This window comes from Paenibacillus sp. FSL W8-0919, assembly GCF_038003785.1.
GTDB lineage: Bacteria > Bacillota > Bacilli > Paenibacillales > Paenibacillaceae > Paenibacillus_AQ > Paenibacillus_AQ lactis.
The window spans coordinates 1-57,671 of sequence record NZ_JBBOPV010000001.1 but is presented as its reverse complement, the minus strand read 5'-3'; the positions used below and the strand labels follow the sequence as shown (position 1 = coordinate 57,671).

Sequence of the window (57,671 nt, the reverse complement as noted above, 5' to 3'; positions counted from 1 at the left end):
ATATATTATTTATAAAAATGATTCATTCCAATACTAAGGAGGAAGCAATGATAAAATTCAATATTTTTTACATATTTATGTTAATTACATGCATGACAATGTTATTCACTATGGATTTATCGACTTTATCTCTGATATTTGTCTTTTTAACTATTGCGATATGTGTATTAAGCATCATTCTTAATATTAAAAGACGAAGGTAGAAGGAAAATTAAGTAGGATGCTATTCACGTAATCTTGTTTTCTGCAGCTCAAATCAGAAAATCTGTCTTAAGGGGGATTCGCTTGAAATATGAACAAGAAGGTTCATTTCGTTTTAGTGCTGCAGTTATCATGTTTGCTATAGCTGTATTTATAGAGAATATATGGGCTGATCACTTATTCTGATAGTTGGTGGATATGCATTGATTTCTGGAATTGTGAGAGTGAAGAGATCGAGAAAGTAATTTATAGGAACCTATATTCGATGACAATATACTGGCTACGGATTAAGCTATAATATACTAGGAAATAAATACCACCCCCGATCTGGGTGGAACCCCTTAGTTTTATAAAAAAATTCAAGGAGCGAACGACAACGTGACAAAATTGTATTTTGGAAAGTTTGGCGTAGATAAACCTGAACAAATTACTGAGAAATTTTATGCGGCCGGCCCCAAAGGTGATACTTGGTATGGGGGGATTGAATCGGGAGATCTTGTTTACCCGATCTTTGAGGGGAAGGTGATTGGTCTCTGGAAAGTAAAGGGGTATACCAATAAGCCCAATCGTATTAATAAAAACGACCCAGGAGTTGTCGAATTTGACGAAGTTACTCCCTTCAGTACCCCAGTCCCTGTAGCTCAATTTATACGCAACCCAGCATTTTCGTTGGATATTAATCTACTTAACAAAGTAGTGAAGTCAACAAAAGGCTGCGGGTTCTTTGAAATTACGCTTGAAGGAAATCAATCCATAGAATCTATAAATGTGGACTTTAGTCAAAAACAAAACTTTTACATAGCTTTACAAGATCAACCTCTTCCTAATGATGATCAGCAAATTATTGTTGTGATCGATAACCTTCAAAATACCCGAATATTAAGTATCGTTAAACGAAATGCGCTAGGTACTGCAATGTTGTATGAGCCCTTAATGAAATTATATGAGAGCAGAAACAAGGAAGACGAACGTTATACCCTGAAAGAACTGCTGCAATACGCCAATAATGAAGCACCTAATAAAGCACCTAATAAAGCAAAATACATTTCGACTGTTCTTCATGAATTGAACAAGCAGGGTTGGTATGCTGTGTCTAATCCTGTCCAGCTGTACGATAATATTCTAGTCGGTCGCAGAAGGACACCGAGAAGCAAAGATAACAACAGCTCCATCAATCAGCATTCAGATTCATACATTCAAGATATGGATGAAGATGTAGTCGAAATACAAGAGAGTTATAAAAGATATGCAGAACTACTGGAATTTAATCCAAACTTGGTTTTATACGGACCTCCAGGCACCGGTAAAACCTATGCCACGAAGAAGATTATCGAGGCGTTCGAGAATAGGAACAGCAATCAGATGGTTCCATTTGAACAGGTGGAGAGGGAAGGACGAGTTAAGTTTGTTACGTTCCACCAATCCTACTCCTACGAAGAATTTATTGAAGGGATTCGTCCAAGATTCAATACAGATGAAGCCTCTGAGAGCGGCGGATCGCTGCAATATGGCATTGAAAATGGAATTTTAAAGGGCATGGCAACGGCAGCATTTACACAAACCTTAAAATCTGAACTGAAATCGGATCTTCTGTCTAACACCAAGGAAAGCTCTCGAATTTGGAAAGTATCCCTTGGAAAACGAAGCGATGATCAAACTTATGAGCGGTGTAAGCAGAACAATTGGATAGCTGTAGGTTGGTTAAGTAACCATAACTTGACGGGGAAAAATTATGAGGACATTTACAACATCCTTAAGAGCGAGAGGGGACCTGGTGCTCAAGAGCCCGGAAATGATGCAAGTACCTTAGATAGTATAGTGAATGAGATGAATGAAGGCGATATTGTTCTCATATACGACAGTCCAACTACAATCAGAGATGTCGGTGTAATTCGCAGTGGATATAAGTATCTCAGTAATGAATCTTTTCCACATATCCGCGAGGTAGCGTGGCTTAAAGAGTTTGAGCAGCCGTATGATATCTATGACGCTAATGGGCGAACACGTCTGACATTAAAGACGATTTATGAACTAACGCGGCTCAATATGAGTGATATTCAACAGATGATCCAGGCGGAGCATGCAACTGATGCTGCTGCAGCTGTTCAGCAAGCGGATGATCCCAAACCTTACTATCTAATTATCGATGAAATTAACCGTGGCAATATCTCTAAAATATTCGGAGAGCTCATTACGCTAATTGAGAAAGATAAGAGGCAGACGCTAAGCGTGACCCTCCCATATTCGCAGAAACCTTTTACATTGCCGAGGAATCTCTATTTGATCGGAACCATGAATACGGCGGATCGCTCTATAACTGCGTTGGATACAGCACTTAGAAGACGCTTTGCATTTGTTGAAATCGAACCCGATTATAGCGTCTTTACGGATCCGAATCTTAACCTGTCTGCAATGGTTAATGATGTGGTCGATTTAGAGAAACTATTAAGAACTTTAAATGAACGAATTCTGAATCATCTAGACCGTGACCATCGGATTGGCCAGGCTTATTTTATGGATGTTCTATCCATCAGCGATTTGTACCATACTTGGTATTACAAGGTGCTTCCGTTGATAAGCGAATACTTTTACAATGATGCGGCAGCTGTTAAGAAAATTGTCGGGTCCCAATTCTACGATCAATACGGCAGCATGATCTTTCTGAACCCAAATAGAGAGGGGCAGGGAATTTCTGAGTTTGAGCGTGCGTTGATGGACATCTATAAAGGGAAGGCAAATGATGAGTAAAGGTATGATCACCCTATATGAAGATCGAACCCAGCAATGCGCTTTTACATCTGAAGAGCGCAAGGATCTGATGTCACTCGAGAGCATATGGGGAAAGCAGAATTTTACGCTGCATGCGGATGATCGGCTGTTGCTCAAGCATTATGTAGGATTTATATCCACTCCCAAGCTTCAGCTTCAGGTACTGCCTAAAATATTTCATGATTCATCGGCGCACGGTACTCCCGACCAAGAAGTTGAGTTTTCAGCTCAACTGCTGATGCGACTACTTCATTATACCGGTTTTCTATCCGTCCGTGAGCTCCCAAGCCCACAACTCATGCAGCGTTTGGACTACGATATATTGGAATTGTTTATTCATTTATTCCTGGAACAGTTTCTTAAATTATATGAAAGACACGTTCATCGCTCATATGAGGACAAAGAGGAAAATTTGCAATTTATTAAGGGGAAAGTATTGTTTCAACCATCTCTACGGCAAAATTATGGCTTGCGGCATGCCCATATAGTTGCATATCAAGAGTTTACAGAGGACACCTTACTCAACCAAATTTTCAAATCTGTAATGCTAATCATCGGACAAAAGACAAAAAGTGCCGACAATAAAAAGAAGCTGGCGCGAGCTCTTATCTACCTGGAAGATGTCAGTCGAATTAAACTTACTTCCGAGGTGTTTAATCGTGTAAAGTTTAATCGAATGAACGAAGGATATCGGCCGGCATTTAATTTAGCAAAATTGTTTTATTCCAATGCTCTGCCAGGGTTATATGGAGGAGACGATCAGGTATTTACATTCTTATTGCCCCTAAACAGATTGTTCGAAACCTTCGTGTATCGACTATTGGATAACGGAATATCGAAGCATCTCATCGATATTCAGTACCAGAAGCAGGCATACTTGGATCAAGAGCATAAACAGTTTCTTGTTAAGCCGGATTATTTGTTAAGCTCCGCTGCTAACCGTAATGACATACTTCTGGTCGGAGATGCGAAATATAAAAATCCTATATATAACAATCAAGTCAAACCGGCGGAAGCAGATTTATACCAGATGTTGGTGTACTCGATGAAGTTCAATTCTAACGAATTGGTTTTGTTTTACCCGAAATTTATTCGTAATGAATCGGCTGCAGAATACTTAAATCAGTTCAAAATTTATGCCGGAGAGCGGCTTGTTAATTTATATATGGTGGAGATTGATTTGTTAGAAACAGACTTAATTAAGCTTGAGCAGAAGGTAGGTAAGTTGGTGAAGGGAATTATAAATAGTTAACGGAGATCGTATAAACTATCTTTTAATATTATAACTCAGCAGTGTTAGTAGTAGTCTAATATTACTACTTATATACTGCTGAGTTTTGTATACATAGAAAATAATAGTCTTTAAATCTTGGAATCAAATGAAAATGGTTACTTTGGACTAGTCTTCTGGTATTATCAAAATAGTGAATTGTTAAAACTTACCTTGTACATAGGAGGACTTGTAAGTGGGAGTTTTCAAGAACATAGTTACTTTTGGGGCTGCCGGGCGGATAGAGAGGAAGATGGATGATTTTGAGGACCTTAAAGCCCGATACGAGAACATCTACCAGGAGATGGAAACTAAACGTGGGGAAGTAAATAAAGTTCTTGAAGATGTTATTGAAACGAAAGTATCTGCTTTAAAAAGCCTACAAAAAATAAACACCATCTCGAAAAATTTAAAAAGCAAAGATCGAGATATTATTTATCGTAAAGTAGGAAACAATTTCGAAACCGTAGACTTCGCTCGTGTTGATCAAACAATTAGCGCTGGTCAGGTAGCGCTATCAGCTACAAAGAGTATATCAGCTGGTGTAGGCACCGCGTTAGGGGCTTGGGCATTAGTGTCGACTGTTGGAACTGCTTCAACAGGTGCAGCAATCGCTGGTTTATCCGGCGTAGCAGCTACAAATGCTACGTTGGCATGGTTTGGCGGTGGAGCAATCGCAGCAGGCGGTGGTGGGATAGCAGCTGGTACAGCGGTTTTAGGAGGAATTGTTGCTGTACCGGCACTTGCATTATTAGGTGTATTCAGCCATATTCAGGCTGGCAAAAAAATAGCCGCAATTGAACAAGAAATGAAGAAAGTTCTGAATTATATTGATCAGATCGAAGCTAATCTCCTAAAGCTGAAAGTTTTGGAAGAAAGATCACATGAACTAATCGTCTCTATCGATAAAGCCCGCGACGTATTCGAACAGGAATTGCTCCGTACCCATAAGGAACTAAACAAATATGGAAAATGGTCAGAGCTAATCAGATGGGTAAGAAACAAACTATTTCGTCAAGATTACTACTCAGAATCTGACCTGAAATTAATAGCCTATATTGGTGGTCTTGCAACAGACTTTTCCGTGTTAATAGATACACCAGTGATCGATGAATAAATTAATCGATGAATAAATTGGGGGATAGAGATGTTAAAAAAAATATTCCAAAAAAAGGATCCGAATTATCAACTCATCGAAAAGATTAATCAAGTCACAGACATTATACCAGCTCCAGATATTTTCTCTTTCTTTAATCAATTAACGGATGCCTTTAACCAATCCCAATCTACTAAGGTGGAACTTGCTAGAATAGAAGCTATGAAAGAATCTGTTCTGCTAGAGATTCAAAACAAGTATGATTTGTATCATAAAGTTTTCGACCAAATCTTTGATGAGCGAAGAACCGCCATAAATAAATCGTTTGATCTAATCGATAAAGGGCTTGATTCCGGAGATAAGGAACTCATTTCTATAGGAATGCAGGGCTTGAGCAAAATTGTCAGTAGCAGCCCATTTGCAAATATGGAGCAGCTGTCCAACATGCTCAATGGTAACAAAATCATAGAGATTTAAGAATCGAAATGAAATAACATCTAACTCTAATTGATATTAATAAATCTACAATCCTCCAAGATGATTCGTCTTTTACGAATCATCTTTTATTTTCTCGTATTTTCATGTCGAATAAAGCAGATACACCCATTATTTAGTGTTATTATAGAACTAATTGGCAATCGATGTAGGTCTACAGGACTGAGAAACAAGAATTATAGGAGGATATGGAAGTGGAGAGCAGAATATCATGCGAATGGTTGTATAGCGAAACCGTGAACTACGCTATGCAGCAGAACCATGTTCCTGTTATGAAGAGCATCATCTTAACGAATACAACGGGTGAAGATATCAAAGGAATCACGGTGAAGCTAGAATCTGAGCCGCAATTTGCATATGAATGGAAGAAGGATTTGGACATGCTTCCAGCAGGGCAATCCTTGGACTTGGGTACGATTGATTTACTTATGTCGACCTCATTTTTGGGGGATTTATCGGAACGCATATCAGGTACATTGACATTGACGGTATGGCAGAATGACACCGAATTGTTCAAGCAACGCGGCTCGATTTCCGTCCTTGCCTTTGATGAATGGAGTGGGCTTGCCGTATTGCCTGAGATGACCGCTGCTTTTGTTACGCCGAATCATCATCAAGTGGCCGAGATCGTACGTGAGGCGGGCACCATTCTGGAGCAGTGGTCGGGAAGCCCTTCGTTTACAGCTTATCAGAGTAAGGATCCCAACCGGGTACGTATGCAGGCCGCTGCAATCTACTCGGCTTTGCAGAATCGCGGGATTTCCTACTGTGTAGCTCCTCCTAGTTTTGAGTTGATCGGTCAGCGTATTCGTCTTCCTGAGACCATCTTCACGCATGGCCTGGGAAATTGTCTGGATCTTTCCCTGCTCTATGCTGCTTGTATGGAGGCGGTGGGTCTACATCCCCTGATCATTTTCACGAAAGGGCATGCGTTTGCCGGAGTCTGGCTTGTAGAGGAGACGTTCTCGGAGACGGTTCAAGATGATATATCGTTATTAACGAAAAGGCTTGCAGCGGGAATAAATGAAATCTGCGTGGTGGAGTCTACGGCTATGGTGAAAGGGGATCATATTCCATTTGATCAAGCGGCTATGCTAGCCGAGGAGCATCTGAGAGATCCCGATTCATTCGATGGCTTGGTCGATATTCGAAGAGCGCGCGCAGCAGCCATAAGACCGTTACCACTGCGTACGAAGGCGACAAATGGATGGGTCATTGAGGAGACTCGTGAGACGAAGATCCATGAAAGTGCTGCTCCGGAACTTCTGGAAGTGCTGGAAAAACCAATGGAAGTTGATTCGTTGCAGCCTACTACAAGGCAAAAGCAATGGGAGCGTAAGCTGCTAGATTTGACGCTTCGTAATTCACTGCTCAATTTTCGCTTAACCAAATCGAGCATTCCGGTCATTTCTGCCCAGTTGGGAGATTTAGAAGATGCGCTGGCTGACGGCGATGAATTTCAACTGTTGGCTAGGCCCAGTGACTGGGAGGGAGGATAACGGGCGAAACGCCAGCTTGTATCAAAGTGTGAATGCCAGTCACCCACTCGTTAAATTGTTGCAGGAAGAATTCGTCCGGAGACGACTGAGAGCTGATTTGAATACTCAAGACCTAGAGAAAAGAATTGTACATATTTATCGGTCTGCCCGAACTTCATTGGAGGAGAATGGGGCTAACACGCTTTTTCTTGCGTTGGGTCTCTTGAAATGGTATGAATCACCGGTTAGCGAACTTCCTCGATATGCGCCGATTGTGCTGATTCCTGTAGATATTTTGCGAAAATCTTCACGACAAGGCTATGTCATTCGGGCGAGGGATGAAGAACCGCAAATTAATATTACACTGCTGGAGATGCTCAGGCAGGATTTCGGTATCGGCATCGATGGCCTGGATCCGCTTCCGAGGGATGAGAAAGGCATTGCCTTGAAACAGATCTTTAACGTTATTCGACATGCATTAATTCAAGTATCCCGCTTTGACATCGAGGAAACGGCTAATCTCGGATTGTTTTCTTTCGGGCAATTTGTAATGTGGAATGACATTCGCACGAGAGCTGATCAATTGGCGGAGAATCAAGTGGTGGCAAGCCTTATTCAGGGGCAATTACAGCTACAGGAATCTGTGGAAATCAAGCCCGAGCCGCTCGATGAAGAGCATCCGGCTCATTCGTTGATTCCGGTTAGTGCGGATTCTTCACAATTGTCGGCCATTCGCGCGGCGCTTAAGGGGCAAAGCTTTGTGCTGCACGGCCCTCCAGGAACCGGGAAGTCCCAGACCATTACGAATATGATTGCTAGTGCTCTGGCCAATGGGAAGAAAGTGCTGTTCGTAGCGGAGAAGATGGCTGCACTGTCCGTTGTTCAGCGAAGATTAGAACAGATCGGTTTGGGCCCTTTTTGCCTGGAACTTCACTCCAACAAAAGCACAAAGCGAGCAGTCCTTGACCAATTAAGCAATGCGATTGATGTGCAGCGGATACAGTCTGGCGAGTCGTGGAAAAGACAAGCAGATCGCTTGTTCCAGTTGAGAGAGACGTTAAACGGTTATGTAAAAGCCCTTCATCGAAAACATGCTTTTGGCTTATCTTTATTTGAAGCGATATCGGAGTATGAGAGAGCGGGTGAAGCACCGGATGTCGTTACGTTCAATGACGCAGCGATTGAAGGACTGAACCCGGATACCTTGGTTGCATGGAATGACACGGTTGCTCAATTAATCGCAGCCGGGGCTGCCCTTGGCAATCCGGGCACGCACCCTTGGGCGGACTCTAAGGTTACATCCTATACACAGGAGCTGAAGGCAAACGCAGAAGTATTAATAAAGAGCTACATTGTAGAGCTTGAGGGACGTCAGAAAGCGATGAATGAAGCGCTGAAGCATTTCAAGCTTGGAGCTCTTCCGATGACTCAAGACAAAATCTCCATACTTGCACAGTTGTGTGAGCTGGCTAGCCGTGTACCGGATATTAAACCTGCCCTCATGCAAGAGATCAATCTCGAAGAATCGGTTGAAAGGCTAAAGGCTGCAGCACTTCAGGGCAAACGCCGAGACCAGATTAGAGATCGGGTTGCCAAACTATTCACTTCAGAGACTCAGCGTCTAGATGCCCAAATGATGTTATCTACTTGGGATAGCTTGGAGCTAAAATGGTTCCTTCCGAAATGGGCCGGGCAGAATCGCATTTTAAATATGCTGAAGAAAATGACGGTTTCCGGTCAAGGGATAGCCAAGCAGGATGTCAGATCTCACTTGATCGATATCATTTCCCTGCAGGAAGAGGAACAGAAGTTAAGTCGAGCAAGGGACGAATCCGCTCCATTCCTTGGTTCCTCGCTGATCTGGGATGACGAAGGCAAGTGGGACGACATCATGGAGACTTGCGAGTGGCTGAATCGATTGCATGCAGCGTTAACGGCTTGGTATGAAAATACTACCGATGCCCATCAGGCAAGAACACAGATTGCAGAATTTATGGTTGAACTTCGTGGGAATGCTGCGCTGAATCAATCGATACAGTCTGTGCTTCGTAGTCATGAACAAGTGAAGCATCAGGAAAAGGAGCTCCGCGATCTATTGCAGATTGACTTTGAGCTCATGGCACATCAGTCTCAGGATTTGGACTGGCACGATGATCTCCTGGAAAAAGCAAATGGATGGATATCTCATCTAGATGTATTGAGAGATTGGTGTACGTGGCGAAGGGTGCGATCGCAGGCGGAGGAGCAAGGACTTCTCCCTCTTGTCATTCCATACGAAGAAGGGCGTCTATCTAATGACCAGTTGAAGGACGCTTTTGAACGTGGACTCTATAAAAAAATAGCGAATTACATCATTGCGCGTGATGAGCAATTCGTGTCATTCTCCGGCAATGTATTTGAGGAGACCCTACTTCGCTTCAAAGAAGCCGACGAGGAATATACGAGACTAACCCAACAAGAAATTGTGGCGAGGCTTTCTTCGAGAGTGCCTCAAATTACGCAGGAAGCATCGCAAAGCTCGGAAGCCGGTATTCTTCAGCGGGCGATTCGCAGCGGCGGGAGAAATATGTCGATTCGTAAGCTGTTTGAACAGATTCCGAATTTGCTGCCGCGATTAGTGCCCTGCATGTTGATGAGTCCGATTTCTGTAGCACAGTACCTCGATCCTGAACGGTCCCCATTCGATATGGTGATATTTGACGAAGCCTCTCAGGTGCCTACGGCACAAGCGGTTGGGGCACTGGCAAGGGGACAACAGTCTGTCATCGTAGGTGATCCGAAACAGCTGCCACCAACGAGCTTCTTTTCGAAGAGCCGTCAGGAAACGGAGGAAGAGGAACCGGCGCTGCAAGACATGGAGAGCATATTGGATGATTGTTTGGCGCTTGGAATGCCGGAGCGACATCTGACCTGGCATTATCGTAGTCGGCATGAAAGCCTGATCGCTTTCAGTAACGCTCATTACTACGAAAATAAGTTAATGACCTTCCCATCTCCGGATGAACCCGTTTCAAGTGTGAAATGGTGCCCTGTCGAAGGATATTATGACCGGGGACGTACGAAACAGAATCGAGCCGAAGGTGAGGCTGTCGTTGCTGAGATTATCCGCCGCATTAAGGATCCGGTCTTGCGCCAACAGAGCTTGGGTGTCGTCACGTTTAGCTCCATTCAGCAAACCTTGATTGAGGATATGCTTGAAGAAGTACTGAAGCAAGAACCGGAAGTGGAAATGCTGATGATGCAAATGCCGGAACCCCTATTCATCAAAAACCTTGAGAATGTTCAAGGGGATGAACGTGACGTTATTTTGTTCTCAGTAGGATATGGGCCTGATGCAAACGGTAAGGTAAGCCTGAATTTTGGCCCATTAAACCGGCAGGGAGGCTGGAGACGGTTAAATGTTGCCGTATCAAGAGCTAGGTACGAAATGCTGGTATTCTCAACACTGCACGCCCATCACCTGAATGCAAGCAGGATCAGCAGCGAAGGTGTACTAGGCTTAAAAGCGTTCCTTGAGTATGCGGAAAAAGGAAAACGGATCCTGCCTGCAAGCGAGGCCTCATCTCAAGCGCTTCAGGTTTCGCATGTTCACCGAAGTCTGGCCGCTGAGTTGAAAAAGCGCGGATACCAAGCAGATCTCTATGTCGGGGCATCGGGATATCGCATTGATTTAGCGGTATTGGACCCTGAGTCCGATCATTATGCATTAGGGATTCTCCTTGACGGACCGATGTATCAAAATGCAGAATCTGCACGGGATCGAAATATTTTGCGGGAAGAAGTGCTTAAGCAGCTTGGCTGGAATTTGTTGAGGGTGTGGAGTCCGGATTGGTGGGACAATAGAGAAGGCGTAATGGACCGTATTGTGGAAGCTGTTAAGCGAGGAAGAGAGGTCAAGAAGCTACGGGTTCAGTCCCAAGCTGAAGCAGCAGTGACTCATGAACAAGTGACATTTGAACGTTCACAGAATCCTCCCGTAAGCACGGATCATCCTGTTCAACCTGCACAGCCCCAGAAACCGAAAGAGATGCAGCCTTACCATGTCTGCGTTCTGGATGCTGTTTCTTTAGGGGCGGATTGGTTTCATTCCCCAGAATCGACGGAGCTCCTTTTGGGTCAAATCCGAAAGGTCATTCAAGAAGAGGGACCTATCAGCCGGAGTTTACTTACAAAACGTATTTTACAGGCATGGGGCATTACCAGACTGGGGGCACGATTGGATCAGAGGTTTACAGAGCTGTTGATGAAGATACAACCTGCACATACGGAAGTGAACGGAATGACCTTCTTCTGGCCAGAGGGAATAAAACCATCCGAGTATGGCATTTACAGGGTAGCCACAGATGACGCTCAGCGGCGAATGGCCGAGGATTTACCGCCGGAAGAAGTAGCGGTTGCCGTGAAATCCATTCTGTCTTCTCAAATTAGTCTTCCCTATGATGAGTTAACGAAACAAGTAGTTAAGGCGCTCGGATACGCTAGATCCGGCAGTGCTCTGGAGAAGTCGATTAAATCGGGGATTCAAAGAGCTATTGAGCTGGGCTTCGCTTATGAGGATGAAAATCAGCGGGTGGTTGTGAAGTAATTAAACCAAGTTATTCTCTATGTTATCATAAGGCTAATCAAAGGCTGCTCAATGAGCAGTCTTTTTTTTATGCCGATTTTTGGGTTCCGAACTTACGTTTGCTGGCATTCCCATGTCACCACTATTCTTTAAACTATGGATAAATGAGGAATTAGTGATGGAGGAATCCCATGAAACCAAGAAACCGTGCAATGCATTTGGAGATTAAACAAGTCATTGAGAAGTTAGGTTTAACGAGTGATAAAATAACAGAGTTTTATGATGAAATGAAGGAGAAGTATAGGGAAGAGGAGCAAAAATCTGATGAAAGCTGCGATCCCGATCCACATAAAGAGGATTAAACCAATAACGATTTGGTTGTCATTCGGATTAGTAGTAGGTCATTAGTAATGGTGATTAAATAATGAACTTACATCTGGAATGGTTCTATAGAAGGGATTCATCGATTTCTGGCGAATGGATGTATATGTTGACGAGGACCGTCGATTGATGTTGTGAAAATGATTAAGAGGTGATGTTCTCAACAACAAAGTGTTGACGAATGTGAAAAAGCAAGGCGGTTTAGTTTCTTATGTGTTATTTTGCAATGTTCCCTATGAGGGACATTGTTTTTATTTTAACAAGAACACATATTCGATGACAAGGTTTGTTACATAGATATTCTATAATAGAGTGGCAATCTGTAATTGACTAAGCTTAAGTTATAACTTGTCACGAAGCTACTTCAAGGAGAGATAGGGGGATCATTTTCATTTTAAACGATACTATATAAATACACCATACTAGCAAGCAGAGATCTAAAGTCCGCTAAGAGACTTGGAGATCAACTGAACTTTCACCACTATTTTGTTGGAATGTTGAAGTCTCCGACTACTGGAGGCGAACATCTAAGTATCTAGTTTTACCTCTCATAATCCTCAAGTAGAGCCAAAGGCTTAACTTTAGCGCCCTTGCTAATGCCATAATCATTAGCAGAGAGGGCGCTTTTCACTGTTCTCCAGCTCACTGATATAGGAAGGACTGATCTACACGGGATTAGGCTGGGCTCGTCCTGGTAAACTTCGTACCTTTCCGAGGGCTTCGTAGAACCGTGACTCCCTACATCCTCCCACCTATAATAATGGTCATATTACTGAAAACCTCGCTCGTAATAAAGTCCCGTATCTACTGAGAAAAAGATATGCCCTCCCTTTAAATGTTTGTTTAATTATGGGAAGGAATAAAAAAATAAGAAAAAAAGGAAACATTTATTGATCTTAAGGCGTTAATTAAAATATACGGATAATTTCTTCAGTAAGTTATTTTTTAACATCTTAGATCTTAGTTAGGGGTAATGCGTGGCTTGATGTTATGACATATAGAGGGGGGATAAACTTTATCATGTAAATAGGGTCCATGGTCTTGAAGAATATAATGCAAAAAACGATCATTAAAAACTAAAGGAGGCTTATCAAAATGAGACACCGCAAATTTATTCTTACCGCTATATTTTCCTTAATATTTACTGTAAGTTTCATAACACAAACTTTTGCTGCTTCCAGAGATCTCCCCTCATATCCAATTGCTAAACAAGAAAAGGATAGTTGGTGCTGGGCGGCAGTAAGTTCTAGTGTCCTTAAGTTTATGGCGAGTAAAAACGTTTATCAGTGTGATTTCGTAAAGAAAGTGAAGTCCACTAGTACCTGTGCTAATGTTTCGGCTACAACGACGGAAGCTCAGAGCGGTATGCATAGCTATGGAGTATCATCAAACTATTATTCAGGGAATTTAAATGTATCTCAAGTTCAAAGTCAAATCGATGGGGGACGTCCTGTGTACGTTAGTTGGAAATGGAATAGTCCGACAGCGATAGATGGCCATGCCGTTGCTATCTACGGCTATAGCAATACACCTACCTATACTTGGTACATGAACTATCTGGACCCTTGGGATGGAGTAAAAACATCGATGGAATACTCAAAATTTAATGGAGGATCAGGTGCAGACAGAACCTGGAGATGGGGATTAAAGGATTTCTGGCATTACAATTAACTACATTACAAAAAAAGGAGGAAGCTAATAAATGAGACAAGTAAAATATTTTTCTGTGTTCTTGATTAGTATATTTATCTGTTTTATTTCAGTACAAAACATTTATGCTAGTACAAATATTCCAGAAGATATTCAAAAGTATGCAGAAGGAACTGGGCTTGAGGAATTTAAGAAATTAATTCTCGAAGATCCAGTTGGATATGGCTATGCCGATAAAGATGAGGTGAATAATGTTACGCTTGGACCAGGTTTTGAAGTTCATTTGTTTGACGCTAGTAAGTTCAATAATGTTTCTACAAGTTTAATCGATGTTTCAAAACCAACTGGACAATATGAATTTATTGTCATGTCAAATGGATTAGGCAAATCTTTTCTCACCATCGAAAGGTATGAAGATAGTTTCAGAGTAGTGGTTGCAGGAGGAGATGCATCTAGATTGGCTAAGTCATTAGACATAATGACAAATACACTTTCTACAAACAGTGATTACACTGATCCGGTTTTAATTAAAGACGGAAATATTAGGTATCTAGTAGCAAACTTGAATGGTAAAGAAGTAAATATCCCAGACGTTCCGGCAGAAAAAAATGCATTGATGGGTGGGATGGACAATAATCAGTTATGGGATTCCGAAAAAACAATCAGCTTTCTAAAACAAGTCCAGTCACATGGTGGAAATCCTGATGCAGATGGAACTGGAGGTTATCCGATTTTAGAATCTAACGCTTCGAACGGTGTAAACAACTACTTCTTAACCGCAGTCACTAGTTTATTAGTTGCAGCTGTATTTACTTTCATCGTTTACTTGTTATTTAAGAAGAAGCCAATTAAGAAATAAGAATGTTAAACAAGAATAATTTCATAAATAACAAGCCCTATATTTATGATATTATCCCCTTTAAGTAGACAGTGTGTAAAAAGCGCATTAAAGTCTACTTTGGAGGGGATTTTTTCCATGGGCGAAATAAGAAAGACATATGACATCGAATTTAAGCGCAAGGCTGTTGCGATGTTCCTGGAGGAAGGTCTTGGCTACAAGACGGTAGCCAAGACCTTGGGCATCGATGATAGGATGGTTCGAAGATGGGTGGCTCACTACGAGCGAGAAGGAATTGAGGGTCTCAAGGAAAAAAGAGGCACCTCGACGGGTTCGAAGAACGGGAGACCGAAGAAAGCCAAAACATTGGAGGAAGAAGTCCTGCGGCTGCGAGCGGAGAATGCCTTGCTAAAAAAGCTATGGGAACTGCAAAGGGGGCAAGAGCAAAGCGACGTCAAACCTACCAAGCCATCGAAGCGCTAACTAGCAACTTCCCCGTGGCCTTGCTGTGTGAACTGGCAGGTATCGCTCGAAGTAGTTACTACAAATGGGCAGCCAGAAAGAATAATCCAACGCCCAAACAGATCGATGAGCAGGCTCTGAAAGAGAAGATTCTAGAGTGCCATACTCAGCTAAAGGGCATTTACGGATACCCACGGATTCGTGTCTGGCTAAAGAAAACCTTTGGCTTGAACGTCAACCATAAGCGTGTGTACCGGCTGATGAAAGAACTGGGGATTCGTGCGCGTATTAGGCGAAGGAAGCCATACTTTGGCCGTCGGGAGGCAGGGATTACCTCAACCAATGTACTGAATCGGGATTTTAACGCCACGGCACCCAATACGAAATGGGTCACCGATGTGACCTATCTGCCAATCGGCTCTCGCTTTCTGTACCTGTCGGTTATTTTTGACCTGTATAACAACGAGGTGGTTGCCTTTCGGATCGGACGCCACAACAATTTAAAGCTTGTGCTGGAGACCGTACAAGCAGCTGTACATAAACGCAAAGTAGCCAACCTGCTGCTCCACAGCGACCAGGGCTTCCAGTATACTCACAAGGAGTACCATGCTTTTTTGAAGCGTAAGAAAATTAAAGTGAGTATGTCGCGTAAGGGAAACTGCTGGGATAACGCTTGTATCGAGAGCTTCTTTGGACACCTGAAGTCAGAATGTCTTCGACTCGACACTTTCTCGACCGAGGAAGAGCTCGTAAAGGCAATTGAACGATATATCCATTTTTACAACCATGAACGTTTTCAACAAAAACTAAACAACCTTAGTCCGGTTGAGTACCGAACTAGGGTTGCTTAAGGCTGCTTTTTTAGGCTGTCTACTTGACAGGGTTAAGTTCATTATAGCGGCTTGTTTTTTTATCGTGCTAATCTTCTAATATTTTCTTTAGATCATTAATTTCTTCTCTGAGTTTCAAGGTTTCAGCCTTATCAACTGTAATTTTACTACTCTAATGGAAAGTGCATCACCAACCCGACAATCATCAGGTAGCATCTCTTTTGAGATGTATTCGGTTCCACCCTTAACTTTTCTACGGAATGATAACCATCATTGGTTCTTGTTAGAGTCCGGTGAACCTGAGTACCAATTCTTTAGGTACATTAGGGATCGTTCCGTTGAGCTTTTAAAAGAGCGAATGAGCAGTACAGGATGGAGCTATGTCCAGCAAGAAGGCTCTAATTATCGTTAGTCTCCTGCAATCCTGAATCACTTAGAAATTGCTCGCGAAGCTCTTTTTTATTTTTACCTAAAGCATACTTAACGCTAATATCAACGACATTGCCATGCGAACGAAGTGCGGGGAATTGGTCGGTCCAACGAAAAAACAACCGGATCTGCTTTATAAGTCTTCGAATCATCAGCTCCGCAAGGGGATTGGAATCATCCGGGCATAGGTTTACGGTATTGGGAAGATGCTGCGGATTGTTCTTGGCTATTTCCTCATTGATGGAGCCGTCGATATACTGGACGCTGATTTCCCGATCCTTTCTCTCGTATTCTCGACCGCAGAAACGACATACAGCCGATCCGAACATGTTCAGTGCCACCAAGGGCGAGAATAATAAAGGATAAATTAATCCATCTATTCGCCCCTTTTTTAAGGTATGCCATGTCGTGACTCCCTTCATCCTCCCCCCAATAATAATGGTCATAATACTGAAAACCTCGCTCGTAATAAAGTCCCGTATCTAACTGAGAAAAAGATCCTAGTTTTAAATGACATAGCAAGGCCTTGAGAACCTTTTCCATATAATTGAAGTGGAGTAAAATATTTAAGTTAGCTATGATCGGAGATCGGGTTCAATCCCGAAAGCAAGATGGAGAGGTTGTTATGAGTAGAATTTTGGTCACACCGGAGATGTTGCTGCGCGTTGCAGAGCAATGCTCCAGGGCGCATGAACAGCTGGAAGCAATGATATACATGCTGAAAAAGAACAACATTCATATGCTGGAGTCTGGGTGGGAAGGTACGACGAGATCCCGTTTTTACGTGGATTTTCAGCAGGCGCATCGGGAGTTGATGCAGACCACGGAGCATATCCATCGGACAAGCCTGGAGCTGAGAGGGATTGCCCAACGATTTAAGTCAGCAGATGAGCGGGTACAACCGATCCAAGTTGCTGGGCATGTGCTGGGAACATTCCCTGTGATGAGGGGACCCGCAGGCTATGGGGCCGTAGAGGATATGGGGAGAAAAGCGGAGGAAGCCTGGAATTCGGTGCAGCAGGAAGCCGGGAAGGCATGGGACACCGTGAAGCAAGAAGCAGGGGAACTATGGGAGGGCGTAAAGATCGGGGCCGCCCAATTAGGGAACTCGTTAAAGGATACGGGAATATCCTTGTACGAAGATCCGCTTGGAACCGGGAAAGAGATGCTCTATAATGCAACCATCGGGACGGTCGAGGAAATTTGGAACACGGGGATGTGGGCCGGCCGAATGCTTTTTAGCAATGAGTACCGCGAAAAAGTTGCAGAAGACGTAAAGGTAGAAGTCGATTCAGCAGGTGGTTGGTCCAATTATTTGGGGCAGGCGGCAGCTTTGATCGTTGGGGAGGTTATTCTCAACCGTGCTGGAATTAGGGGGAGAGGCCCGCTGAATAATAAGCATAATGATCATGGTGGCGGTAGTGGTGCCGGTAATGGAAGCGGTAGCGGTGGTGGTAGTGGTAGCGGTAATGGTGCCGGTAATGGCAGCGGTAGCGGTGGCGGTGATGATAGCGGCGATCGTGACGGTGAGAAGTCGGGGAATGAGGGGACGGGTAATGTTAAACCGGTAAAAGAAGTAGAGATTGTTGATAAGAATGGAAGACCAATCGGTGAGTTAGACGAAATCGATTTGAAGAACGGTGTTTTTTATGAAGATAAAACAGCTAAAGGATTAAACATAGTAAATCCTAAAACAGGGTTACCTGCCCAAACTCCTCAGCAGTTTGCTGATAAGCAAATACTAGATAAGACTAGAAAAAGGATAGTTAACCTGGAAGAAGCTATTGCAACTAGACCGACAAAAAATGGTACGCCGGATGTACCTTCACTAGACCAAATCCAAAATATCCGTAAGTTCGTCTTTAGATTGGACGGAGATACACCTGAACTAAGGCAGGCAGTCGAGAACAGCCTAAATCAACTAAGAAAAGAATTTCCTGACCACACATTTGAAGCAATATTTGGAGGGAAAGATTAATGTCTATTGCAGCTATGATATTAAACTCAGAAAACGAGTTTGAGGAAAAATTTTACATTCCTGTAGCGTCAGAAGCTTTTTTCGAAGAATGTTGGATACCTGCTATTGAAGAACTGAACTTAGAATGGATTAATGTTTTTTCCGTTGGATTAGATATGGAGAAAGAAGACTTGCCTTTTGTGATGAAGGAGCTATCTCAGATAAAGGAGTGGGCAAAAACAAATTTACCTAGCGAAAAACAAGAAAAGATAATTGAAAGAATTGAATTACTTGAAGCTGAACTTCCTATCGCTTTTCGAAGAGATGGGGCAGTAGTGTTTATTGGCTAGGTTTCAATAAGTACTGGTGGGGCTACCCAGTGCCGAAACAAAACACTTATACCTATGTTTGGGTAACCTATCAGTTGATTAGTGGCTATTAAACAACCGTGCCTATTTAGATAATATTCTGTCCGCCGTCCACCACGCATCCCCGTTAATCGGGCGGGAGATCACTAAGCCAAGCAAATTCATCTTTCATGCCAGTATGAGGATTAGATCGAATTGGTAATCATCCAATTATTGTGATGAGATGCGGTGAACAAATCGAATGCATTCGGCGTGTGGATCTTTCGTCGCGCGCCTTTTCCGGATATTGCATTACCAGGGCATACGCCAGTTTTGATTTTGATATAATACAATAAACAGCTATACGCAGAGGTGGCGAATGACTTTGAAGAAACCTCGGAAGATCATAGCATTCGGTTTTATTGGCATCGTATTTCTTGTCGTTATGTTCGTAGGTGCCTATATCAATAATATCGGATTCCATAACCTAAAGCTCATGTACACGTTGAGTACTACGGAGAAATTAATAGTTCCAATGGATAAAGTGGGGCATTATCTGGCAAGAGAGGATCGTTCCGTTGAGCTTCTAAAAGAGCGAATGAGCAGTAAAGGATGGAGCTATGTCGAGCAAGAAGGCTCTAATTATTTTTTTGAAAAGGGAAATGAAGAAGCGATCGTTACCTTGCAGCAATGGAATCATAAATATATCATCTATCAGGTTAAAGATAACGTCATCAATATAGCGGACTAGTGAGCAATTATGTTGTACACTTTAATAAACAGACTTTCATCATTGTTATTTGAAATGGTGGAAATTAATTTAATTAATACTTTATCAATTTTAAACGATTAGCGGATTGGCCGATTAATGGACTTAAAGAATTAATAGCAATTGATTTACATAATATAGGAGTGCTCAAGTGGCTATTGAATATTCTCTCAAAACAGAACAAAAAATATCTGAATCCTGTTTATTACAAGAACTAGCTTCAATGGGGTATAAAAATATTGATGTAATAGACATTCCAAAAGGAATTAAAATTAGTCAATTTGAAAAATCACTGGGTCTGTCTGTTTACTTAACGGAGTCTGGCGAATATCCCTATAACGCTTATGACACTCAGTTTTTGAGCAGTGAGTTTGTATTTGAAAGTACATTGAGTATTCGCTTTATAAACAATTTATACAATAATGAATCCTTTAAGTTTGCTTTATCTCTAGTGTTCAATTTGATGAAAAACAATAATTCAAATGCTTTATTTTTATCAAATGGTGATAATGAATTATCTTTCTTTACTAAAGGACATGTATATTTGGATAATTCATCACATGTCTGGGATAATGGTTATTTTACTGAAATTCTTAAGGGATATAGATATAGTAATTTTGATGGAAAATTTATAGATTAGAGAAGGCACTGCCTGGTGACGAATGAACCCATCTTCAACGAATAACACATTTAACTCAAGTAATTTTTATCTGACTTTTGATTATAAGGACTAAAAGGAGAGAAAGAACTGTATAGAATACTTACAGAAAAAGACGAAATTGACAAACTGGTGGAATCTTATTTCTGGGTTATTGAATTCCCAAGGGCTTTGGAGTATTTTGGGGATATTGAGGGACATGGGTATGGATCAGGTCCACTAGAGGTACAATTTTCATCTTATCATGAGCCAGAAGAGGAGTATTACATTGGGGATAAGAAAGTGTGCTTTATAGGAGAGCCCCCAGCTTCCGACGAAAATGTAATGGCAGTAATTGAGTATGATAAATTTTATAACTACATAATTATTTTTAGTGCAAAACATCTTGATGAGCACCCTGAAGATAAAAATAAGATTAATACTTCATTAGAAAAAATAAAAAACAGATTAGGTATATAACTTGAATAAAGATCGCAAAAACCTGCCAAGCCACAATGCGAGCTATCCGTCCGTATTGTGGTTTTCTTATAACCGTGTGCCGCCTTCCAACTAGTACAGAATGAGTGGGGCGGCTGAACCACCTCAAATGAATACCGATAAAAAAGTCGATTATTATTTTGATATTGACGAAAATCCTGTGGGTAAAGGTTCGAAAGCAATAAAGGACGGTGAGTAAGTATGAAAATAGCTACTTTTATTGAAGAATACGATCTGCATGACAGTCTATTAGAAAATATTGGTATTAACGGCGAGAAACTGGTTCTCGATATCGATCTCTGTAATTGGAGACAAAAAAATTACAGCCCCGAGGAAGATGAAATGAAAGTAATTAAGGTTACTTTTGAAAATGTACAAAGTTATCATTTAGATTCAACAAATGATACGGTAGATTCCGATTCAATCTTGGAGATCAGTTGTACGGATGTGGATTCTTCTTCAATTTCGAAAGACATAAAAATCGTCTTTGAAGGTGAAGAAGATATAAAAATAATGACATTTAGAAGTGATAATGTAACCGTAGAGTAATTAGTATAACCTTGATCGAGTGCTCGTCACTCAGTCAAGGTTTTTCTTTTGCCCTATATTACCTTCTTTCCTTAAACAATAGAACGCTCTAAAATTGAAACTCGTGCGCTAAAAAGGCATACTGAATCAGCAGATGAAGAAATAGATCGTATTTGAATACCAGTAACTCATGCAACTTTATTGGTAACAAATACATGAACCTCATGCGCATAGTGCTTATTTCAAATAAAGTACCTCATGAAAGTAATTCGGGAACGAAAATCTCCCCTATACTCATAATTTGGACCCCTCTTGTCAACAAACGGATGATCTCATACAATCTCATAGAAGCAGGAGACATGCTGAATAGCAAGGGGAAGCCGGGAAGGCATGGGACACCGTGAAGCAAGAAGCAGGGGAACTATGGGAGGACGTAAAGATCGGGGCCGTCTAGTTAGGGAACTCGTTAAAGGATACGGGGATATGGGCGGGCCGAATGCTTTTTAGCAATGAGTACCGCGAAAGAGTTGCCGAAGACGTAAAGGCCGAAGTCGATTCAGCAGGTGGTTGGTCCAATTATTTGGGGCAGGCGGCAGCTTTGATCGTTGGGGAGGTTATTCTCAACCGTGCTGGAATTAGGGGGAGAGGCCCACTGAATAAAAAGCATGATGATCGTGGTGGCGGTAATGGTGGCGGTAGTGGCGCCGGTAATGGAAGCGGTAGCGGTGGTGGTAGTGGTAGCGGTAATGGCAGCGGTAGCGGTGGCGGTGATGATAGCGGCGATCCTGGCGGTGATGGTGATAAGTCGGGGGATGAGGGGACGCCAAAAGCTCATTATTTAAGAACAGTTAATAAATTTGAAGATCAAATTCGAAAAGAACCCTTGGAACATGGTCAGTTTTTTGATAAGAATGGTAATTTAATAGGAGAGACTGTTGTTGGTACTGAAAAGTCTATAAACTTAAGTAAGCATAAAGATATCGCTAAAGATACGGTGTTTACTCACAACCATCCTACAAATGGACCTTTTAGCCTTGAGGATATAGCCACAGCAGTAGATTTTAATATGGCAGAAACAAGAGCTGTGTCACCTAATGGTACTACTTTAAGTATGAAAAGAGGGGCAGACGGTTGGAAAGTGAATGCTGAAGAATTAGGAAGTACATTCGCTAATGTTCAAAAAGAACTAAGAAATGATCCTTTAGCCCAAGAATATTTTAAAACCGGTAATAAAGATGCAGTATGGGATATGCTATTTGACAGAGTTGCCGAAAAAATAGGTGGGGAATATAAAGCTCATAGAAAGTAGGGTGAAATATGAATAAAGATTTTCTATACAGTAAGCCATATGTCCCAGGAATAATAGACGATACACCAGTGGATTTGGATTCATGGTTTCTAGATGATTCAAGAGAGAGGATGGAAGAGAAATTAAGAAACAGTCCTCTTTGTGACCTAATTATTGAGTTTATAAATATTTTCAAAGATGGCGAACCGAATTATCAAGTTCTCTTAAGTTTATTAGGTGAAAAATTTGTTAAGGAAGTTCGAGGTGGAAAGAATGTCTATTGTCAAAGTGATATTTTGCGACCTTACAATGATATAAAAAGAATTGAGATAGAAATTGATGAAGAGAGTTTGATTATAAAAAAGATGAATGTATATATTAATCTAGCTTCATTTGTAGTGTTTGAGAAGGAAATAACTAGCCTATACGTTGATGTTCACATACAAAAAACAAATGATGCCTTCTCGATTTCTGTCAAAGATAAGATAATCACTTTATTAGCGATTTAATTACAGCCAGTTTCCATTGTGAAGAGTTTACATTATGACAACAAGATCGTACAATACAAACCAAACACTAACTGATTCAAACACTTGATAAACTTTCAAAGCTCTTTCCAACTTGTTTTATGAGTAGGAATGAGTTTTTTTTGCGTGCCTAAAATCAAAGGAGGAAGAAACGAATAGCAAACGTGAACAGGTAGTGGCCGAAGGATTGAAGGAACAGCAGCCAGCACAAGAAGCAGAAAAGGAGGTACGCTCTATTACCCAAGCTCGCGTAGTATACGAACAGCTTATGGATGAAATTCGTGGTTACTGTCAGCAGGCAAGGCAATTACGTGAACAGGAGGCAGAGTTGCAGCGATCAGGACGTACAGATTTTCAGGTTAGGGAGGAGATTCAGCAGTTGTAAACAGAGCGGAGCGATCCAAATTCATTTGGAAAATTGAATAACGAGTTTGAAAAAATAATCGCAGATGGTTATGAACGATTTATTTATCTAAGCTTCACTAGTGGACAATATTGAAATCATAGCATTAAAAATAGTGAGGCTGGCTTGTACTGAAATGATCTGAACAAGCCAGCACCTACTATGAGAGTTATTGTTGTTTTTGTTTGTCACAATAAGTATAGACAGAGTTACATATATGGCCGGTGATAGGATCTACTCCGTATTGCTCAATGTACCTATTTCGTATCTTTAAAAGCTGATGACTTAACTCTAAACCTATGGTGAATAAATGTTCTTTCTTTCCATCATTCGCTTGGTTTATACAATGGGCATAGTTCAAAACGGAGCAATGAATAGCACGAATACTTCTGAGTAAAGATTCACGACATTGCATAAGATAGTCTCCTTTACTGTTTTATGGTGTTAGTTCATACTTTTTTTCTCATTTCTTCCGAAGAAGATTCTTTCACACCTTTCTGATGAAAAGATCGAAGAAGTAGATTCATCGTCTTATCTAATTGGGCTAGCCTCCTTTCCAATCCGTCCATTTGCTTATTGAATTTCACGAGAATGGATTGAAGTAGGATTAAAGATAAAGCGATGGGGAATCCAACATTACCAATGAGTTGCACTAGGGCCTGGGTATCCACTATATAACCTCCTTTATGTTAAGTATTACTGATATAATAATATATAACGTTACGTAACGCTACATATTTTTGGTCTATAATAAAAGTATACAGGATAAGGAAATATTCGTAGATTTACTAATATTAAATAGACCCAACTATTTACCAATATTATATTGCGTAACGTTACGTAATATGATATTATACGAATACAGCAACATTGAGGGAGTTGGTTTGAAGGGATATCAACCCATTTCCTCTTATATCCCATGTTGCCATATATCAAAATTCAGATTAGGAAGGATGATTAATATGGCATTTACAGTTGAAACGTGTCCTCCATGTAATGCCCAAGGTTGGGATGTCCACGATATTCGAAATAGTGCAATTCAAAAATGGCGTTATTGGGCAAATGTTTATGGTAGCTCATACAGTGTCAATCCTGGTCTTTTACTATCTGTCATTAGTATTGAAACAGGTGGGGTAGTAACCGCAGGTCCTTATTACGGGTTAACACAAATCGGTACTGACATGCTGAATACGTATAACAAGGCGAAGAATACCAAATACACGACTGCAGACCTTCGTGGTAACGGTAGTTTGGTTACTACAGAAAACGCAGCCGGGGCTTTGGGCATCAAGATCTTTGCGGAATTTATCGGTAGGCTCATCCGGACATTGGATGGAACCAGGGATAACTACACCAGCGAAGATCTGGTAAAGCAATCTACGACAAACTGGAATGGTAGTATTCCATCATGTGGTGGAGAAGTCCTTTATTTCACACCTTTTACTGCTGAGAATGGAGGTACAACAACTACCCGTGCAACTAGAACGTCACATACTTGTTATGGGCAAAGCGTATATAACCTAATGAACTATGCCAGTGGATGGTGCGGTACTTCCCCATGGTATAGCCGAGAGCTGCCAGCAGTTTCTTTCACGACAACATATAGAAAAGTAGTGGGCAAAAACACTTAAAAGTTACAATTTTGAAAAGCGGAGGAGACATTTATGTCCTTCTCTGCTTTTTTATGTATGATATACTATTAATTACTTGATCAATTAGGATTTAAACTAACAAGAATTGAAGGTGATTAAAATCAAAGTTTGGCGATACGTTACCATCATTGGATGTTTGGTCCTTTTATTATCTGCGTGTAACTCGCAAAGAGGAGCAAAGGCAGTAGATTTAGATTCATCTTATCAGGAGTGGAAGAAAGAGGTTACAAATGCACTTGATAATCGAGATTACGTATTTCCTGCCTACGATGAAAAGGCAGGGCCCCTTGAGTTTATATATGATCCATCATTACCAGATTTTTGGTTCGAATTGTATCGTTCCAACGATTATCGAATCTCCAAGGAACTAAGCGGCGTCCACACAGTGCATGATCGCTACTTTCACTACTCATTAATTGAAGAAGTACCAGATAAATCTGAGATTCTGTCTCCTTACAGTTCAGACACACAAATCGAAAGAGTACCTATCAATAATGAATTGGCTATTATTAACAATAATATATCTGAATATCAAAGTGGTAACATTATCGTTTATGAAATAAGTGAGGATCCGAAAAATACCTATAAACCCAAAAAAGTGGTAGAATATCTAGGAAAGCGTAGTATCAAATCGGGATTGGTTCTGCTTGTGAACATGGAAGGACGCATAAACGTAGAGGTTTATCTTCCTGTCAACGAGCAGGCAGCGCGACTGATTTTCACGGTAGAAGATCTAGGTGAATTAGAAACATTCATTGGTATGCCTGTTAAATAAACCGTAAGGGTTTTTAAAAAATCCGATAGCCTATTTAGCCAGAAAAGGAAAGGGCTCGCTTTATCGATAGTTTTCTACTAATGAAACAGCTCACTTAAAGCTAACAAAGTTAGGTAGCTATAAGCCTATACTGTTCATTATTTATAGTTTAAATATTGTAAGAAATATACAGGTTTGAATGGAAAGTTAAATCCATTAAACTCGAAATAAGGCCCCTCTGACGGTAAGTGAAGTTCCCACCCCTTAGAATAGGCATTGGAAAAACCACTTGGTTTATCCGGTGAAATTTTAGGGGGTATTTTTTATGCCAGCTAAGAAAGGTCAGAAGTTTAAATATTAAACTGAGTCTTTAAAAGTTGAAGCGATTCGTTTGCTTATTGAGGAAGGATGGAGTTACAAGAGATCACAGCTTATTTTAATATCCTAGATCAGGGCAGGGTTAAAATGGTTGAGAAAATATCGTCGTGAAGAAGGAAAGGCTATGTTTAAGGATATTCTCTGCTGATCCTAAGAAGCTTCCGACCTATTCTAAAATTAGGCTCTGTCTAACAAATCATTGTCTTGACCAGGGTGCTTGCCGTTTTTCCAACACTTCCATCTGTTTATTGAATGACTAGAACTGATTGGATAGGGTTAGGGGCAAGTTGGAAACGGACATTTCCAATGAGTTGTATCATTGAGCCGAAATCCATAAATGTACTTTCTATTGTTAGCCATGTTGATATTCATATTACGGTGCGCTATTATATAAATAACATAAAATATGTGTTATAATAACACAAGAGATATGTTATGAGTGGGAGGAGTAAGAGTGATTAATAAAGAAAAGCCCCCTAGACTGACGGTTTATCTTCCTGATCCTGCGAAAAGCGAACTGGAACAAATGGCAAATCGGACGGGCCTATCCCAGTCGCAATTGGTGGTTATGGCTACGCTAGGTCTGTTAGCTAGTTATAAGGCTAATGGTAATGGGATTTTTACAGAATTATTCAAAATCGATTCCAAGAAAGAAAAAGATATGTTGTAGTACGTAACGTTTCGCTATATAATAACAACAGCGATAAGGAGGGTCCGTATGAAATACATGATTAACCTTTTTGGCTATAATGTGGATTGCGAAATTAGGGTCAACAACGATGGCATAAGTATTGAAATACCGGAAGAAAATCAACTAGCCCTTAAACAATACTTAATTCGCGTACTTCCTAAGTACGGTAGAGAGGCCTCAACTGACTCGCCGTTGCAGTTGTTAGTAGAACTTGCAATTGATGCTGAGCGAACATTAGAAGGTCGTATGGTTGAGCCTAAGCTTAAGTTGCCATATGAATTCCAACCGGAGATCAAAGAAAAGCTGATTGAAGCGGCTGCTTTGCAGGACATGTCCGCGACGCAACTGTTAATTCGTATCATCGAGAAAAAGTACCAAGAAGTCATGGAACAATAGGAGGGGAAGGTATTGGCTTACGGTAACAAGGTAAAGTTCCATTATGATGTTCCGGCCTATATAAAAAAGCAGTTGGCTGAAGCTGCCAAGAAGCTTAACATGACAGCTACAGACCTGCTCTCGAAAACGATTGAAGAAGAACATGAACGTGTGATGCAAGAACAAAAAAGGAAGAGGTCCACTAAGCAAGATTGAGCTCATTCAGATAGCTTTCAATGAAAGCTATCTGTTCTTTTATAATGGATTGATAAGAGTAATCATTTCCGATATGGTCAAAAGAAAAAAAGTGGCAAATTGTATGCGTTTCCAATTGATTTTCTTCTACTAAACAAATGAGCATATTCGGAAAGTTCTCACTGATCTTGCAAAAGAAGTTAGAGGTAGGACTTGACTCCATTATATCTATGATATGTTGGTGAAGCTCCCTTGATAGTCTTGGTGGTTTCAACCAATCGGATTGATTAATAGAGAGTTTGCCCTGGAAAATTACCATATGTCATGCCCCCTTTTGTTTAATCTAAACTAGGATTGTTAATTATACGAAACGTATGTTCCTGTTCTGGAGATAAAGTTTCCTTTATTGTAAAATTTTACGAATCCCGTTGCTATAATGTTTCAAATTATCGAGTTACATTTTTGCAATAATATTACTTTTTTGTTTATAAAATGATTATATCATATAACGTATCGTTACGGAATATTTCATCGGCAATGCAATTTCCATTTAATAAAAAAGAAGTTTGTTTAATTATCAGAGGATTTTAATAGTGGATAATAAGCAATTGTAGGTAGATATTGGGCGAGGGTTTCTCTTTTGGTTTTGGAAAGATTAAATTCTGAGTGCTCATACCCGAAGTTGTAAGGAAGGCACTTTGATTTTACCACCCACTGTCATCTCATACCGCTGGTTCGTACAATTTCTAAGGGTATTGTCTCCAACCATCCCTGCTATTAGTATCATATAGGTAAGTGACCTGACCTACATTTTTACGTACACGAGGGCAAACAACGACATATGGACCGTTATAATAGGAGGCCAGGTGCTTCGTCGAACAGCTATCGAACAGAAAGCAATATCAAATAGAGAGCTTTTGGCCCTATAAATGAACGAGGGGGAGGGGGGAATGGAACTGAAACCGTTAAGTTTATCGAAGGAAATACGAGAAGGCAAATTAAGCGATCTTGAAATTATCAAGTGTTTAGATATTCCTCATCATCAGGTCTTAGTCAGCGCGATAAGCCAAATTGTCAGCAGAAGACTTGGTAACGAAGAAATGATCTCGAAACTAGCAGAATTAAGTAAGTTTAGAGACCCTAAAGTGAATAAGCTTTTTGGAGTTGATACATTGGGACATTACAGTATAGCAGCACTTCCAGCAATAAACACAGTTGAGTCGAATAAGAAGTATGAGGAATTAATGAATGATCTAGATGACTGGGACAAAGAAATTGTCCAAAGAATTGGCGAAGGCTTGGATAATTGATGCTGGAGCAATAGGCAGTTACAGGGATTAGAAATAGGTCATGATCCGATCACGGTCAACCTATTTCTTTTGTTCAATTACTAGGTTAATCCTTAAACCAGAAAAAAGGACACCAAGCCCCTAAGCAGACCTCGTGCCCTTAAATCAACGGATTCCTATTGCTCGTCGTGCTTCTTGTTATTTCACGAATGTATCCGGCAGCTTCAGGGAAACGACAGCATCACCAGTTTCCTGCAACCCCGAATCACTTAGAAATTGCTCGCGGAGCTCTTTTTTATTCTTACCCAATGCATACTTAACGCTAATATCAACGACATTGCCATGCGAACGAAATGCAGGGAATTGGTCCAACGAAAAAGCAACCGCATTCGCTTGATAAGTCTTCGAATCCTCAGCCCCGCAAGGAGATTTGGAATCATCCGGGCATAGGTTTACGGTAATGGGACGGTGCCGCGGATTGTGCTTGGCTGTTTCCCCATTGATGGAGCCGTCGGTGTACTGGATGCTGATTTCCCGATCGTTCCTCGTATTCTCGACCGCAGAAACGACATACAGCCGATCTGGAACGGCTTGATTATTCTGGTTGACGGCATCTCTCACCAAGAAAACGTATTGGTAGCGGATGCTGATATTGTCTTCGATCTCCGAGATTTCGGTCAAAGGCTCCGTGTTCACGGATTCGGCGGATTTGATCCCTTCCAACTCATAGATTGCGCTTAATATTGATTCGGGGTCCGTGTTCAGCGGGACAGTTTGTTTGACGGACGTGCTGCAGCCGGTAAAAAGGGCAGCGAAGGCCATGAAGATGGCTATGATATATCGGTTCTTTTTGCGAATCACGCCTTTCCCAATCCTCCCTTACAACGGCATGTACGATCATGGTTAATATATGAAGCTATCAAAACTAAGTTAATAGAATTCAGGGCATAATGCAAGCCAGGACGGTACGTAGGGAGGGGTGAAGGCGAAGACGGATCAAAGATCCTTAATGGCTGCGTGAAAAGTTACCTTTAACCGAAAGCCGAATCCAGAACTTGAAGATCCATCACCACTTTCTGCATTGACGGTCCGATGTATTGTTGAACATGAAAAAAAGGACACCAAGTCCTAAGCAGACCTCGTGCTCCCAGATAAATTGGTTATTGATGCTCGCAACATGACCCATGATAGTGGATCGGTTGAACTTCATAAGAAAAACAGGAGATCATCTCTCGCAAACAGAGGCAGGTCTCCTGTTTTTCTTCATGACAACTTTCAGTAAGCTGATGCCTTATATTGATCGCCGGTATTCGCTCGGCGACATCCCGGCGTAATTCCGGAATAGCTTAATAAAATAGCTCGTATGCTCATATCCGAGCTGCTCGGAAATTTCCGCAACGTTTAAATCGGACTGGTTCAACAACTCCTGGGCTCTTTCCATTTTCGTGCGGGTGACAAATTCGACGAAGGTTTCTCCGGTTTCCTGCTTGAAAATACGACTGAAATGAGACGGGTTCAGATTCAAGCGATGCGCCATTTCCTCCATGGCGATTTTCTCGCCCATATGGAGGCGGACGTATCGTTGCGCCTCGGCAATTTCCCGGCGTACGACGGTTTGTTCCCGAAGCGACTCGATTTCGACGGATTTTTTTTCGAGAAATTCTTGGAGCCATTCCAGCAAATGGTCCAGCGTTTCAATCGAGGCAATTTTCCGCTGGAGCCTTTCGGTATTGAAGTTCGTGACGAAGTTTTGCATGACGGTGTACTTGAGCTGGAGTTCCATGGTCATTTTGAGCACCCAGCATTTTACCGCCTCCACAGGATAGACCTTGCTTTCTATAAAACCTTTCCATTCTCTGACGGCAAGCGAAATCCGGGTCTTGTCCCCGGCAAGAATGCAATCTTTCAAATCCTGCAGGGCTTTGGAATAATGCAGGAAAATATCCTCTTTCGTCGTCTCCAGGGGCTGCATGTTGGCATAAACGCGCTCGCCCGAATAGAATCGAAACGTTGCGGCATCAAGCAATTTCTGGATCTCTTTTTTCAAATGAAGCAATTCGCGGCTCACTTCCCCGCGGATAAACGAAATGCCGATGCGCAGATGTTGAAACATCTGTTGTTGGACGCGAGACAGTTCGTCCTGAACGTCCTCATAGAGATTCCGTGTCAACGTATGCGGGAAGGGGAACAGAAACAGGTATTGGCGTTCGTTCAGGACAAACAAGAAGCTTCCGTTAAAACGAACTAATTCCTGCAAGGCGTTATGGATCACAAACTGCATGTTGACGGCTCCGCCGAACCGGACTTCCAATTCGGCGGCTCTCTCCGGCAGGGCCAGGACTGGCAGATAAGGGACGCCGTCACGGAGAAGGATACCGAAATTTTGAAATTCGTTCGCCCATTCGGCTTCGCTCCAGACCGGTTGTTCAAGAAACTTGCGGATCAATCCGGATCGAATGGCGGAAAGATGTTGTTGGATTTTCTTTTGGAGCTGGTTCCGGTCGTGTTCCAAGTCATTTTCCACGGTCAATTGGTTCGTCAATCGGCCCAGCACGGAAACGACCTGATCAATCCGAAGACTCTCCTTTAAAATATATTCGCTCACGTTAAGTTTTACGGCCGTCTGCGCGTAGTGAAAATCTTCGTGGCAGGACAAAATGACCGCCTTCAACCGCGGGTTGGCTGCGCGCGCTTTTTCGATTAATTCCAGTCCGTCCATGACGGGCATTCCGATATCCGTTACGAGAATGTCCGGACGATGAATTTGGCAAGCTTCCCAGGCTTCGCCGCCGTCGGAACAAACGGCAGCCAATTCCAGACCTAGTGTCGGCCAGGGAATGCCGGCACTCAAATAATCCAATACCGTATAATGATCGTCGGCGAGAAGAACTTTAAACACGTTGATCATCCTCCCCTGCATTCTCGATCGGCAGCAGCAGCTCCACAGTCGTGCGCCGCCCGTATTCGCTTTGAATGTTCATTTCAAACCGCTCCCCGTACAACAATTTCAATCGGCTGAAGACGTTGATCAGGCCGATACCGTCAGAAGAGATCCGTTCGCCCAAGTTCTTCTGCGCGATGAGATCCTGCTTTTGATAGCTAAGCCGCTTCTTTAATTCCTCAAGCGTATCCGGATTTATGCCCAAGCCGTTATCCTCGACCGTGATGTTTAATGAAGCGCCGGCGGTTTGCGCACGGATCCAAATCATCCCCCCATTCTTCGAAAAGCCGTGTTTATACGCGTTCTCGATAATCGGCTGCAAGATAAAGCGGGGGACGGTAACGGCAAACGGGTCCGCATGGATTTCCCAATGAATCTCGATCGGAAATCGCGTAGTAAACTTCATTAAGTCCGTATATTGTTTAGCTGTTTCCATTTCGGCATAAAACGTGACGAATTCATCCTGCCTAAGACTTGCTCGGAGCAACGAGGATAGCGACTCGACTGTGACAGCGTTTTCATCATCACCTCTCATCAACAATTTCAGTCGGATCGAATTTAGAACGTTAAAGAGGAAATGCGGATGAACTTGCGCCTGCAGCATCGCCATTTCGGCTTGACGCTTCAATTCCTGCTCCATCTTCACCTGCGTCAGGATTTGCTGGATGCGGTCGAGCATAAAGTCGAACGAACGGCCGAGCCGGCCGATTTCATCAGGTCCGCGAACGTTGGAACGCACGCTTAAATCCCCGGATTCCACTTTCTTGGCCGCCTCCCCGAGCGCCAGAACCGGCTTGGTGAAGCGCCTCAACAAATAGGTAAGGGCGAGCAAAAAGCCGATCGCGAACATGGCTTGCAGAAATAGCATCGTTTTATAAATCCCGTTCAATTTTCCCGTAAGCTGTTCGTAAGGAGCCACGCTTACAAGCTTCCATCCCGAAAAACGAAGCGGGAGCGAAAGAAGCAATTGATTTTCTCCGCCGATTTGAATAATCTCCGGCGAAGCTGAAATAGGATGCGGCAGCACGTTCTCGAACCGGTCTCCGATCCAATCGGCATGGCGATTCGATAGGATGCGATTGTTCTCGTCTACCAAATACACGTCCTCCTCCATATCGGCAAAGAGCTCACGAATGCTGTTTTCCGTGCGGCTGACCACGAGGTAGGCAAACGGCGCTTTATGAACGGTCTCGGTCAATGCCCGCGCGGTCATATAAACATATTTCTGTTCAGGGTACAGCGGTGGCAGGTAGTTTTCCAGTCCGCCTAAAAATAATGTCTCGTAAGGCGTCAAGCGTTCCGCCCTGGGAAACCAGTCCTGCCGGAAAAAGCGCTGTGGCTGAAAGTCGTAGAAGGAGTAATCGGAATATGCCCGGCCGTCCTCTGTCAGCAAGGTCAGGCGCAGGTCCTGCTTCTCGCCGGCGACCTGCTCCAATCGGGTCGTTAGCTGCCTCGCGGCAACCGGACTTTTTTTCGCCTCTTCCAATAGTGTTTTAATTTCCGGATCCAATTGGACGAAGTTCGATATGGACACCATTTCCTCCAGTATCGCTTCCACTTGAGATTGCACAATCATGAGCGATTGCTCCGCTTTTCCGAGCGTGTGCTCGCGAATGATGATTTTGGAGTATACGCCGGTGGTGTAAAGCATGCCGATGGCAGGCAGTACGAGGCAAGCAATGGATGTAAGAATCAGTTTTTTTCGCAGGGACACATGCTTGAAATTCAGTCGGATGCGCATTCGTTGTCGATCACCTCGGCCACAATGAATCGATTGCTTTTGCGTGATAAGTAAATATTAAAGCATTCTGTGGACGGTTTCATTCAACATTTTTTTCTATGCGGGAAAAAATATCGCAAAAATCTTTTCCGATTAGAAAAAATCGTTTCATGTGCACCGGATACACCGATGTCTATAATGAGAAAAAATAGAGAATGTAAAAGAGGTGATGAGGGTGATCCGAAGACGAGCGTTTTATGAGAACGTTACCGGATATTTATTTATTTTACCGATGCTGGTCTTGACGATGACCTTGGTCGTCATCCCGATTGTGCTGTCGGGGGTAATCAGTTTTACGGACTGGAATTTCATTGCGGGCATTGGGGGGCTGAACATCGTCGGGTGGGACAACTACACGGAGTTGTTTCGGGATGAAGCGTTTCACCGTTCCTTGCGAAATAACATCGTGTTGATCGCGGTCGTTCCGGTGTCCATGTTCATTGCGATGGTGCTCGCGGCACTGATTAACAAGGGGACGTACTTCAAGAGCTTTTTCAAAGTCATCTATTTTATGCCGTTTATTTCTAGTATTGTTGCAATCGCTTTGCTTTGGAGGGTGCTGTTCCATCCGAACAGCGGACCGATTAACGGCTTTTTACGGTCGATCGGTATCGATCACCCACCGATGTGGCTGGCGGATCCGAACTACGCGCTGATGGCCGTCATGATCATCATGATCTGGACTTCGCTAGGGTTTAACATGATCATTTATTTGGCCGGACTGCAAGGCATTCCGAAGGATCTTTATGAGGCGGCCGAAGTGGACGGAGCTTCGCCGATACGCCAGTTTTTCAAAATTACGCTGCCTATGCTGTCGCCGACAACCTTTTTCCTGTTGATTACAGGGGTTGTAGGATCTTTCAAGGTTTTTGATCTGATTATGGTGCTAACGAACGGAGGGCCGGCTGGTTCGACATCCGTTATTGTTTTCTATCTGTATGAAGAGGCTTTCGTGAATCTGGAATCCGGGTATGCATCCGCCATGGGGATTGTTCTGTTGATTCTGATACTGTTCATCACCTTGATCCAATGGGTAGGACAGAAGAAGTGGGTAAATTACTAGGAGGCCGTTAAACATGAAATCCATTCGACTGAACCGGGTCATCATTACGGCCCTGATGGGCATCGCAGGGATCTTCTTTATCCTGCCGTTTCTGTGGATGTTGTCGGCATCGTTCAAGCCAGAGCTTGAGGTGATGACTTATCCGATTCAATGGATCCCGAGTACGTGGAAAGTCATTGAAAATTACAGCCAGGTATGGCTGGGGAGCATCCCGTTCGGGCTTTATTATCTGAACAGCATCAAGGTGACTTTACTGACGACTGCATTATCCTTGGTCATCTCCGCCATGGCGGCTTACGGCTTTTCCAAGGTTCATTTCAAAGGACGGGATGCGGTCTTTATACTGGTATTGGCTACGTACATGATTCCGCATCAAGCCATCCTTGTTCCGCAATTCATTATGTTTCGCTGGCTCGGATTGTTTGACAATCACATGAGCCTCGTGTTGCTGGGCGCTTCGGGGGTGTTGGGCACGTTTTTGCTGCGCCAGTTTTTCATGGGGGTTCATAACGAGATTATCGAATCCGCAAGAATCGACGGCGCGAACCACTGGAGAATTTTTTTCCGGATCGGGCTGCCGCTGGTCAAACCCGCGCTTTCGACCTACATGATTCTCCGTTTCATTTGGACCTGGAACGACTACCAGAACCCGCTGATCTTCCTGCGCACAGATTCACTGTTCACGCTGCAGCTCGGCATTCGTAAATTTGCCGATTTTAACGGCGAATTTTATTCGCTCATGATGGCGGGAGCCGTATCCGCAATCCTGCCGCTGCTGATTATTTTCATTATAGGTCAAAAACAAGTCATAGAAGGGGTGGCATCAGGAAGCGTCAAAGGATAAACGATCTAACAGTAGTTCAAACCGTCATCGTCTGGTTTTTTTGGAACGCTTATTATCATATACCAAGGGGGAATTCACATGTTCAAAAGAAATTGGAAGCGCTTTTTCGCTGCTGCGGCCATCCTTTCGCTCATCGTATCAGGATGTGCTTCAGGTTCGGGAGAAAGCCAGGGGGCCGGTTCGAACGGCAGCGCAGCGGACGGTACAGTGACCATCAAACTGCATACCTGGTATCCGAAGAAGACCGACAACTGGGATGTTGCCATCGCGGAATTCGAAAAAAAACATCCCAATATCAAAGTGGAATTCGTATCCGCGGAAGACAACAATTCCAACGAATATTACAAGAAGCTCGATCTCGCCGCGGCCTCCGGCGAAGCGCTGGACGTCGTAATGTTCAGCAACATGAATTACCTCAGCCAGCGTATGGAACTCGGCATGCTGGAACCGATCGACGGCTATCTGGAGCAAGAAGGTGCAGTCCTTGCTGACGAGTATACGGTAGATACCAGGATTGGGGGGAAAACGTACGGGTTGCCGGGCAAATCGGTTCTCCCCTTGGTGTTCATCAATGAAAACCATCTCAAAGAGGCGGGGCTTGAACTTCCGAAGGATTGGACGTGGGACGAATATATGCAGTATGCCAAGGCGATGACAAAAACCGACGCCGGCAAGACAAGATACGGAACTTATTTCCATAGTTGGTCCACGCAAGCATACTTTGTTCAGAGCATGAATCAAGCTGTCGGAGCGAACTTGACCACGGACGACGGAGCGGCAGCCAACGCGGATACGCCGAGCGTTCGCAAGTCGTTGGAGCTGCGGCTGCAAGGGGAGGAGGAGGGCTTCGTGACGCCGTATTCGGAAGTCATCAGCCAAAAATTGAACTATCGCCCCCAATATTTCAATCAGGAAACGAGCATGATTTCAATGGGATCATTCCTGGTTCCGGAAACCGGAGGAACGGATCAAGTGCCGGCGACATTCAAAACGGTTTTCGCTCCCCTTCCGAAGGTGAATAAGGAAGATCCAATTTCGGGCAATGTCAGCGGTGATGTGCTGGGGATCTATAGCAAATCGAAGCATAAAGAAGAAGCGTACACGTTTATCCGTTGGTATACGACAGAGGGAATCGCCCTTCAAGGGAAGTACTTTCCTTCCTGGAAAAAGGTGAACATGGACGAAGTCGTCGATAACATCATCGCCGGCACGAAAACCCCGGAAATGATCGACAAGGAATCTTTGCTCTACGTGCTTGAACATACAAAACAAACGACGGCGGCGGTCGCGGTGCCGTTCCATGCGGAGCTGGAGAAAGTGTTCGTCGAAGAATTCGACGCGATGATGCTGTCGGGCCAGGATCTTGATACAACCGTAAAAAACGCACAGCAACGCATTCAAAAAATCATCGATTCCAAGTAGGAGGGAAGCTCATGCTTTATCCCATTATGACCGCATCCCGGACGGTCTTCGATTTAAACGGAATATGGAATTTTAAACTTGATTCCGGCAACGGATTCGCCGAGAAATGGCAGGAACGTCCGCTTTCGGATACGATCCCGATGGCGGTACCTTCCTCATACAATGATGTGGGCGTGAGCGCCGAAATTCGAGATCATGTCGGCTGGGTGTGGTATGAGCGGGAATTCATCGTTCCAAGCATGCTTTCCACAGAGCGAATCGTTCTCCGATTCGGATCGGCCACGCATGAGGCGAAGGTGTACGTCAACGGCCGCTTGGCGGCCGGGCACGCGGGCGGGTTTACGCCGTTCGAGACCGAAATCAACGAATGGTTAACCGAAGGGAAAAACCGGCTTACCGTTGCGGTCTGTAACGTGCTTGATGAATCAACGCTGCCCGTCGGCAACTATTCAGAGCAGGAGGTTGAAGGACTCGGCAAAATCGTTCGCAATCGTCCGAATTTTGATTTCTTTAATTATGCGGGACTTCACCGGCCGGTCAAAATCTATACGACGCCTTGGGTCTACATTCGGGATGTCGAGATCGTATCCGGCGTGCAGTCTGATGGATCCGCCTTGGTGAATTATTCGGTGGCTGCAAGCGGCACGGTGGAGACAAAGGTCAGAATCCTGGATGAGGACGGCGTCGTTGTCGCGAGTGGAGAGGGGGCGGAAGGCGAATTAATGATCACGGGAGCGAAGCTCTGGGAGCCGCTGAACGCTTACTTGTACAGGCTGAAAATCGAGCTGCTGCAACATGGTGAGAAGATCGACGAATACGAGCAGCCCTTCGGGATTCGAACGGTGGAAGTGAAAGAAGGAAAGTTCCTCATCAACGGTAAAGCGTTCTACTTTAAAGGATTCGGCAAGCACGAGGATTCCCCGATTCACGGCAGGGGATTCAACGAGGCAGCCAACGTGATGGATTTTCGCTTGATGAAATGGATCGGCGCCAATTCGTTCCGGACGTCCCATTATCCGTACTCGGAAGAGCTCATGCGGCTAGCCGACCGGGAAGGCTTTGTCGTGATCGACGAGGTGGCAGCTGTCGGCTTGCATTTGAATTTCATGGCGATTCATGCAAAGGGCCCGAAACGGAATACGTGGAAGGAAATCAAAACCGGCGAGGCGCATCGGGAGGCCATTCGTGAATTGATTGCGAGGGACAAAAACCACGCCTGTGTCGTGATGTGGTCAATCGCCAACGAGCCGGCAACGGCGGAGGACGGGGCGTATGAGTACTTTGAACCGCTGTTCCGGCTGGCGAAGGAATGCGATCCGCAGCAGCGTCCCGTCACGGTAGTGACCTTGCAGGAAGGCAGCCCCGAAGATTGCAAGGTATCGGATCTGGCGGATGTCCTGTGCTTAAACCGCTACTACGGTTGGTATGTGGAAGGCGGGGAGTGGGAGTTGGCTCAGGCCAAGCTCCGCCGCGAACTCGAAGGCTGGAACAAACGTTGCCCGGACAAACCGATCATCATGACGGAATACGGCGCGGATACGATCGCCGGGTTTCACGATGTCGATCCCGTCATGTTCACCGAGGAGTTTCAGGTCAAATTTTTGCAGGCGAATCACGAAGTCTTTGACGAATGCAGAAATTTCGCCGGGGAACACGTATGGAATTTCGCCGACTTCCATACAAGTCAAAATATCATTCGGGTTCAAGGAAACAAAAAAGGCGTATTTACCCGCGACCGCAAACCAAAAGCCGCTGCACACGAGCTGAGAAAGCGGTGGCATTCGATTCCCGATTTTGAGTACAAGCCGTAAATTTTCCTGTCCCGCAATGATAAGGAAGGGGCTTTAAACGGGAAGGCAAGGAGCTTAGTCTCCTTGCCTTTTTCAATATTAAACGTGACCAGGGTCATGACTGCCCTACCGCCAAATGAAGTTCCTCTTGTTTTAGTTTACCGAGCAATGCTCGACGCTCACCGCTCCTCTAACCTTCCTCAAGAGGCTTCACTTCAATGTCCTCACATCCACCGTATTGGACAGGACATCCACTTCATTCGGAATAATCCCTTTCTCAAACATATAATCGGCGACCGCTTGCCAACGTTGGCGGACGGTGTCATCAATCGGGTCAAACGGGTATAAAGAGCCTTCCAGCTGCTGACGAGCCACAGGCTCGGAGACGCCTTGGATGTCCTGAATTAATTGGACAGTGTGATCGGCGTCGCCGGATAGAAGCGCGGACTCTTCATTCAAGCCTTCGAACACTTCATGGACGAGCTCAGGATGCTCCTTCAGGAAGCCGTTTCGCACAATATACACCGTATCGTTCTCGGATTCGATGTCGCCTGCGGAAATGACCAGCTCTGCACCGAAATCGACGAGCGCCACGGCCGTAAAAGACCCCCATGTCGCCCAAGCGTCAACTTGCCCGCTTTCAAAGGCAGGCCCCGCTTCCGTTGGCGGAAGATAGACGATCTCGACTTCGCTCGCATCGAGTCCGCCTTTCTCCAGCGCTTTATATAGTAAGTATTCGCCCGTGCCGCCGCGGTTGACGGCGATTCTTTTGCCCCGAAGGTCGGAAGGGCCCTTAATGCCGGCTTCCGGCTTGGCCACAATGCCTTGATTATTTTGATCGCCAGGCTGCTTCGTAAAAATCGTAAATTCCGAGGAGCCCCCGACAAGGGCGCTGATGGCTGCCGTAATCGAGCCGATCGTGATGTCGATCGAACCGGCGTTTAACGCCTCGATCGCCGGCGACATGGCGGCGAAACCGCCGGTTTTTTCAATGCTCGCTCCGGCTGCTTCCAGCCTTTTATACAGGGGCCCGCCTTCCTCGGATAAACTTAATGGCTGGGCACTGCGCAGGATGCCAAGACGAACGGGGACAGCCTCATCCTTGGCATTGGCTTGTTTCGCTTGGCCGGCTTTACCGCAAGCCGATAACGTAACTAACAGAATTACTAATAGTAGATGTAAGCTTATTTTTCGCATAGGACACTTCCCTTTTTGCCGGATCGTTTAATGGATGTTATGAGCCCACGTGAAGACCTTCTCCTGTTCTTCTAGCTTCGGCGTCGTTACGGCCTGACGGTTCACGCGCAGATGGGGCAGGATGTATTCTCCTACACGGTAAGCTTCTTCAAGCAGCGGAACACCGGAGAAAATAAACGTTGAAATGCCCGCATCCTGATACTCTTTTATGCGCGCCAGCACGGTTGCCGGACTGCCAACGATCGTGGTGCCCGGACCTGGTCGTACCAGACTCATCCCGGCCCATAAATCCGGATAAATTTCGAGCTCCCGCGCGTCTTTCGGAATTTGGCCGTTGTGATTGCGCAGCATGCGCTGCTGCCCCACCGAATCGCTGTTTCGAAGAATGGATTGCATATGCTCCACGGTCTGCGGATCCATCGTCTTGAGCAGCCGGTCCGCTTCTTGCCAAGCTTCCTCATCCGTATCGCGCACGATCAGATACAGCCGGATGCCATACCGCATCGTACGGCCTTGCTCTGCCGCTAAAGCCTGAAGATCTTGGATCTTCTCGGCGACCTGCGGAGGCGTTTCGCCCCAGCTCAGGTATGTGTCGATGTGCTTGGCTGCCGTGAGGTGAGCCGCTTGCGACGAACCGCCGAACCACAGGGGCGGTGTTGGCTTCTGCGTGGAGGTGAGCTGCAAGGCTTTGCCTTCGGCGGTAATGTACTTGCCATGGAAGTCCAGGCTTTCCCCGGCCACGGCTTGCTTCCATACCTGAATCCATTCATCCGTGTAGGCATAACGCTCATCATGCCCAAGCGTCGATCCATAGGCGCGCATTTGCGCCGTGTTCCCGTTCACGATGTTTAATAGGACGCGTCCTCCGGAGAAATCATCGAAGGTTTGCGTCATTTTCGCGGCGAGCACGGGGGAGATCAGAGGCGGATGGACAGCGATGAGAAAACGCATATTGTTCGTGCTGGAGATGAGGGAGGAGCCCAGCACCCACGTATCATGCGGGCCCGTTGCCAGCAAGGCGCCGGTAAATCCCAATTGGTCGACAGCCGAGGCAATCTGCCTCAGGTAAGGCAAATCGATTTTGCGCGCGCCCTCCGTTGACCAAGGACTGCGGCCATCCGGCGCGGTTAAATACCAATACACTTCAACGCTCTCTTGGTGTGCAGCCATGCTATTCTCCTCCAATTTCTACGGGTACGGGCAGAACGGCATCCGAAACGACAATGCTCTTAGGCAAAATATGCTGCCTTGCTAACAGATCGGCAACCCGCTGTTGTTCGGTTATGAATTCCTCGCTAATCGGCTGCAGCCCCCAAGGTCTCCGCCGAAGCGCGGCTTCCCATGAATCCGCGGATGGCCAATCGGGCAGGTCCCGGGCAAACAGCTCCGCCGCTTCGCGCGTGTTGTCTTGAATCCATTGATCTGCTTGCTGCAGCGCTTCAACGACGGCCTTAAGCAGCTGCGGCTGATTCGTCGCAAAATCCCGGCTGGCAAACCATACGGAACGGTGGGAGATATGGGACTCAAGCGGCACCAGCGTGCGAACGAGACCTTTGTTATGCAGCTCCGTCAGCTGCGGATCGTTGCCGACCCAAGCCTCCACTTCGCCGGCCAGCAGTGCTTTCGCCCCCGCATTGCCTACATCCGCACGAGCGACATCATCATATAGAAGGCCTGCCTTATCGAGCGCGGTTGCCAGAAAACTCGTATGCCAGGAACCTTCGGACAGCGCAATGCGCAAGCCTTTCAAATCCGCAACGGATTGCACCGGCGATTCCTTGCGCACGACTAAGGCACCGCTGGCTGTACGAGGATTCGATACCGCAACGTAGACGATATCGATACCCGACGCCTGCGCGGTTAACGGCGGGGTAGACCCTGTTCCGCCGAAGTCGATTTCGCCGGATGCGATCCGCAGCGGCGTCCTCGCTCCGTCGGTGTAATCAACCCAGGCAACGGTTGCGTTAAGGTCTTTAAGAATCTCTTCCAAAAAGCCCAAGCGGCGCAATACGAATAACGAATGATTATTAGGATGAACGCCGATGGTTACGTCTGCTTTCGTTTGAGTCATGTGAGGGACACTCCTTTGGCAATGTTTTGTTCAGCCGCGGCTAACGGTTCTGGAAGAATCCAGTCCCATACGTTTACGGGATTCGGGAGGAAACCATGCTCGAACAGGAATCTGCTCTGGGCTTCAAGCGCTTTTAAATAGTCTTCACGCAGTGACGGTCGAAGGGAAATATTGCGATAAGCGGAGGCAACATATTCGGAGGAAGCGCCGGTTTCCTTCGTAACGACCCGAATGAAATCCTCGGGATGATCTTTGGACCAATCGGCGGCGCGAAGCAGAGAAGTGAGAATCTGCTCCACGACATGCTCCTGCTCCGTTAAGGCCGTATCGACCGTCACGGTTCGGGGCACGCCATTGTTGACTCGCACCAGCGGATCCGGATGGAACCCGAGCTCGATCACTTCCTTCAGCCCGACCGTACGGGCGACCTCCAGCCCGGTAGCTCCTTTGACAAAAACAGCATCGATCTCACGCCGCTGCAGCGCCTCGATTTCGGTATTCCAGGAATCCCTTCTTCCTTCGCGAGCCGCTTCAAGATGGGTGATGTTGACGTCATCCAGCGTAAGATTCGCCAGCGAGAGCGCATTATGAAACCCGCGAAGCGCTTGGGCCGCTCGAAAATCGATCTCCAAATACCGATGACGAGGAATTCCGATTCGTCTCCCACGCAAATCGCCAGGCTCCTGAAGATCCGAGTCGGGAAGGGTAAGAATGGCTTGATATTCATCGACCCAGCTTAGCCCGATCAGCCGCGTATCACTCCCGGTTGAGCTTGCCCATAAAGCCGGAATGTTGCCGCCTTCCCGGACCAGGAATGGCAAGGTGTGATTAAAATGCGCATCAGGCAAAGCTTGACGGGTGTCTCGCGTCAGCTCCGCTGCCGTACATCCGGACTTTTCAAGCTCCTGATCAAGCAGCCCGAGGTCAAGGGCCAAACTGGCTGCTGTCGGAACCGGGCAGCGGGTAATCCTTATTTCTTTTACGATTTCTTGCGGACTATCGATGTTGGGCATGGTTTCTACAGCTCCTTTCTTTTTCTAGATCAGAAAGTATAAACATCGGAGAATCTGCTGCCTGGTATCGCAAGAAAAACTACCGCTAAACGCGGTCTGTCTTCTTTGAAAGTACGTCGATAGACGTTTTTCTTACGGTTTCACATCCGGTCAAACGCTCGCTTGTGATCCACCTCCTTCAAGAAATGGTTATGGAATTCCCCTCCCGAGCGGGATGGCGTTAGACACCTATGAACCTTTCTTTAAGGGATAGGGGAGGTTTTCTGCTTCATGCCGGCTTGCCACTTCGGTTATGCCCAAGACCCGTTTCAGGATGTGATCGATGAATGCGGCCACTTCGGCATTTCCCCGTTGACGGGGGCGCGGGAAAGGGACGGCTCGATCCATCGCAATCCGGCCCTCCTCAATGAGCACCACGCGATCGGCCAAGACGACAGCCTCTTCGACATCGTGCGTAATCAGGACGGTCGTAAATGGCTGCTGCTGCCACAGCGATTCGATTAATTGCTGCATTTCAATGCGGGTCAATGCATCCAGCGCGCCTAAAGGCTCATCGAGCAGCAATAGTTTGGGTTGGCTGGCGAGCGCTCTGGCTAAGGCGACGCGCTGCTTCTGACCGCCGGAGAGCACGGACGGCCAATCATTGGCCCGGGCTCCGAGCCCAACCTGTTCTAAAGCGGCTTCCGCTTTATGACGGTCTTCTTTTCGAAGTCCGATCGCTACATTATCGATGACCTTATTCCAGGGCAGCAGCCTGGCATCTTGAAACATCATCCGGGTCTCGGCATGCACATGGTGGACCGGATGGTCATTGATCCATATGCCTCCCGACGTGGCGGGCTCCAATCCGGCGATCACGCGCAATAGCGTACTTTTCCCGCAGCCGCTTCGCCCGATGATCGCTATGAACTCTCCCGGCTTCACGTCCAGCTCAATGCCTCGAAGTACAGGCTGTTCGCCAAAGCTTTTCTGTAATTGGGTTATACGAAGATGCACACCGTGGGTAGAGGATTTCAGGGTCGACACATCCTTTCAGAGCTTAGTTGTGATAATTCGGGTTCCAGCGTAAGAACCGCCTCTCTAAGAGCTTGGCGATAGAATCGGCCAGCTTTCCAAATAAGGCATACAGCACAATGGTCAGCAGAATGATATCGGTTTGCATGTATTCTCTTGCATTCATGGCCAGAAAGCCGATGCCCGAATTCGTAGCAATCGTCTCGGATACGATCAGGGTGAGCCACATGATGCCTAATGCGTAGCGGAGTCCGACCAGAATGGAAGGCAGGGCGCCAGGCAGAACGACTCTCCAGAAGAGCGAAGCGGTGCGCAGCCCGTATACGCTGCCCATTTCGATCAATCCGTTATCCACGGATCGGATGCCGTGCAGGGTATTGATGTACACCGGGAATAACACGCCGATCGCGACCAAGAATATTTTCGATTCCTCGCCAATGCCAAACCATAGAACGACTAGTGGAATCATCGCCAGATGAGGAATATTGCGTACCATTTGAATCGTGGTATCCAACAATTTTTCAGCGATGGACGATAAGCCGTTGATAAAGCCCAGCACAAGACCGATTCCCCCGCCGATTAAGAAACCTATGAACGCTCTTTGAAAGCTGATGGAGATATGTTCGATTAACTTTCCTGATAACAGCAAATCTCTGAAAGAAAATAAAACGTCTTGGGGCAGGGGGAGGATTTTCCTCGATATCACGTCAAGATTGGATAATATGGCCCACACAACGATTAGTAAGATGGGGAGAACCCAAGGCAAACATTTTCCGATGAACGGATTGGACAGGAACCTTCTCGTCACTTCAACTCACCTGGCCTTTAAAAATAGGATCAAAAATAAAAGGCCACAACGCCAGCACAATATCTGCTGAGGCTGTGACCTCCATTTGAATGGTCGGTATCATTTGATATTTAATTATTCCTATAAGGTTAATATGGATTTGATTATACTTCCCGATTTTGGATTCGTCAACCGGAAATGTGCGAGTCCATGGAAGAGGTTATGTTAAAATATGGTGTAATGCAAATTCTCTCTTACGGAAAATACGTACTTGAGTGAAGATGATGTGTAGGAGTGTTTTATATGAACAAAAAAATAGTCTTGTTGTATCTTCTTCTTGTTACGTTGCTCATAACCTCCTGTTCGCCAAGAAACCACGATCGAATAGAAGAAGAATCCGGCGCGTTGGAGATAGTAAATATATATTTGTACCGTAAAGACTCCGGTCGCGTACAACCCGAACTGATCAATGTACAAAGTGATCCTGATTTGCTAAAGACTGCTGCACAATGGGCAAAGAGTGGGGAGGCTGAAGAGTTGCCTAATGCCCAAGAAATAAAACAAATGTATGTCTTTCAGTTTCAATTTCGGAACGGAGATACCATCCAAGATGTGTATTATATGTACGTTACGGACACGAGTAATAAGCAGTACATGAAGGAATTTGAAGGGAGTCTTAAAAAGGATACCGACAAATTTGACGATTTGGAAAAAGAACGGATACTAAATTTAATTGGACTTGAGAGCTGGAAAAAGGTTTCAGCATCAGACTTATTAAATTCGTGATCGTTACGTGGTAATCAGGGCGAATCTTATATAGACATGAAATGTGTGGGGACAAGAGTGTCTAATATATTATATGGTTTTGGGACGTTCCCCGTATATCACCCAAGGGTGCAATAACTAATATGAACCGCTCCCGCTGGAGGATGTGTTCATTCAAAGGTCACAACTCCAGCACAGGTTTCCGTATTTGTGTTATAGTCATAGAATGTGACCTTCAGATCAAGACTCGAGCCTTCCATAACTGAATACTCGCCCGAATCCAGTTTGATAGACCCGAAGACGGGATCGAATTCGTCCGTATCTTCAGGGAATACCGTGACGTTTATTCTGGCAGTGAAACCCTCATACGTTGCTTCGACATAGGTTTGTCCCGGCATATGCCCCGTGATCCGGCCCAATGCATCGACATCTGCGATGGCGCTGTCCCCCGCGATGTATACTGCTGCGCTGGACAAATCATCCTTGACCCCGTCGGAATAAACTGCTTGAAGCACGGTTGTGACGCTTGCGCCTGCTTTCAATTTCTTCTCCTTATCCGTAAACGAGATACCCGTTAGCGTACGTTCCGCTGGCGGCCGGGCCTCGGAAGGAGATACCTTCATCAGCTGAAATTTATTGTCGTCCCCCCGCAAAACGGTTCCAGAGAAAATAAAGCCGCCGTCAGGGGTTGCTGCTGCGGTCCCAATGTTGTAAATTGGAGCCCCCTTAAACAATTCCCTGCTGATAAACCCGCCGTACGCGTCCACGTTTACCACATTGTATTGCTGTCTCCAATCCAAAGCGCCCTTAGTAGTATGTCCTCCCAACATGACGTAGCCGTCTTTTGTCTGGAGCAGGCGATTAAAGGATTCGGAATTCGTACCATCGCGATATGTTTTCTCCCATTGTACCTGTCCGTTCGAATCGGTTTTGGTAAGAACAGTTACACGTTTACGATCCATATATTTGGAGCTTAAGATCACATAACCTCCATCCTCCGAAGCAATAATCGATTGGCCAGTCCAGCGGCTGCCTGGGTCAGCGAATTGTTTCAACCAGACCTGTTGGCCTTGATCATCAATCTTCACCATCAGCAGCGCATCAAGTTCTTTCGATTCATATTCGACATTGCCTCCAAAGCCAACAGCGATATAACCGCCGTCAGTCGCGGGGATCAGATCGTATATAGAGTCGGCAGTACCCGAAAAACGGTACCTTTTGTACCACAGCGTCTCTCCGTTTTTATCGATTTTTGTAATATTCGGTGTTTCATAGGCGACACCTCTTGAAATCCCTGTGCCGGCAATTAAAAAGCTGCCGTCGTCCGTTTCGACTATAGCTTCCGGGGTATTAGAGAATCCGTCATTGACCAGAGCCTTCTCCCACAGCACATTCCCCGATGAATCCAATCGGACTATGAACAACTGGTGGATGGGTTCACCGTCTCCCCTCGCTGAACCTACAACAAGGTATCCTCCGTCTTTTGGTTCAATGGCCAGATATGCCGTGCTGTTGTCCGAATTATTTTTCAGTTTCTGTTCCCATTCCACCTGTCCTTCCGCATCAAGCTTCAGAATATAGGACTTTTGAAACAAAGACCACTGCCAATCCTCCGGTCCAACCTTTTCCTTCTCGTATATGCTTCCTAAGGCTAAGTAGCCGCCGTCAGAAGTCGAGATCACTCCTTTCCCGGTGGAGTTGCTTCCGTAATCCCTGGACCATTCGACAGCTGATTGCACCTCTTCGGCAGCCGCATGTCCCAATCCGGACAGAAACCCAAACGTCAGCAGCACCCCGGCAATGCATACCGTAATAAACCGCGAAAAGATTCTTGTCATAATCAAACCCCTTTCGATACAAATGATGTATTTGACTTGAGAATTTGTTGATATCCTCTGTCAAATTCATTATTCATTTGATTCTAAGGTGTTGGTATCCCACAAACTTCATAATTCCCTACTGCATTGGAACCATCTTCCATATTTTGAATCTAATAATAAGTCGTGCTCATGGGACTAAAGGGAATACCTTCATGACTCTTTCCTTGCTATGAAAAAAAGAAGCCGGCGGATCCGCCGGATTTCCTAATATTTGTTCACCCGGAAGTTCGAAAGCATCACTCTATGAAAACGTAACAAGGGTGCTGGATCTTTGATAGAATGGTTTTTGACGAAAACAAATTATCCAAAGATAGGGGCATTCATTAGGTGTACGCTACCCCCGCAATCTTCAGCAAAATCAAAACTAAAGAAACCGAATAAACCAGATTGGATTCGTTGTGATCGGTGGAAGAAGGCTCTCTAGTAGGGAGTTCCGGAAGCTTGTTTAAGGATGTAGACGTCGAGGAGGTTGACTCAATTAATGAAAGCGACAATCGAAGGACTTCTCCGTGTATTAGGGGAGCATCATAAGGAGGCCCACGGCATTCCGGAAGCGGACATCCAGGCCAAGGAACAGAGCCTTGGCTTTCGGTTGCCGGTGGTCTTGCGGGATTATTATAAGAATTTGGGACGTTCCCCATATATCACCCAAGGGTGCAATAACCAATATGAACCGCTCCCGCTGCAGGATGTGTTCATTCCGGATAAAACGTTTTTCACGACAGACAAGGCATTCCTGGTCTTCTATCAAGTGGAGGAATCCGTGATCTATTGCGGGATCCGCATTCAGGATTTGGAGAAGGAGGATCCACCAGTCTATCTCTGCGCGTGGAACTCACCCGACTGGCAGCTGGAAAACCGGTCACTTCAGCATTTTCTAGCTGGTAAGGCATTTGTGCAGTTGGGCGTCGAGGACCGGCTGCCGTATTGGGCCATTTTCGATGAGAGCATGTGGGGCTTGTCCGACTATTGCAGCAGCATGCATTTGGAGCGGGAGCATGAGATTGATGAGGGGTCAGAACTGAATGCATGGAAAATCTACGTAAAGGATGATGTGCTGATTGTGTTCGAGCTCTACGTATCCGAAGAGGAAACGGATGACGTGTTGGCTGTGTACCTGGCGTCTTTCGAGCGAGCCAATTTGGGGAAGCTGTTGAGCGGGATGGGGCGAGCGGCCAATTTGCCTGCGTTTCGATCGAATCAATCAGAATCGTGATGATTCTTGTGTAGTACGTTGCAGATTTGGCAGTTCTGATAGGCACTTTCGGCTGAGCGAAGCTGCGTATAAGAGAGGACCTTGGAACCTTTTCCAGTTATTTGAAGTAGGGTAGAATGACTATCTAGCAAATGATGAAGAGGTTGAATTATGTCCAAAATCCTTGTGCCTCCTGAGGTGCTGCTGTCGGTGTCAGAGCAGTTCAATCGAGCCTCCAATCAGTTGGAGGCGAATTCAAACACGCTGAACCAACACATTCAGATGCTGGCGTCATGTTGGGACGGGACCACGTGCTCGCGTTTTTATTATGATTTCCAGCAGGCGTATCGCGACATGAAATTGACGATTGAGCATATGCAGGTGACTTCTCAGGAATTAAAAAAAATTGCTTATAAATTCATGCAGGTCGACAATGAGCAGGGAAACTTAGACCCTAGGTGCGCATCTCCACAGACCCTGAACTCTTTGGGGATGAGCAATGTCCACTATGAAAAGGCCATCAAGGAAAAATCGTTTGGAGACCATGTCAATGAACTGGGAATGGAATTTAAAGCATTCGGCGTGGGAGTTCAGGCAGCTGCCGCCGAGATGTGGGACTCAGCTAAAGATACGGCGAACGCCTTGATCGAGGAACCGGTCGAGACTGGGAAGCAGATGGCATACAATGCTACGATCGGGACCGCGGAGGAGATTGTAAAGACAACGATTTGGGGTGCCAAAATGGCACTTGATATCGGTGACACCCGCGAGAAATTCGGTGAGGAGGTCCAGGCGGAGCAAGAACTAATCAATGAGATGGGCACATCGACCTACCTGGGTCAGCAGGCTGCCATGATTTTCGGCGGCTTTGCCTTGAAACGACTTGGTGTCAAGGATACGCCTAACCTCAAGAAAGATTCTGGTGGCGATGGGGGTAAGGGTGGAGCGGGGACTGGTGATCTTAATAGGGTAATCTCAAGTATTGATGATTTATCGGATTCTTCCAAATCAATGATTACCACTAGTCAGAGGGCAACTTTGAATCAACAGGAAAGAACATATTCGCATTTAACCGCAATGGATTTAAAAGGAGCTCAGAGGGACTTAGATGGTAACCCAGTTCCAAAACCAGGTGGAGGTTATTATGATCATGCTCAAGAAGTTTCCGATGCATATCGTGGTTTAGTAGATTTGAAAAAAAGTTGGGAAGGAATGCTTAAAAATCCCAATTTAGATACTGAACTTCGCCAACTTTACACGTCAAAGTTGAATGAAGTAAATAATACAATGAAAAAGATAGAAGATATGTTTGCTCCCCGCGGGGGAGTGTTTCCACCAAAATAATGATTGGGGCTATGTAAATATGTACGATAGAAAGAAGAAGTTAAAAGAGTTTTTATCTGATGACGAATATGAGGTTATAGTACAAAATGCAACGAATTTTTCCGATATGCCACTGCCCGTATGGCACCTGGAAATTGCGAAAAAAAGTCTAAGTGAGTTGTCAAATTTTGATCTAATTCGCTGTATTCGCCAAGATGTTTTTACAAACTTAGCAACGTATGAAATTATTGAAAGGATTGATGAAAATAATACTCCTTTCTATGCTGATATTGATTCGCTGGAGCTAATGGAAAAACTATCGTCCGTTAGTGGGGAAATTCTCTCGACACATAAGGATAAATTAAATAGAATGATTGAAAATATTAAAAAAAAGAATTTAATAGATTTAGCAGATGTTTGGATGTTTGATGAACAGAAGGAAACGTACCAAGGTTATGTTGAAACGATAGAAAGAAAAATTCATTAATGTAAGGATATGATTTTTGGCAGGGGCTACCCAGTGCCGAAAGAGCCTTACATTTAACTATAACGCATATAACCCATATGGTATAATGACCGATGCCCGTCTCGCATCACACACTGCGAGAGATAATGCAAATGCTCGTCCCCCTTTAGAAGAGATCTTGAGGGGGGTAATGGTTTTGCTGGAGGGTGCCTATCATAGACAGCCCTCTTTGTTCTTATGGAAATCTTGGACTATTCTGTAGTAACAATACCAGGTAATATAATGGTACAATATGTAATTAATAATGTGGAGTGAGGATGCAGCTAGCATCCTCACTCTTTAACAACAGCCGCTTCTAAGGGCAGTAGGCAGTTAGAGGGACTAGAAATAGGTCGTTATCCCATCCACGGGCGGCCTATTTCTTTTGTTTTGGTTCAATGCTAAGACAATTGTTACGACCAGCCCGATAAGCGTGACAAGTAGCGAACCGAACTGGATCATTAATGTCAGAGCATCCCTTTCATAAATACGGTATAATTTACTTCCTATGATTTACAGAAATAATGGAAATGGGGTAGAAAATGAAAGAAGTAAAATCCATTAAGTTTTCAATAACATTTTTTCTTATTCTTATTATTTGTTCGGCATGCCTGAGCACTAAGGAAGAAGGGCCAAGTGGAGCTATTTTATTAGATGAATTAAAAGGCTTGTCTGAAAAGGGTGTATCACTGAATTGGGATGATTTCAACAAATACTCTTTTGAGGACATCGGTTCAGGAGTATATATAAGAAAGTATCAAATCGAAGGAGGACACGAGTTATTTATTACAGGTAAAAGCCTAAAGACTCTTCCGGAGAAAATTTATATTATCAATAAAAATGGTAAGGAATTATCTCTTGCTCAGGATGATTTGAGCGTTTTATAGCCGCATGATAGCGGCTTTTTTATTTTAAAGATACAGGATCTTCTCAACTGCTGTTTAGAAATGCGGTCACGAAGTCCATTCCACATGACCCGGATGTTTTATCAGATCGTAAAGAATTTTCTCGAGGAGTTTAAATTAGTGACTCCTATCTTTCGAATAGGCCAATTCATTGGTGAATGAATACATTTTTTAGAGAGCATATTTGCATATAAACGAATAACCAAACCTTTTGTTTGGTTTTGAATAATCTGTAGCATTGCAAAAAAGGTACATGTCACCATTTGTTGATCTATTTTTGAATCTGGAGGGGAGGAACTTATGGCACAGCCGAAAAAAATAAATACGCATGAAAAAATTATTATTGCTGGAATGAAGCATATGAGTAAACCATACAGGTTGGGGGCTGAGCCGTTTCAGACCAAAGAGTTTGATTGCAGCTCATTTGTACAATATCTTTATAGCCAAGTTGACGGGATTCTTCCTCGTACTTCCAGGCAGCAGAGCCTGATCGGCAAAAAAATAAAGAAAGAAAATATTCGAAGAGGAGATTTATTGTTTTTTACCAGTCGGGCCCGATATTCAAAAAAGGGCATTGAAAGGATAGCCCACGTTGCTATTTTTATTGGAAACGACAAAATGATACACTCATGTAAAATGGGTGGTGTCGTTATATCGAAATTATCAGATGTCATCAATAAAAATGATAACAAACGCTGGGATGATTATTATTTATTCGCGAAACGAATATCAAAAGATGAATTGCAAGATCTAATCACAAAACCTCAGGAAAACGCTAGTTCCAAGTTAAAGGCTAAACAGTAAACCCAAATCTTGAAATGTAATAAATTAAGGGGACCATGAAATAAAGCAGAAAGAGCCGTATATTTTCAAATTCCGATCTGCAAAAAACTCGTAAGCCCTAATGATACTACCAGCCCTTGCACAGACTCTTCCTCTAAGCAGGCGATGCTGTGGCTCAGCTAGAAACCACGGCCCTCGAGTGAACTGCCCCCCCAATGTTAGATGATGTCTAACATTAGGGGGGCAGTTGAAATCTCTATTAGAATCGGCTGGTTTTCTTCACTCAAGCATTCAAATGAAGTTACATATTTCTCAATTATACCTTGAGGCCCCGTAGGTAGTGATTCAAGAAATATTTCTTTTCCTGGACCAAGAATCGCCTTCCTTCCGAATTGCTCCATACCGTTGAAGAATGGATGGATTTAATTTGGGCCTTAGATGCTCCATCGTGGTATTGCACCTTACGATGTTGACCGGATTATTGATGCGATAGGAAACTTCAAGACCGTCCAAGAGATACTTCGTTCCTTTGAGGAGGTTGTTCTTCCGTAAATAATAGTCGCCGACATCGATCAGGAAATTGGCAAAGCGGTCATCGATGATATGTCGGGTGTAATTGCCGATGATTCCCCCAGGGCGGAGATGCTCTTCAATGAGCTCCTCAAATCTTTCGAGATAGGGATCCACCTCGAAATGATACATGTTAGCCGCTTGAATGATTTTAAACAACGCTTTTAAAATTTCGTCCTCGTGAGCAGCAATATATTCAATGTACGGTTCAAGAACATCGATATTCCCCTTCATGAGGCGGTACAAATAACGGTTGCCTCTGGCCCATTCCCGAAACTGTTCCTTGGTCTGTTCAGCCTGTTCGTCGGTTTCGATAATCCAGCTCTGGTCCTCGTAGCGGGATAAATAGTAAAGGGCTAGATCATAATCAGCGTTTTCTGCTGCTATCGAACCTAATAACAAATCGGAGTACAAAATATAGCCGAACAATGGTTTTACTGGCTCAAGTTGTCTCCGGTTTGTCTTGATTTGGCTATGCTTCTGAGCGTACAACATTCTTGCGATCCGCCCCATTTCCTGGGCATGCGTCTTGGCTTTGTTCCATTTGCGTAAGGATAATAACGTGTTGGTCAGGTCTTTTAAAGCATCTAATTGCACGCCTTCGGGGACTCGCCGGATATAAGCTTCAAACTGAATGGCGCAGTGCAGGTTATTCTCCTGGTTCTCATTTAAGGAGCAGGTAAAAATCCGGTATTGGCACAAGCCAAGCCGCTCGGCGTGCTGGTACTTCTCACCGTCAGCCACTTTTTTGTATATGATTAGGGGCGCTTCCCGTTTCCCTTGCTGGAATAGTTCTTCCGCACAATCAAAGAGCGGTGCAGCGTAAGATGGATAATCCATCATCATATCGACTGCCTGTGCGACGCAGTCTAGTTTTCCTAGCTCGGCACAGCGCATGATAAAGGGTCCAAGCCGCCGCCAGTTCAAGGATAATTCGTTTAAATATAGATCATAAAAAAATCCTTCTTCTACATCCATAGCTCTTGTAATGGAATCAAGGCTTGAAACGGACAAGGCTTGTTGTCCCTTGATAAACCGGCTGAGCGTTCCCGAATTAATGCCTGCTCGATTGGCAAAAGAAGTGATGCTTAATTGCTCCTTCTCTAGGTATCGTAATAGCTCCCTACTGATCGTAGCCTCTGTAGGTAACAAGAATATCATCCTCCGACCTCGTTATTCCAGAATTTAGGAAATGACTTATATAAGTAATTTAACGCATGATGGTAACTTTAATCAACCATTATTTTGTTTGAATACAATAAGCTATTAAAAACAAGTGAGGTGCTTAATTCTGAGGACTTTTGGAGATAAGAACACATTTGCTATTCAGTATGAGTTTGAAGTTAATCCTTTTAATGAAACCAGTTTGACTGGTGAAACATGGGGGAAGTTTGAATTAATTGTTCGTGGCATGGACGTCTGTCGATATAAAAGACTGAATAGCGAAGCTACCTATCAATGGAATTTGATATACATTGTCGAATGGTTTAGCGAAAATTTAAAGTATATTTTGAGTGAAGAACCATTCCCCTTCCCTGTTGAAGGACAGAACTCACTTGAACTTTTGAATAATAGTCTGTTGTTTGAATCAGACAACGATGATGAGTTTGATGCATGGTTCGATACAAAACAAGAATGGGAGTATAAGCACTCTTGGTTTTCAAATAGAGCAGGTTCATTTTTGCCTGATGTACTTTTCAGAAGGGTTAACGATAAAATAGAGATTGCTTGGAATAATGAATCAATTTACTCTTCGGAAGGAATATCATTTATTAATCCAACTGGAATTGAGTACGTATCACTTGGGATATTTGAATCTACCGTCAAAAGTTTCATTAAGGATTTCTTAGATAATCTTCTGCAAAATTCTAAAAATAAATGTGATGTAGAAGAAGTTTATCAAAAGTTCTTCATCTTCTAACCAATAACACTTCTAACCCATGTAATACCCGGTATAGAGGATAACGGGACGAAAGCGATTCAACATTCGACCATCTTGATCTCGTTCGAAATCTTGCTCTATCTTTGCCGTAATAACTGACCGATTCTGTCAGGAATAAAGGGTTATAATAGATGTTAGAAAATTCGATGTGTGATGAGCGAAGCTATACATCGGTTCAGGAGGAACGAAGATGGAATGGAATTACTATGATACGTTTATTACCGTTGCCCCGGATTGCCCCGCAGAGAACGGAACGAAGCCTCCGGACAAGAAAAGCGGAAAAACCAAGCCGGGCATCGAGTTTGAGTTGCTTGAGAATCATCCGTACGTCTATACCCAGGAGGAGCTCCTGTTCGAAGTACATATCCGGCACAAGAACATTCCGGAAGCGGAGCTGGCCGAGAGAAGGGAGCAGATTCGAGAAGCGTTTTTTAGGAAGCCGCAACCATGCTTGAGAGCATCCATGCTCCCGAAAAAATACGGATGGGGTCTCCATTTCAATGCGAAGGGGCAAATCGCGATCGTTCCGGTAGAATCTCCGGACTACCATCGCTTCGTGGAAGGGGCGAACGGAAAGGTGAAGCTGCTCGCCGCCATGAGGAACAAGAAGAAGTGATTCGGTACAGCGGCCACGACGATGTCTAGGTGACTTCTATTGGTCTGGATTTGATGATAAGGCCGTGGCTGAAGCTGCCTATAAAGCCATGAAACCAGAATTCCTCAACCAGACGGGCTTCCAAAGCGGTCAACATCTTGGAAAATGGAACTATACATATAAAAGGGCAGCCGATGGAACTCGATCGGCTGCCCTCTTGTTTTTTAAAATCACCAACAATTTTTTAACTACTTCAAATGTTTAATGAACCAAGCCTTTATCAATGGCAGAACCGTTGCAGGTTGCATGGCTTTGGTGTGATCCATATCCTTTCCTTTTAGGATTTCTATATCCCATCCAAGCTGTTCTAATTCTTCTTTATTGTTTTGAAGTATACCGATAATATCAACTGTGACATTGCCGAAGTTTTCTCCATAAACGATAGTGTCTTTTTCCCCGGCAAACGCCAATCTCGGAATAGCTAATTTATGTTGAATTTCCCGATCATCAAATTCCATTAAATGTTCGTACATTGTAACAAACTGTTTAGTTTGATTCGTGTCGATCTTTACTTGAATGTTATCCCAATCGACCTTTTCTGGACTGATTTGGCTTTGTTCATCAACAACGGAAGCATTTTGATTGCTTAAAGCTTGTTTATATGTTTTATTTGTCACAACCATCATTTCTTTATACGGACCATCTATTGGCGGAAAGCCACCCATGATTAAGCTTTCTAGTCTGTCTGTCCGAATAGCTAATTGTAATCCAACCAAAGCCAACCAAGAGTAACCATAATAGCTAAACTTCTTAACGTTCATTTCATTAGCAATGGTTAGTATATCTTTTACAATGCTTTCAGGGGTGAGATTCTCTGGATTCGGATGTTGTAAACGGTGCCCTTCGTAGTCGAAGTGTAGAATCCGGAACTTGTCCATAAGTCCCTCAACAAAATGCTTTCCTAATTCGGGGTCTACTCCCCACAGCTTTAAGTGTTCGGCATCCTGTCCATAAACGGATTCTTTAGCAACCGGAAGCATGATGGTGGGAGAGTTTGCATTTCCTACTAGACCAACTTTTAGCTCTGTTCCATCCGTAAGTTTTATGTTCTTTTCCATTTTTATCACTCCTAAACGGTTCATACGACCATCATATAACATTCATGCAATCTTTCGGTTTTCTATTTCCCGCCCTTTATATATTGGGGCTTTATTGGAAAATATGTTATTGTAGCACTTGAAGGTCTTACTTTAAAAAGGAGGTAATAGATGGAGACATATACCCCTAAACAAATTGCAAAGACCTTAAATGTCAGCACCACAACTTTGCGAAGGTATGAAGAACTAGATCTCATTCCTGCCGTACCGAGAACAAAAAGTAATCACCGTTTCTATACAGCGCAACACTTCCAAGCTTTTATTACGATTAGGGCCTTGTTGAAAGGATATGACATCCCTATTGTTTACGAAGTCATGAGACTGAGTAAAAATGCACGATATGAAGAAGCCCTTTGGTTAGTTAATGAACAGCAATATCATATTCAAGTGGAGAAGCAGCGAGTCGAAGAAATACTTACGATGATACAGAATGCCGATTTTACCAAATATAAAAATGTAAAACTAAAAGAATATATGAGTATTGGAGAGGCTGCCCAAATAGCGGGCGTAAATACTTCAGCTATCCGGCATTGGGAACATGAGGGATTAATCCATTCGGAAAGAAATAATGAAAACGGTTATAGACTGTTCTCGATATCTCAGCTTCGCAAAATCCTGGTCATAAGCAGCTTGAGGAAAACCGTTTATTATATTGAAAATATGAAGAGTTTATTGAATAATTTGGACAACCAAAATTATGATAAAGTCGAACGTTCCTTTCAATTGGCTTTGGAAAATTTAAATAATCAACTAATGCTTCAAATGAAAGGAATCGCAGAATTGATAAAATATATAAGGGAATTATGAGTTGAGGAAGTGGTGATCATGGTATTTCATACCTATACGATAGGGGGGAGAGCGATTCAACCGTCCGACCATCTTCATATGGTTCGAAATCTTGCTCTATCCTTGCCGGCCGTAGAAGAGGGGACCTCTTACGGAACCCCCGCATATCGCATCAAAGGAAAGTTATTGGCGCGTCTGCACGAAGATGGGGTTACCCTCGTACTAAGAATGGACTACGAAACGCGGGACTTCTTGATGCAGTTCGATCCCGATGTCTATTACATCACAGATCATTACCGCAACGCTCCGTATGTGCTTGTGCGCCTTTCGGCCGTCGACCCGAAGGAACTGCTGGAGCATCTCGAACGAGCGTGGAGATCCTGTGCACCAAAGAAGCTTCTGGATGGGTACAGCCCTAGTTGGAGTTTCGAATCGGAATCTTAGTGCTGCGTGTAAATGCAAAAGCGTTTAGCCAGCGCCTTAAATTGTGTTTTAATATAACTTATACTTCTCAATCTAGAATCACACTCGGTGGCATTATCATACTAAAGATAATTGGAAAGATCATAAGGGAAATGTTGACCGGTATCAA

54 protein-coding genes and 1 pseudogene are annotated in these 57,671 nt (G+C 44.2%); 40 read left to right on the top strand and 15 right to left on the bottom strand.

Annotated elements, in window-relative coordinates; translation table 11 throughout:
• Positions 1–579: 579 nt before the first annotated feature.
• The 11 genes from NST44_RS00275 to NST44_RS00225 all read left to right on the top strand — a co-directional run bounded on the left by NST44_RS00275 (position 580) and on the right by NST44_RS00225 (position 16,055).
• Positions 580–2,949, top strand: a complete 2,370-nt coding sequence (locus NST44_RS00275) for an AAA family ATPase (protein ID WP_340897265.1) — start codon at positions 580–582, stop codon at positions 2,947–2,949.
• A complete protein-coding gene (locus NST44_RS00270; RefSeq protein WP_340897262.1) occupies positions 2,939–4,222 on the top strand; it encodes an McrC family protein in 1,284 nt (427 codons plus the stop codon). Before NST44_RS00275 ends, NST44_RS00270 begins: the two co-directional genes overlap by 11 nt.
• 214 nt (positions 4,223–4,436) lie before the next feature.
• The gene (locus NST44_RS00265; RefSeq protein WP_340897261.1) at positions 4,437–5,357 is read left to right on the top strand and encodes a hypothetical protein; all 921 of its coding nucleotides are present in this window, start codon (positions 4,437–4,439) and stop codon (positions 5,355–5,357) included.
• Between the two features lie 30 nt (positions 5,358–5,387).
• Complete coding sequence (locus NST44_RS00260; RefSeq protein WP_340897259.1) at positions 5,388–5,813, top strand: hypothetical protein; 426 nt, start codon at positions 5,388–5,390, stop codon at positions 5,811–5,813.
• 206 nt (positions 5,814–6,019) lie between these two features.
• Positions 6,020–7,330 carry a DUF4011 domain-containing protein gene (locus tag NST44_RS00255; protein ID WP_340897258.1) on the top strand — a complete coding sequence of 437 codons (1,311 nt, stop codon included), beginning with the start codon at positions 6,020–6,022 and terminating at the stop codon, positions 7,328–7,330.
• A complete protein-coding gene (locus tag NST44_RS00250; RefSeq protein WP_340897256.1) occupies positions 7,266–11,894 on the top strand; it encodes a DUF3320 domain-containing protein in 4,629 nt (1,542 codons plus the stop codon). Before NST44_RS00255 ends, NST44_RS00250 begins: the two co-directional genes overlap by 65 nt.
• 170 nt (positions 11,895–12,064) lie before the next feature.
• Positions 12,065–12,235 (top strand): hypothetical protein, encoded by a 171-nt coding sequence (locus NST44_RS00245; protein WP_340897254.1) that lies wholly within the window; start codon positions 12,065–12,067, stop codon positions 12,233–12,235.
• Between the two features lie 1,114 nt (positions 12,236–13,349).
• Positions 13,350–13,925, top strand: a complete 576-nt coding sequence (locus NST44_RS00240) for a papain-like cysteine protease family protein (protein ID WP_028404407.1) — start codon at positions 13,350–13,352, stop codon at positions 13,923–13,925.
• A 31-nt stretch (positions 13,926–13,956) separates the two neighbouring features.
• Positions 13,957–14,763, top strand: coding sequence for a hypothetical protein (locus NST44_RS00235; protein ID WP_251536545.1), 807 nt, complete (start codon positions 13,957–13,959; stop codon positions 14,761–14,763).
• A gap of 117 nt (positions 14,764–14,880) precedes the next feature.
• Entirely contained in the window at positions 14,881–15,225 is a 345-nt protein-coding gene (locus NST44_RS00230) for a transposase (RefSeq protein WP_007128026.1), read from the top strand.
• Positions 15,162–16,055, top strand: coding sequence for an IS3 family transposase (locus NST44_RS00225; RefSeq protein ID WP_340897247.1), 894 nt, complete (start codon positions 15,162–15,164; stop codon positions 16,053–16,055). The genes NST44_RS00230 and NST44_RS00225 overlap by 64 nt, the downstream gene beginning before the upstream one ends.
• A 377-nt stretch (positions 16,056–16,432) precedes the next feature.
• Here the strand turns inward: NST44_RS00225 and NST44_RS00220 are convergent, their stop codons facing one another.
• Positions 16,433–16,909 (bottom strand): hypothetical protein, encoded by a 477-nt coding sequence (locus tag NST44_RS00220; protein ID WP_340897246.1) that lies wholly within the window; start codon positions 16,907–16,909, stop codon positions 16,433–16,435.
• 179 nt (positions 16,910–17,088) lie between these two features.
• Between NST44_RS00220 and NST44_RS00215 the strand changes: the two genes are divergently transcribed.
• The 9 genes from NST44_RS00215 to NST44_RS00175 all read left to right on the top strand — a co-directional run bounded on the left by NST44_RS00215 (position 17,089) and on the right by NST44_RS00175 (position 23,399).
• Entirely contained in the window at positions 17,089–18,441 is a 1,353-nt protein-coding gene (locus NST44_RS00215) for a WXG100 family type VII secretion target (protein WP_340897245.1), read from the top strand.
• Complete coding sequence (locus NST44_RS00210; protein WP_007131112.1) at positions 18,441–18,770, top strand: hypothetical protein; 330 nt, start codon at positions 18,441–18,443, stop codon at positions 18,768–18,770. The genes NST44_RS00215 and NST44_RS00210 overlap by 1 nt, the downstream gene beginning before the upstream one ends.
• Before the next feature lie 382 nt (positions 18,771–19,152).
• The gene (locus NST44_RS00205) at positions 19,153–19,518 is read left to right on the top strand and encodes a hypothetical protein (protein ID WP_340897244.1); all 366 of its coding nucleotides are present in this window, start codon (positions 19,153–19,155) and stop codon (positions 19,516–19,518) included.
• A 169-nt stretch (positions 19,519–19,687) separates the two neighbouring features.
• Entirely contained in the window at positions 19,688–20,176 is a 489-nt protein-coding gene (locus tag NST44_RS00200; RefSeq protein ID WP_340897242.1) for a SitI3 family protein, read from the top strand.
• Positions 20,177–20,326: 150 nt separating this feature from the next.
• Positions 20,327–20,653: a ribonuclease toxin immunity protein CdiI gene (cdiI, locus tag NST44_RS00195; protein WP_340897241.1), complete on the top strand. Its 327-nt coding sequence runs from the start codon at positions 20,327–20,329 to the stop codon at positions 20,651–20,653.
• A gap of 219 nt (positions 20,654–20,872) precedes the next feature.
• Positions 20,873–21,220: a hypothetical protein gene (locus NST44_RS00190; RefSeq protein ID WP_340897239.1), complete on the top strand. Its 348-nt coding sequence runs from the start codon at positions 20,873–20,875 to the stop codon at positions 21,218–21,220.
• Between the two features lie 475 nt (positions 21,221–21,695).
• The gene (locus NST44_RS00185) at positions 21,696–22,508 is read left to right on the top strand and encodes a hypothetical protein (protein WP_340897237.1); all 813 of its coding nucleotides are present in this window, start codon (positions 21,696–21,698) and stop codon (positions 22,506–22,508) included.
• Between the two features lie 8 nt (positions 22,509–22,516).
• On the top strand, positions 22,517–22,996 hold the full coding sequence (locus NST44_RS00180; protein WP_340897236.1) for a hypothetical protein: 480 nt from the start codon (positions 22,517–22,519) through the stop codon (positions 22,994–22,996).
• A 193-nt stretch (positions 22,997–23,189) separates the two neighbouring features.
• A complete protein-coding gene (locus tag NST44_RS00175; protein WP_340897234.1) occupies positions 23,190–23,399 on the top strand; it encodes a hypothetical protein in 210 nt (69 codons plus the stop codon).
• Between the two features lie 467 nt (positions 23,400–23,866).
• Here the strand turns inward: NST44_RS00175 and NST44_RS00170 are convergent, their stop codons facing one another.
• Entirely contained in the window at positions 23,867–24,088 is a 222-nt protein-coding gene (locus NST44_RS00170; RefSeq protein WP_340897233.1) for a hypothetical protein, read from the bottom strand.
• Positions 24,089–24,379: 291 nt separating this feature from the next.
• On the opposite strand from NST44_RS00170, the gene NST44_RS00165 reads away from it, so the two are divergent.
• From NST44_RS00165 to NST44_RS00140, 6 genes are all read left to right on the top strand, one after another.
• Entirely contained in the window at positions 24,380–25,048 is a 669-nt protein-coding gene (locus NST44_RS00165; protein ID WP_340897232.1) for a hypothetical protein, read from the top strand.
• 112 nt (positions 25,049–25,160) lie between these two features.
• Complete coding sequence (locus NST44_RS00160; RefSeq protein ID WP_340897230.1) at positions 25,161–25,844, top strand: hypothetical protein; 684 nt, start codon at positions 25,161–25,163, stop codon at positions 25,842–25,844.
• 811 nt (positions 25,845–26,655) lie between these two features.
• Complete coding sequence (locus NST44_RS00155) at positions 26,656–26,871, top strand: ribbon-helix-helix domain-containing protein (protein WP_340897229.1); 216 nt, start codon at positions 26,656–26,658, stop codon at positions 26,869–26,871.
• Positions 26,872–26,919: 48 nt separating this feature from the next.
• Positions 26,920–27,288 carry a hypothetical protein gene (locus NST44_RS00150; protein ID WP_340897227.1) on the top strand — a complete coding sequence of 123 codons (369 nt, stop codon included), beginning with the start codon at positions 26,920–26,922 and terminating at the stop codon, positions 27,286–27,288.
• Between the two features lie 12 nt (positions 27,289–27,300).
• Positions 27,301–27,483 (top strand): hypothetical protein, encoded by a 183-nt coding sequence (locus tag NST44_RS00145; protein ID WP_340897225.1) that lies wholly within the window; start codon positions 27,301–27,303, stop codon positions 27,481–27,483.
• A gap of 929 nt (positions 27,484–28,412) precedes the next feature.
• Positions 28,413–28,772, top strand: coding sequence for a hypothetical protein (locus NST44_RS00140; protein WP_340897223.1), 360 nt, complete (start codon positions 28,413–28,415; stop codon positions 28,770–28,772).
• Between the two features lie 177 nt (positions 28,773–28,949).
• On the opposite strand, the gene NST44_RS00135 is transcribed toward NST44_RS00140, so the two are convergent.
• The 3 genes from NST44_RS00135 to NST44_RS00125 all read right to left on the bottom strand — a co-directional run bounded on the left by NST44_RS00135 (position 28,950) and on the right by NST44_RS00125 (position 33,433).
• Positions 28,950–29,612: a hypothetical protein gene (locus NST44_RS00135; RefSeq protein WP_340897221.1), complete on the bottom strand. Its 663-nt coding sequence runs from the start codon at positions 29,610–29,612 to the stop codon at positions 28,950–28,952.
• Positions 29,613–30,042: 430 nt separating this feature from the next.
• The gene (locus NST44_RS00130) at positions 30,043–31,659 is read right to left on the bottom strand and encodes a response regulator transcription factor (protein WP_340897219.1); all 1,617 of its coding nucleotides are present in this window, start codon (positions 31,657–31,659) and stop codon (positions 30,043–30,045) included.
• Positions 31,643–33,433 (bottom strand): sensor histidine kinase, encoded by a 1,791-nt coding sequence (locus NST44_RS00125; protein WP_340897217.1) that lies wholly within the window; start codon positions 33,431–33,433, stop codon positions 31,643–31,645. Before NST44_RS00125 ends, NST44_RS00130 begins: the two co-directional genes overlap by 17 nt.
• Positions 33,434–33,641: 208 nt before the next feature.
• Between NST44_RS00125 and NST44_RS00120 the strand changes: the two genes are divergently transcribed.
• The 4 genes from NST44_RS00120 (at position 33,642) to uidA (ending at position 38,612) form a co-directional block, all read left to right on the top strand.
• Entirely contained in the window at positions 33,642–34,535 is an 894-nt protein-coding gene (locus NST44_RS00120; protein WP_340897215.1) for a carbohydrate ABC transporter permease, read from the top strand.
• A 13-nt stretch (positions 34,536–34,548) separates the two neighbouring features.
• Positions 34,549–35,379, top strand: a complete 831-nt coding sequence (locus NST44_RS00115; protein WP_077569614.1) for a carbohydrate ABC transporter permease — start codon at positions 34,549–34,551, stop codon at positions 35,377–35,379.
• A gap of 78 nt (positions 35,380–35,457) precedes the next feature.
• Positions 35,458–36,801: an ABC transporter substrate-binding protein gene (locus NST44_RS00110; protein WP_028404396.1), complete on the top strand. Its 1,344-nt coding sequence runs from the start codon at positions 35,458–35,460 to the stop codon at positions 36,799–36,801.
• 11 nt (positions 36,802–36,812) lie between these two features.
• A complete protein-coding gene (gene uidA / locus NST44_RS00105; RefSeq protein WP_028404395.1) occupies positions 36,813–38,612 on the top strand; it encodes a beta-glucuronidase in 1,800 nt (599 codons plus the stop codon).
• A gap of 189 nt (positions 38,613–38,801) precedes the next feature.
• Here uidA and NST44_RS00100 read toward each other — a convergent pair whose 3' ends face one another.
• The 6 genes from NST44_RS00100 to ssuC all read right to left on the bottom strand — a co-directional run bounded on the left by NST44_RS00100 (position 38,802) and on the right by ssuC (position 44,694).
• The gene (locus tag NST44_RS00100) at positions 38,802–39,788 is read right to left on the bottom strand and encodes an ABC transporter substrate-binding protein (RefSeq protein WP_028404394.1); all 987 of its coding nucleotides are present in this window, start codon (positions 39,786–39,788) and stop codon (positions 38,802–38,804) included.
• A gap of 27 nt (positions 39,789–39,815) precedes the next feature.
• Complete coding sequence (locus tag NST44_RS00095; protein ID WP_340897199.1) at positions 39,816–40,958, bottom strand: LLM class flavin-dependent oxidoreductase; 1,143 nt, start codon at positions 40,956–40,958, stop codon at positions 39,816–39,818.
• A gap of 1 nt (position 40,959) precedes the next feature.
• The gene (locus tag NST44_RS00090) at positions 40,960–41,859 is read right to left on the bottom strand and encodes an aliphatic sulfonate ABC transporter substrate-binding protein (RefSeq protein WP_213614895.1); all 900 of its coding nucleotides are present in this window, start codon (positions 41,857–41,859) and stop codon (positions 40,960–40,962) included.
• Entirely contained in the window at positions 41,856–42,872 is a 1,017-nt protein-coding gene (locus tag NST44_RS00085) for an ABC transporter substrate-binding protein (protein ID WP_213614893.1), read from the bottom strand. Before NST44_RS00085 ends, NST44_RS00090 begins: the two co-directional genes overlap by 4 nt.
• Before the next feature lie 228 nt (positions 42,873–43,100).
• Positions 43,101–43,898 (bottom strand): ATP-binding cassette domain-containing protein, encoded by a 798-nt coding sequence (locus NST44_RS00080; protein ID WP_213614892.1) that lies wholly within the window; start codon positions 43,896–43,898, stop codon positions 43,101–43,103.
• Positions 43,899–43,911: 13 nt separating this feature from the next.
• Positions 43,912–44,694 carry an aliphatic sulfonate ABC transporter permease SsuC gene (gene ssuC, locus NST44_RS00075; protein ID WP_340897192.1) on the bottom strand — a complete coding sequence of 261 codons (783 nt, stop codon included), beginning with the start codon at positions 44,692–44,694 and terminating at the stop codon, positions 43,912–43,914.
• 282 nt (positions 44,695–44,976) lie between these two features.
• On the opposite strand from ssuC, the gene NST44_RS00070 reads away from it, so the two are divergent.
• Positions 44,977–45,459, top strand: a complete 483-nt coding sequence (locus NST44_RS00070; RefSeq protein ID WP_244869183.1) for a hypothetical protein — start codon at positions 44,977–44,979, stop codon at positions 45,457–45,459.
• Between the two features lie 149 nt (positions 45,460–45,608).
• Here NST44_RS00070 and NST44_RS00065 read toward each other — a convergent pair whose 3' ends face one another.
• On the bottom strand, positions 45,609–47,276 hold the full coding sequence (locus NST44_RS00065; RefSeq protein WP_340897190.1) for an outer membrane protein assembly factor BamB family protein: 1,668 nt from the start codon (positions 47,274–47,276) through the stop codon (positions 45,609–45,611).
• A 523-nt stretch (positions 47,277–47,799) separates the two neighbouring features.
• Here NST44_RS00065 and NST44_RS00060 point away from each other — a divergent pair.
• The 3 genes from NST44_RS00060 (at position 47,800) to NST44_RS00050 (ending at position 50,323) form a co-directional block, all read left to right on the top strand.
• Complete coding sequence (locus tag NST44_RS00060; protein WP_340897188.1) at positions 47,800–48,534, top strand: SMI1/KNR4 family protein; 735 nt, start codon at positions 47,800–47,802, stop codon at positions 48,532–48,534.
• 150 nt (positions 48,535–48,684) lie between these two features.
• Positions 48,685–49,857, top strand: a complete 1,173-nt coding sequence (locus tag NST44_RS00055) for a WXG100 family type VII secretion target (RefSeq protein WP_340897186.1) — start codon at positions 48,685–48,687, stop codon at positions 49,855–49,857.
• Positions 49,858–49,876: 19 nt separating this feature from the next.
• Complete coding sequence (locus NST44_RS00050; RefSeq protein WP_340897184.1) at positions 49,877–50,323, top strand: contact-dependent growth inhibition system immunity protein; 447 nt, start codon at positions 49,877–49,879, stop codon at positions 50,321–50,323.
• A gap of 396 nt (positions 50,324–50,719) precedes the next feature.
• Here the strand turns inward: NST44_RS00050 and NST44_RS00045 are convergent.
• A pseudogene (locus NST44_RS00045) lies at positions 50,720–50,830 on the bottom strand (putative holin-like toxin); the annotation flags it as partial.
• 53 nt (positions 50,831–50,883) lie between these two features.
• On the opposite strand from NST44_RS00045, the gene NST44_RS00040 reads away from it, so the two are divergent.
• Positions 50,884–51,228 carry a hypothetical protein gene (locus NST44_RS00040; protein WP_340897182.1) on the top strand — a complete coding sequence of 115 codons (345 nt, stop codon included), beginning with the start codon at positions 50,884–50,886 and terminating at the stop codon, positions 51,226–51,228.
• 318 nt (positions 51,229–51,546) lie between these two features.
• The gene (locus tag NST44_RS00035; RefSeq protein WP_007131131.1) at positions 51,547–52,050 is read left to right on the top strand and encodes a C40 family peptidase; all 504 of its coding nucleotides are present in this window, start codon (positions 51,547–51,549) and stop codon (positions 52,048–52,050) included.
• 324 nt (positions 52,051–52,374) lie between these two features.
• Here NST44_RS00035 and NST44_RS00030 read toward each other — a convergent pair whose 3' ends face one another.
• Positions 52,375–53,760 (bottom strand): helix-turn-helix domain-containing protein, encoded by a 1,386-nt coding sequence (locus NST44_RS00030; RefSeq protein WP_210095351.1) that lies wholly within the window; start codon positions 53,758–53,760, stop codon positions 52,375–52,377.
• Between the two features lie 205 nt (positions 53,761–53,965).
• On the opposite strand from NST44_RS00030, the gene NST44_RS00025 reads away from it, so the two are divergent.
• Together NST44_RS00025 and NST44_RS00020 are read left to right on the top strand one after the other, a co-directional pair.
• Positions 53,966–54,520 carry a hypothetical protein gene (locus tag NST44_RS00025; RefSeq protein ID WP_340897176.1) on the top strand — a complete coding sequence of 185 codons (555 nt, stop codon included), beginning with the start codon at positions 53,966–53,968 and terminating at the stop codon, positions 54,518–54,520.
• Between the two features lie 211 nt (positions 54,521–54,731).
• Positions 54,732–55,157 (top strand): DUF6157 family protein, encoded by a 426-nt coding sequence (locus NST44_RS00020; protein WP_340897174.1) that lies wholly within the window; start codon positions 54,732–54,734, stop codon positions 55,155–55,157.
• 227 nt (positions 55,158–55,384) lie between these two features.
• Here NST44_RS00020 and NST44_RS00015 read toward each other — a convergent pair whose 3' ends face one another.
• Positions 55,385–56,254 (bottom strand): alpha/beta fold hydrolase, encoded by an 870-nt coding sequence (locus NST44_RS00015; protein WP_340897172.1) that lies wholly within the window; start codon positions 56,252–56,254, stop codon positions 55,385–55,387.
• A gap of 150 nt (positions 56,255–56,404) precedes the next feature.
• Between NST44_RS00015 and NST44_RS00010 the strand changes: the two genes are divergently transcribed.
• Both NST44_RS00010 and NST44_RS00005 read left to right on the top strand, forming a co-directional pair.
• On the top strand, positions 56,405–57,100 hold the full coding sequence (locus tag NST44_RS00010) for a MerR family DNA-binding transcriptional regulator (RefSeq protein WP_213614874.1): 696 nt from the start codon (positions 56,405–56,407) through the stop codon (positions 57,098–57,100).
• 18 nt (positions 57,101–57,118) lie between these two features.
• Complete coding sequence (locus tag NST44_RS00005; protein ID WP_340897168.1) at positions 57,119–57,523, top strand: MmcQ/YjbR family DNA-binding protein; 405 nt, start codon at positions 57,119–57,121, stop codon at positions 57,521–57,523.
• The last annotated feature ends 148 nt before the right edge of the window (positions 57,524–57,671 follow it).

Coding starts and splice junctions, on each gene's coding strand:
- NST44_RS00270 (WP_340897262.1), top strand. CDS start 2,939: ATGATGAGTAAAGGTATGATCACCCTATATGAAGATCGAACCCAGCAA.
- NST44_RS00260 (WP_340897259.1), top strand. CDS start 5,388: ATGTTAAAAAAAATATTCCAAAAAAAGGATCCGAATTATCAACTCATC.
- NST44_RS00255 (WP_340897258.1), top strand. CDS start 6,020: ATGGAAGTGGAGAGCAGAATATCATGCGAATGGTTGTATAGCGAAACC.
- NST44_RS00250 (WP_340897256.1), top strand. CDS start 7,266: ATGCGCTGGCTGACGGCGATGAATTTCAACTGTTGGCTAGGCCCAGTG.
- NST44_RS00245 (WP_340897254.1), top strand. CDS start 12,065: ATGAAACCAAGAAACCGTGCAATGCATTTGGAGATTAAACAAGTCATT.
- NST44_RS00240 (WP_028404407.1), top strand. CDS start 13,350: ATGAGACACCGCAAATTTATTCTTACCGCTATATTTTCCTTAATATTT.
- NST44_RS00235 (WP_251536545.1), top strand. CDS start 13,957: ATGAGACAAGTAAAATATTTTTCTGTGTTCTTGATTAGTATATTTATC.
- NST44_RS00230 (WP_007128026.1), top strand. CDS start 14,881: ATGGGCGAAATAAGAAAGACATATGACATCGAATTTAAGCGCAAGGCT.
- NST44_RS00225 (WP_340897247.1), top strand. CDS start 15,162: ATGGGAACTGCAAAGGGGGCAAGAGCAAAGCGACGTCAAACCTACCAA.
- NST44_RS00220 (WP_340897246.1), bottom strand. CDS start 16,909: ATGACCATTATTATTGGGGGGAGGATGAAGGGAGTCACGACATGGCAT.
- NST44_RS00215 (WP_340897245.1), top strand. CDS start 17,089: ATGAGTAGAATTTTGGTCACACCGGAGATGTTGCTGCGCGTTGCAGAG.
- NST44_RS00210 (WP_007131112.1), top strand. CDS start 18,441: ATGTCTATTGCAGCTATGATATTAAACTCAGAAAACGAGTTTGAGGAA.
- NST44_RS00190 (WP_340897239.1), top strand. CDS start 20,873: ATGAAAATAGCTACTTTTATTGAAGAATACGATCTGCATGACAGTCTA.
- NST44_RS00185 (WP_340897237.1), top strand. CDS start 21,696: ATGCTTTTTAGCAATGAGTACCGCGAAAGAGTTGCCGAAGACGTAAAG.
- NST44_RS00180 (WP_340897236.1), top strand. CDS start 22,517: ATGAATAAAGATTTTCTATACAGTAAGCCATATGTCCCAGGAATAATA.
- NST44_RS00165 (WP_340897232.1), top strand. CDS start 24,380: ATGGCATTTACAGTTGAAACGTGTCCTCCATGTAATGCCCAAGGTTGG.
- NST44_RS00150 (WP_340897227.1), top strand. CDS start 26,920: ATGAAATACATGATTAACCTTTTTGGCTATAATGTGGATTGCGAAATT.
- NST44_RS00140 (WP_340897223.1), top strand. CDS start 28,413: ATGGAACTGAAACCGTTAAGTTTATCGAAGGAAATACGAGAAGGCAAA.
- NST44_RS00130 (WP_340897219.1), bottom strand. CDS start 31,659: ATGATCAACGTGTTTAAAGTTCTTCTCGCCGACGATCATTATACGGTA.
- NST44_RS00125 (WP_340897217.1), bottom strand. CDS start 33,433: ATGCGCATCCGACTGAATTTCAAGCATGTGTCCCTGCGAAAAAAACTG.
- NST44_RS00120 (WP_340897215.1), top strand. CDS start 33,642: ATGAGGGTGATCCGAAGACGAGCGTTTTATGAGAACGTTACCGGATAT.
- NST44_RS00115 (WP_077569614.1), top strand. CDS start 34,549: ATGAAATCCATTCGACTGAACCGGGTCATCATTACGGCCCTGATGGGC.
- NST44_RS00110 (WP_028404396.1), top strand. CDS start 35,458: ATGTTCAAAAGAAATTGGAAGCGCTTTTTCGCTGCTGCGGCCATCCTT.
- uidA (WP_028404395.1), top strand. CDS start 36,813: ATGCTTTATCCCATTATGACCGCATCCCGGACGGTCTTCGATTTAAAC.
- NST44_RS00100 (WP_028404394.1), bottom strand. CDS start 39,788: ATGCGAAAAATAAGCTTACATCTACTATTAGTAATTCTGTTAGTTACG.
- NST44_RS00095 (WP_340897199.1), bottom strand. CDS start 40,958: ATGGCTGCACACCAAGAGAGCGTTGAAGTGTATTGGTATTTAACCGCG.
- NST44_RS00090 (WP_213614895.1), bottom strand. CDS start 41,859: ATGACTCAAACGAAAGCAGACGTAACCATCGGCGTTCATCCTAATAAT.
- NST44_RS00085 (WP_213614893.1), bottom strand. CDS start 42,872: ATGCCCAACATCGATAGTCCGCAAGAAATCGTAAAAGAAATAAGGATT.
- NST44_RS00070 (WP_244869183.1), top strand. CDS start 44,977: ATGAACAAAAAAATAGTCTTGTTGTATCTTCTTCTTGTTACGTTGCTC.
- NST44_RS00065 (WP_340897190.1), bottom strand. CDS start 47,276: ATGACAAGAATCTTTTCGCGGTTTATTACGGTATGCATTGCCGGGGTG.
- NST44_RS00060 (WP_340897188.1), top strand. CDS start 47,800: ATGAAAGCGACAATCGAAGGACTTCTCCGTGTATTAGGGGAGCATCAT.
- NST44_RS00055 (WP_340897186.1), top strand. CDS start 48,685: ATGTCCAAAATCCTTGTGCCTCCTGAGGTGCTGCTGTCGGTGTCAGAG.
- NST44_RS00050 (WP_340897184.1), top strand. CDS start 49,877: ATGTACGATAGAAAGAAGAAGTTAAAAGAGTTTTTATCTGATGACGAA.
- NST44_RS00040 (WP_340897182.1), top strand. CDS start 50,884: ATGAAAGAAGTAAAATCCATTAAGTTTTCAATAACATTTTTTCTTATT.
- NST44_RS00035 (WP_007131131.1), top strand. CDS start 51,547: ATGGCACAGCCGAAAAAAATAAATACGCATGAAAAAATTATTATTGCT.
- NST44_RS00030 (WP_210095351.1), bottom strand. CDS start 53,760: ATGATATTCTTGTTACCTACAGAGGCTACGATCAGTAGGGAGCTATTA.
- NST44_RS00020 (WP_340897174.1), top strand. CDS start 54,732: ATGGAATGGAATTACTATGATACGTTTATTACCGTTGCCCCGGATTGC.
- NST44_RS00015 (WP_340897172.1), bottom strand. CDS start 56,254: ATGGAAAAGAACATAAAACTTACGGATGGAACAGAGCTAAAAGTTGGT.
- NST44_RS00010 (WP_213614874.1), top strand. CDS start 56,405: ATGGAGACATATACCCCTAAACAAATTGCAAAGACCTTAAATGTCAGC.
- NST44_RS00005 (WP_340897168.1), top strand. CDS start 57,119: ATGGTATTTCATACCTATACGATAGGGGGGAGAGCGATTCAACCGTCC.